The organism is Saccharicrinis aurantiacus (assembly GCF_947489045.1).
Classification (GTDB): domain Bacteria; phylum Bacteroidota; class Bacteroidia; order Bacteroidales; family Marinilabiliaceae; genus Saccharicrinis; species Saccharicrinis aurantiacus.
Map to the genome: position 1 here is coordinate 57,672 of NZ_CANLCN010000017.1, position 54,973 is coordinate 112,644.

At 34.8% G+C, this 54,973-nt stretch carries 37 protein-coding genes and 1 pseudogene (1 of these 38 running past the window's edge); 24 read left to right on the forward strand and 14 right to left on the reverse strand.

Features of this window, described 5'->3' with window-relative positions; genetic code table 11:
* On the reverse strand, positions 1-1,231 hold the 5' portion of the coding sequence (locus tag QMO11_RS17165; protein WP_282038684.1) for an aconitate hydratase. The gene continues 1,031 nt to the left of window position 1, outside the view; only the first 1,231 of its 2,262 coding nucleotides appear in the window; it begins with the start codon at positions 1,229-1,231; its stop codon lies beyond the left edge, outside the window.
* 244 nt (positions 1,232-1,475) lie between these two features.
* Entirely contained in the window at positions 1,476-1,856 is a 381-nt protein-coding gene (locus QMO11_RS17170) for a hypothetical protein (protein WP_075602957.1), read from the reverse strand.
* Positions 1,857-2,452: 596 nt separating this feature from the next.
* Between QMO11_RS17170 and QMO11_RS17175 the strand changes: the two genes are divergently transcribed.
* The 6 genes from QMO11_RS17175 (at position 2,453) to QMO11_RS17200 (ending at position 12,358) form a co-directional block, all read left to right on the forward strand.
* Complete coding sequence (locus QMO11_RS17175; protein WP_282038686.1) at positions 2,453-6,994, forward strand: T9SS type B sorting domain-containing protein; 4,542 nt, start codon at positions 2,453-2,455, stop codon at positions 6,992-6,994.
* 39 nt (positions 6,995-7,033) lie between these two features.
* Positions 7,034-8,044, forward strand: coding sequence for a PorP/SprF family type IX secretion system membrane protein (locus QMO11_RS17180; RefSeq protein ID WP_282038688.1), 1,011 nt, complete (start codon positions 7,034-7,036; stop codon positions 8,042-8,044).
* Between the two features lie 24 nt (positions 8,045-8,068).
* The gene (locus QMO11_RS17185) at positions 8,069-9,037 is read left to right on the forward strand and encodes an Ig-like domain-containing protein (RefSeq protein WP_282038691.1); all 969 of its coding nucleotides are present in this window, start codon (positions 8,069-8,071) and stop codon (positions 9,035-9,037) included.
* Positions 9,038-9,042: 5 nt separating this feature from the next.
* On the forward strand, positions 9,043-10,032 hold the full coding sequence (locus QMO11_RS17190; protein WP_282038694.1) for a PorP/SprF family type IX secretion system membrane protein: 990 nt from the start codon (positions 9,043-9,045) through the stop codon (positions 10,030-10,032).
* A gap of 152 nt (positions 10,033-10,184) precedes the next feature.
* Positions 10,185-11,039: a glucosaminidase domain-containing protein gene (locus QMO11_RS17195; protein ID WP_282038696.1), complete on the forward strand. Its 855-nt coding sequence runs from the start codon at positions 10,185-10,187 to the stop codon at positions 11,037-11,039.
* 80 nt (positions 11,040-11,119) lie between these two features.
* On the forward strand, positions 11,120-12,358 hold the full coding sequence (locus QMO11_RS17200; protein ID WP_282038697.1) for a hypothetical protein: 1,239 nt from the start codon (positions 11,120-11,122) through the stop codon (positions 12,356-12,358).
* Positions 12,359-12,595: 237 nt separating this feature from the next.
* Here QMO11_RS17200 and gap read toward each other — a convergent pair whose 3' ends face one another.
* Positions 12,596-13,603, reverse strand: coding sequence for a type I glyceraldehyde-3-phosphate dehydrogenase (gene gap, locus QMO11_RS17205; RefSeq protein ID WP_075602964.1), 1,008 nt, complete (start codon positions 13,601-13,603; stop codon positions 12,596-12,598).
* Positions 13,604-13,820: 217 nt separating this feature from the next.
* Positions 13,821-13,952 (reverse strand): hypothetical protein, encoded by a 132-nt coding sequence (locus tag QMO11_RS17210; RefSeq protein WP_282038698.1) that lies wholly within the window; start codon positions 13,950-13,952, stop codon positions 13,821-13,823.
* 298 nt (positions 13,953-14,250) lie between these two features.
* Here QMO11_RS17210 and QMO11_RS17215 point away from each other — a divergent pair, with 298 nt between their 5' ends.
* The 6 genes from QMO11_RS17215 (at position 14,251) to QMO11_RS17240 (ending at position 24,947) form a co-directional block, all read left to right on the forward strand.
* Positions 14,251-14,844 carry a DUF4294 domain-containing protein gene (locus tag QMO11_RS17215; protein ID WP_282038699.1) on the forward strand — a complete coding sequence of 198 codons (594 nt, stop codon included), beginning with the start codon at positions 14,251-14,253 and terminating at the stop codon, positions 14,842-14,844.
* A gap of 21 nt (positions 14,845-14,865) precedes the next feature.
* On the forward strand, positions 14,866-16,692 hold the full coding sequence (locus QMO11_RS17220) for a BamA/OMP85 family outer membrane protein (protein WP_282038701.1): 1,827 nt from the start codon (positions 14,866-14,868) through the stop codon (positions 16,690-16,692).
* Positions 16,693-16,706: 14 nt separating this feature from the next.
* The gene (locus QMO11_RS17225) at positions 16,707-20,615 is read left to right on the forward strand and encodes a translocation/assembly module TamB domain-containing protein (protein ID WP_282038703.1); all 3,909 of its coding nucleotides are present in this window, start codon (positions 16,707-16,709) and stop codon (positions 20,613-20,615) included.
* Between the two features lie 6 nt (positions 20,616-20,621).
* The gene (locus tag QMO11_RS17230; protein ID WP_282038705.1) at positions 20,622-22,817 is read left to right on the forward strand and encodes a tetratricopeptide repeat protein; all 2,196 of its coding nucleotides are present in this window, start codon (positions 20,622-20,624) and stop codon (positions 22,815-22,817) included.
* Positions 22,817-23,209, forward strand: a complete 393-nt coding sequence (locus tag QMO11_RS17235; protein ID WP_282038707.1) for a DUF3859 domain-containing protein — start codon at positions 22,817-22,819, stop codon at positions 23,207-23,209. The genes QMO11_RS17230 and QMO11_RS17235 overlap by 1 nt, the downstream gene beginning before the upstream one ends.
* Before the next feature lie 997 nt (positions 23,210-24,206).
* Positions 24,207-24,947 carry a LytR/AlgR family response regulator transcription factor gene (locus tag QMO11_RS17240; RefSeq protein ID WP_282038709.1) on the forward strand — a complete coding sequence of 247 codons (741 nt, stop codon included), beginning with the start codon at positions 24,207-24,209 and terminating at the stop codon, positions 24,945-24,947.
* Here the strand turns inward: QMO11_RS17240 and QMO11_RS17245 are convergent.
* The 3 genes from QMO11_RS17245 to QMO11_RS17255 all read right to left on the reverse strand — a co-directional run bounded on the left by QMO11_RS17245 (position 24,940) and on the right by QMO11_RS17255 (position 28,112).
* Entirely contained in the window at positions 24,940-25,194 is a 255-nt protein-coding gene (locus QMO11_RS17245) for a hypothetical protein (protein ID WP_282038711.1), read from the reverse strand. The genes QMO11_RS17240 and QMO11_RS17245 overlap by 8 nt on opposite strands.
* Position 25,195: 1 nt before the next feature.
* A complete protein-coding gene (locus QMO11_RS17250) occupies positions 25,196-25,678 on the reverse strand; it encodes a hypothetical protein (RefSeq protein WP_282038713.1) in 483 nt (160 codons plus the stop codon).
* A gap of 130 nt (positions 25,679-25,808) precedes the next feature.
* Positions 25,809-28,112, reverse strand: coding sequence for an NADP-dependent malic enzyme (locus QMO11_RS17255; protein ID WP_282038714.1), 2,304 nt, complete (start codon positions 28,110-28,112; stop codon positions 25,809-25,811).
* Between the two features lie 340 nt (positions 28,113-28,452).
* On the opposite strand from QMO11_RS17255, the gene QMO11_RS17260 reads away from it, so the two are divergent.
* The 10 genes from QMO11_RS17260 (at position 28,453) to QMO11_RS17305 (ending at position 42,104) form a co-directional block, all read left to right on the forward strand.
* The gene (locus tag QMO11_RS17260) at positions 28,453-30,837 is read left to right on the forward strand and encodes a glycoside hydrolase family 31 protein (RefSeq protein WP_282038715.1); all 2,385 of its coding nucleotides are present in this window, start codon (positions 28,453-28,455) and stop codon (positions 30,835-30,837) included.
* A 24-nt stretch (positions 30,838-30,861) separates the two neighbouring features.
* Positions 30,862-32,730 carry an alpha-amylase family glycosyl hydrolase gene (locus QMO11_RS17265; protein ID WP_282038716.1) on the forward strand — a complete coding sequence of 623 codons (1,869 nt, stop codon included), beginning with the start codon at positions 30,862-30,864 and terminating at the stop codon, positions 32,728-32,730.
* A gap of 556 nt (positions 32,731-33,286) precedes the next feature.
* Positions 33,287-34,945 (forward strand): sulfite reductase flavoprotein subunit alpha, encoded by a 1,659-nt coding sequence (locus QMO11_RS17270; RefSeq protein ID WP_282038718.1) that lies wholly within the window; start codon positions 33,287-33,289, stop codon positions 34,943-34,945.
* A 270-nt stretch (positions 34,946-35,215) separates the two neighbouring features.
* Positions 35,216-36,496 (forward strand): L-cysteine desulfidase family protein, encoded by a 1,281-nt coding sequence (locus QMO11_RS17275; RefSeq protein ID WP_075602977.1) that lies wholly within the window; start codon positions 35,216-35,218, stop codon positions 36,494-36,496.
* A 453-nt stretch (positions 36,497-36,949) separates the two neighbouring features.
* Positions 36,950-37,327: an HU family DNA-binding protein gene (locus QMO11_RS17280; RefSeq protein WP_282038721.1), complete on the forward strand. Its 378-nt coding sequence runs from the start codon at positions 36,950-36,952 to the stop codon at positions 37,325-37,327.
* 426 nt (positions 37,328-37,753) lie between these two features.
* The gene (locus tag QMO11_RS17285) at positions 37,754-40,075 is read left to right on the forward strand and encodes a DUF3289 family protein (RefSeq protein WP_282038723.1); all 2,322 of its coding nucleotides are present in this window, start codon (positions 37,754-37,756) and stop codon (positions 40,073-40,075) included.
* 8 nt (positions 40,076-40,083) lie between these two features.
* Complete coding sequence (locus QMO11_RS17290) at positions 40,084-40,587, forward strand: hypothetical protein (RefSeq protein ID WP_282038724.1); 504 nt, start codon at positions 40,084-40,086, stop codon at positions 40,585-40,587.
* A 69-nt stretch (positions 40,588-40,656) separates the two neighbouring features.
* On the forward strand, positions 40,657-41,142 hold the full coding sequence (locus QMO11_RS17295) for a hypothetical protein (protein WP_282038726.1): 486 nt from the start codon (positions 40,657-40,659) through the stop codon (positions 41,140-41,142).
* Positions 41,143-41,210: 68 nt separating this feature from the next.
* Complete coding sequence (locus tag QMO11_RS17300) at positions 41,211-41,693, forward strand: hypothetical protein (RefSeq protein ID WP_282038728.1); 483 nt, start codon at positions 41,211-41,213, stop codon at positions 41,691-41,693.
* A gap of 201 nt (positions 41,694-41,894) precedes the next feature.
* A complete protein-coding gene (locus QMO11_RS17305; protein ID WP_282038730.1) occupies positions 41,895-42,104 on the forward strand; it encodes a hypothetical protein in 210 nt (69 codons plus the stop codon).
* Between the two features lie 30 nt (positions 42,105-42,134).
* On the opposite strand, the gene QMO11_RS17310 is transcribed toward QMO11_RS17305, so the two are convergent.
* Entirely contained in the window at positions 42,135-43,253 is a 1,119-nt protein-coding gene (locus tag QMO11_RS17310) for an NADH:flavin oxidoreductase (protein ID WP_282038732.1), read from the reverse strand.
* 97 nt (positions 43,254-43,350) lie between these two features.
* On the opposite strand from QMO11_RS17310, the gene QMO11_RS17315 reads away from it, so the two are divergent.
* The gene (locus QMO11_RS17315) at positions 43,351-44,256 is read left to right on the forward strand and encodes a LysR family transcriptional regulator (protein ID WP_282038734.1); all 906 of its coding nucleotides are present in this window, start codon (positions 43,351-43,353) and stop codon (positions 44,254-44,256) included.
* A 114-nt stretch (positions 44,257-44,370) separates the two neighbouring features.
* On the opposite strand, the gene QMO11_RS17320 is transcribed toward QMO11_RS17315, so the two are convergent.
* The 5 genes and pseudogenes from QMO11_RS17320 to QMO11_RS21965 form a co-directional block, all read right to left on the reverse strand.
* On the reverse strand, positions 44,371-47,172 hold the full coding sequence (locus QMO11_RS17320) for a glycoside hydrolase family 2 protein (protein ID WP_282038735.1): 2,802 nt from the start codon (positions 47,170-47,172) through the stop codon (positions 44,371-44,373).
* 10 nt (positions 47,173-47,182) lie between these two features.
* Positions 47,183-49,402 carry an alpha-galactosidase gene (locus tag QMO11_RS17325; RefSeq protein ID WP_282038737.1) on the reverse strand — a complete coding sequence of 740 codons (2,220 nt, stop codon included), beginning with the start codon at positions 49,400-49,402 and terminating at the stop codon, positions 47,183-47,185.
* 219 nt (positions 49,403-49,621) lie between these two features.
* Entirely contained in the window at positions 49,622-50,722 is a 1,101-nt protein-coding gene (locus QMO11_RS17330; RefSeq protein WP_282038739.1) for a DNA alkylation repair protein, read from the reverse strand.
* Between the two features lie 127 nt (positions 50,723-50,849).
* A complete protein-coding gene (locus tag QMO11_RS17335; RefSeq protein WP_282038741.1) occupies positions 50,850-51,881 on the reverse strand; it encodes a hypothetical protein in 1,032 nt (343 codons plus the stop codon).
* A gap of 532 nt (positions 51,882-52,413) precedes the next feature.
* Positions 52,414-52,548, reverse strand: a pseudogene (locus QMO11_RS21965) (transposase); the annotation flags it as partial.
* Positions 52,549-53,490: 942 nt separating this feature from the next.
* On the opposite strand from QMO11_RS21965, the gene QMO11_RS17340 reads away from it, so the two are divergent.
* Positions 53,491-53,955 carry a WG repeat-containing protein gene (locus QMO11_RS17340; protein ID WP_282038743.1) on the forward strand — a complete coding sequence of 155 codons (465 nt, stop codon included), beginning with the start codon at positions 53,491-53,493 and terminating at the stop codon, positions 53,953-53,955.
* A gap of 15 nt (positions 53,956-53,970) precedes the next feature.
* Here QMO11_RS17340 and QMO11_RS17345 read toward each other — a convergent pair whose 3' ends face one another.
* Entirely contained in the window at positions 53,971-54,267 is a 297-nt protein-coding gene (locus tag QMO11_RS17345) for a hypothetical protein (protein WP_282038745.1), read from the reverse strand.
* Between the last annotated feature and the right edge of the window lie 706 nt (positions 54,268-54,973).

A 54,973-nucleotide genomic window follows, 5' to 3' on the forward strand; every position in this document is an offset into this window, starting at 1 on the left:
TCTTGAAAGTATCCACTAAACCATCACGATCGATAGTATAACGTACCAACTCAGAACCAGGAGTAATAGAGAATTCAGCAGCAGCTTTTAAGCCTTTGTCAACAGCATCAGAAGCAACAGATGCTGCTTTAGAAATATCTTCGTACGATGAGTTGGTACAAGAACCAATTAAACCTACCTCAACTTTTAAAGGCCATCCGTTTTTCTCAGCTTCAGCCTTCATTTGGCTAATAGGCGTAGCTTTATCCGGAGTAAATGGTCCGTTTAAGTGTGGTTCAAGCTCATCAAGGTTAATTTCAATTACCTGATCAAAATATTTTTCAGGAGAAGTATAAACTTCAGCATCAGCTTTAAGTACGTCGGCAGCATTGTTGGCAGCATCAGCTACATCATCACGATTAGTGGCACGTAAATAACGTTCCATTGAGCTATCGTAGGCAAACGTAGAGGTAGTTGCACCAATTTCAGCGCCCATATTACAAATAGTACCTTTACCAGTACATGAAAGAGACTCCGCACCGTCGCCAAAATACTCAACAATACATCCAGTACCACCTTTAACTGTTAGGATACCTGCTACCTTAAGAATAATATCTTTAGGGGCAGCCCATCCGCTTAATTTACCGGTAAGTTTAACACCAATTAGTTTTGGGAATTTAAGCTCCCAAGGCATACCAGCCATTACATCAACCGCATCGGCACCGCCAACACCAATGGCAACCATACCCAAACCACCTGCATTAACAGTGTGTGAATCGGTTCCAATCATCATTCCACCCGGGAATGCATAATTTTCTAATACCACTTGGTGAATAATACCAGCACCTGGTTTCCAAAAGCCAATACCATAACGGTCGGTTACCGAACTTAAAAAGTCGTAAACCTCTTTGTTGGTATCCTTGGCATTTTTTAAATCAACAGTAGCTTCTGTTTTGGCTTGAATAAGGTGATCGGCATGAACAGTTGAAGGAACCGCAACTTTGTCTTTACCAGCTTGCATAAACTGTAATAGAGCCATTTGTGCTGTTGCATCTTGCATAGCAACACGATCGGGATTAAAGTTTACATATGATTCGCCTCTTTTGTAGGCCTCTGTAGTATCTTCAGCAAGGTGAGCGTAAAGAATTTTTTCGGTAAGTGTTAGGGGTTTACCAAGAAGGGTGCGGGCTTTATTCACCTTTTCTCCCATTTCTTTATAAACCTTCTCAATCATTTCAATGTCAAATGCCATATCAATTTCTTATTAAGTATTATGTACTTTGTTTAAAGCTGTGCTTATTTATAGCGCACTATAATGTTACACTCGAGCAAAATTAAGAAAAAATAGAAAATAAGTGCGATATGTCATATTTATATATTACACTTAATAACTAATTATTTTTGCACACCGTTATAACCACTTTGTAAACAAAATGTTTAAAGCTTTAATGAGGTAATTGATTATTTGTAGCGAAGTTGTATTGAAGCGGGAATAATTAGCTTTTTGCTTTTTTCCAAACTATAATAAACGGCTCGTTTGATTGAACACTAAGCTTAATTAATTCTTTGTGATCTACAGAATTTTTTGATTGTTTTAAATGATTGCCCACATATTCTAAATCGGCATGGCCTGAGATGATCTTTGTAGTTAAATCAGGGATTAAGCCGTAACCGGTAATTATTTTACCTCCCTCAACATATAAAACACCCAATATATCACCATTATCTACGTATTCCATCCTATAGAAAAAAGCATCATCACCTTTTTCAAGTTTGATAGACTCAATAATGTTTTGATTACGTTCCTGCAGACGATCTAGTTCCTGAGCAGAGATGCTCTCTGCAGACGGGGTTTCTAATTTAATAACTGCATTCATATTGATAATGTTTTATGTTCTTAATTCAATCTTCTATTCTGCATATTGGCCAACTAATCTTGTAACAAATCCATATTCATTACTTAGTTGAGTGTCGTTTTAATGTAGTTAAGTTCACAAAGTGTTATAAACTATTACTCAAGTAACGTGCCAATATTTCAATTTTATCCGATTTCATTATAAGCGTGTTACGATAAACTGAAATTAATGTTACGATTTGAATTGTGTAGTTATGATGTTTTATCGCATGTTCGTGTAAATATCTGGGTAATTAGTGTAAGCTAGAGTAGTTTTTTTTTACCATTTAATTGAAAATAATATTAAATAATTAAATGCTTGCTAAGCTTCATTTGCACAGAGTTTTATGTGCTCGTTGTTGTGTTTTGTTGATAAAGTTTATTAAAAGGAGTGTAACCTAAAGTAAAGTTTTTATGTACAAAAGAGAAATGGCGTTCGTGTAATGAAAATAGCGATTTGTCAAAACTAAAACTTCTTTTATCAAACCTCACACAAAGGTGTAGGTGATGTAATGCAGGGTTTGCCTGTATTATGTAAGTTAAAATAAACGCTAATTTATAACCTAAATATACCGTACAATGAAGTGTTTACATTTTTTTGCGCTTTTAATATTATTAAGTTTAAATATTACTCTTTATTCTCAGAATGATAAAGAATTTTGGTTTGTAGCACCTGATATTACACATCTGCATGGTGATGATCCCTTAATTATTCGAGTAACAGCATTCGATAAGGATGCTGAGGTTAGTGTTTCTATGCCTGCCAATGCAAACTTTAAAAAGCAAACAGAAAAAGTTTCTAAGAACAGTCAGTTTAGTTTTGTTGTAAAAAAAACAGATGTTGAGAATCTTCCTGTTGATAAGGTAAATAATAAAGGCCTATTTATTGAATCTACTGAAAATGTATCGGTTTATTACGAAGTTGCCAATCAGGGTAACCCTGATAAGTTTACGCTTAAAGGGGAAAATGCCTTAGGAAAGGAATTCTTCGTGGTTTCCCAAGATGATTATCAAAACTGGCCTGGGTATAACGGAGAGGCTAACGAAAAAGCAGATATCGTAGCAACTGAAGATAATACCATTGTAACAATTATTCCCAAAGTAAATGTTACAGGGCATAAGGCAGGTGTACCCTATACTATCAATCTAAATAAGGGTCAGACTTACTGTATAGAATATAGAGATATTAGTCATAAAGCCTCTTTAGCAGGTACTTATATTAAAGCGGATAAAAATATAGCAGTAACTATTTCTGATGATTCTGTGAATGAATCAAGCCACCCGCATGATCTTATTGGAGACCAAATGATTCCTACATCAGTTATTGGCTATGAATATATTGCCGTTAAAACTAGTGATCAGACTAACGCAACTCAAAAGGTTTATGTACTTGCCACTGAAGATAACACTCATATTTTTATTGATGGGGACAATTCTAAAGTAGCTAGTTTAAATAAAGGTGAGTTGAAGAGTTTTCATATTACCAATCATGCAATTCATATTAGAGGAACAAAACCTATATATGCCTATCAGTTATGTGGTTTGGTTAACGTTCATGGTAACGGAACAGCCAATGAGCTTGGCTCGGCTTTGCTACCTACCATCGAATGTACAGGTTCTTCTTTTGTATCCTTCACAAGAATATTTGCACGATTATTTTGGGTTCAGATTTTGGCAAAGGAAAAAGATTTGAACCATTTTATAATGCGTGATGAGAATAATAATGTTGTAGATGATATTAGTAATTTAAGCTGGCACAAAGTTGCGGGTACTGATTCTGGCGATAGCGATGATACTTGGTATTCTGCCATTATCGATTTAAACATTACAACCGGAGTACCTTATACTATTCAAAATACCAATGGATTGTTTCATTTAAGTGTTCTCGATGAGAATGACCCTAGCAGTGGCCCTGGTAGTGTGAGTTATGGTTACTTCTCTTCATATGGTAGAATGAAACTTCAAGGACCAACGCAGGAGTGTGTTGGTAATGCTATTGAGTTAAGCGCTAGTGCGCCTATGGATACTTATCATTGGCATTCAGAGGCATCTAATGGAGCCGTTATCTCAACTGATCCTACAATTCAAGTTACTGAATCGGGTAGGTATTGGTTAACAGCAGAAACTCAATTGGGAGGTTGTGAAATTACAGATAGTATAGATGTGGATTTTATGCTACCAGAAGTTGATCTTGGTGATGATGTTGAAGTTTGTCCGGGAGAAACGGTAACACTTACAACGCAAGCAGGCTATCAAAATTATAATTGGAGCAATAATGCCACAGGTAATAGTACCACTGTAACCACCTCGGTTGGTTCATCGGAAACCATTAGTGTTGAGGTTACTGATGAGTTGGGATGTATGAATTCTGATGATGTTTTAGTTGAGGCTTTGCCTTTACCGCTTATAACACTTGATAAAACATCGGTATGTGCAGGACAAGTGGTTACAAATACAAGCTTAGCTGAAAAATACGAGTGGGAATTTGAAGGGCGAATCTTAAATTCTGATTTAACTCAAAATTTCATTATACCTGAAAGATCGGGCGATTATACCATAAGGGTTTGGAATGCTGAAGGCTGTATGGCTTCACAGGTATTTACAATAACTGTAAATGCGCTTCCTGTTATTGCATCGTTAGATCAAATCTTGTGTGATGGGGAGGCAGGAACTTTTACAGCTCCTACAGGTACAGGATATACTTATTTATGGCATGATGGATCTACGGCTAGTAGTTTTGTACTAAGCTCTCCAGGTAATGTTTCTTTAACAGTAATAGATAATTTAGGTTGTGAGGCTTCAGGTCAAGGTAGTTTATCTTGGTACGCCCCAAGTTCTATTGATTTAGGTGAAGATAGGGAAGAGTGTGCAGGGGTATCTTTAGAAATAGAAGAGCCTAACCTATACTCAAATTACCAATGGTCGTTTATTAAAGAGGGTACAACAAATGAGGTGATATTACCAACTCCAAGCCCTGAACATATTTACGAGATAGTAAATTCAGGTAGCGATAATAACGGAAACTATATTGTAAATGCTTTAGATAATAATGGATGTCCTGTTTCAGATGGCGTTAATGTTGCATTTACGAATACACCTGCTCCAACAATTACACCCGATAGAAATTTGTGTCAAGGTAATACGGTTGAATTGGTAGCTTCAGGTGGATATGATTCATATGTCTGGTATAAAGATGGTGTAGATATGAATGTATCGAGCAATCAAAATAGGGTTACCTCAACAGGGGCTGGAAGTTATATTGTTGAGGCAACTTTTGCGGGTTGTTCTAAGCGAACAGAAGTTGATGTGATTGAGTATGCTAACCCATCAGTTACTTTAGTTAATGATTTTAATATTTGTGATGGAAGCTCTGTAGATATTGAAGTGTCTAATTTTACGGATGGAGATGCAGTGTTCGATTATTTGGTTTGGAGTAATGGAGTAAGAGAAAATGATTATAATACAGCTTCAATGCGTGTTAATGTAGCTGGTGATTTTTCTGTAACAGCCTACGATAAAAATGGCTGTTCTGATACCGACCAAGTTACAACTTCTATGGTATCTCCTGTTAACGTTGATTTAGGAAATGATATACCAAGCTGTTTAGGAACATCGGTTACGCTAACTAACCCAGTTTCGCCAGTTAATAGTTATAAGTGGTTTAAGGTAGAAGCTACAGGAGATATTGAAGTTGCTGATAATTCAGATTATATCACCAATGTTGCGGGTACTTATTTGTTAAAGGTTGAGGATATAAATGGTTGTGAAGCTCAAGATGATATTGTGCTAAGTAGCTTGCCATTGCCAGTCCTTAGTTTAGGTGATGATGTTGATTTTTGCGGCGCGTCATATACAATTGAAGTGGATGATCTATATAATGCCTATGAGTGGAATAACGATCCACTTTTGAATACGCATCAGCTAGAAGTTGTAACCTCTGGCACCAATACTCTAAAGGTTACAGATTTAAATGGCTGTGAGGCGAGCGATGATATCGATGTTACTTTAAATCAATTACCAGTGGTTACTTTAGATTATACACAGGCGTGCGCTGGGGAAGATATGTATTTAAGTGTAAATGGAAGTGCTTCCAATACATATTCATGGTCTACAGGCGAGAGTACTACTTCAATAAAAGTAAACCCAGGAACATATTGGCTCGATGCAATTAATATTGAAGGATGTACAACACGTGTTCAAGAAAGGGTGAATTGGTTTCCTGTTCCAAAAGTATCCTTAGGTCCTGATGCCATTGTTTGCCCAATGCTTTCATTGGAGGAGTTAGATGCAGGTAGTGGTTATGCTTCATATTTATGGCATACAGGCGCTCGTACACAAGTGATTTATCCAACTATATTAGATACAGTTAATATGGTTACCGTGCGTGATGGGAACGGTTGTAGCGGCTTCGCAACCAAATCAGTAAAACATAAAGCTTACGAAGGTCCAAAGTTAATATCAGATACAACAGTTTGTGAGTTTGAGATTATAGAGCTTGATGCAGGGCCTGATTTTATCAGTTATAGATGGAACGATGGTGATGAATCGCAACTAAAAACGGTTGAAGAGGCAGGGCAATATATAGTTGAAGTATCAGATGAGTGTTATATACATACTGATACTGCTAATATTGTACATTATGAGTCGCCTGTAATTGCGAGGCTTGATACAAGTATCTATGCTCAAGTTGTAGTCTTTGCTGAGGGAGGTAGAATACCTTACACCTACAGTCTAAACGATGGTTTCCCTCAAAATGAGAATGTCTTTAAATCCTTAGAAAATGGAGATTATACCGTATATGTAATAGACAGAAATGGATGTACTGCTGAAAATGCTTTTAGTATGAACAATGCGTTTGATGTTGAGGTTCCTCCATTTTTCACACCAAATAATGATGGTATAAACGATCGTTGGGAGATTGATGGAATTGATCGATTCCCAGATAGTATCATTAAAATCTACGACCGCTACGGTAAACTCCTTATTAAATATAAAGCTTCTGCCCCAGGTTGGGATGGAAGGTATTTAGGGCAGCCAGTAAAAACTGATGATTACTGGTATGTAGTGGAATTAGTAGAGGTGAAAAAAGCTTTAAAAGGGCATTTTACTTTAAAAAGATAATTATTAACCAACCATAAACACAATACAATCACCAACCAAATGAAAAGGCACTATCAAGTCATATTATTTTTTTGTCTAATGTCGATGTCTGTGTCGGCACAGAAATATTATATCACAAATTTATATGTTTATGATATGTTTTTAATGAATCCAGCTAGTGCAGGGGTCGATAAATCGTGCTATAATATTGGAGCTTTTTATCAAAATCAATGGCTAGGTATGGATAATTCACCTACCACTCAAATTATAAACTTTCAGGGTCCAATAACGGGTAAGTTGGGTTTTGGTAGTTATGTATATAATGATAGAAATGGAAATATGGGGGAGCTAGGTTTGCACCAGGCTTTCTCCTACGAAGTGTTGCTTTCAAAAACACGTCATCATATTTCATCTCTTGCATTTGGTTTGGGTTTTACGGCAGAACAAACTAAAATTGATGAGTCCGGATTTGGATTACCAGGGGCAAACGACCCTGCTATTTCAGGAGGAATTAATAGCGGATGGGGGTTTAATTTTAATGCAGGTTTAATTTATAAGTACGACGATTATCAATTAGGGGTTTCTGTAACTAATATGTTGGATCAGAACAACCCCTTATTTATGAGTCCCGAGGAACCTGAGCAGCCAATTGATTTTCATATTTACGCAAGTTCGATGTATAAAATTGTGGATAGAGATATTTATCTAGAACCAATTGTAATGTATCGTCAAAATACACTTTTAGATAAGCGCCTTGATTTAACGCTTAAGGGTACCTTCCCAACGCCTGATCCCGATTATACTTTGTGGAGTTTAGTTTCGTACAGGCATAATGTCGATTATCAAATAGGGAAAAGTTTAGGTTTAGGGGTAACAGGCGGAATTAATTATAAAAAGATTGGTTTTGGTTTTGAGTATCAGTTAGGCTTAACGGGTGCTCAACTTGATTATGGTAGTGCTTACCAATTGTTACTTCGTTATAGTTTTTGCACATCACGAGAAAATGGAGCTATCCCTTGTTCAATTGCACGACAAAATAAGAAGTCGCGATATAAAGGTTTAAGTTGGTAGTATTGCTATATTGCTTTAGTAAATATGGATATCGATAGAGAATTATATTTTAGCTTTAATAGAAAAGGAAGAAATCATTTAGTATTGGTGATCTTCCTTTTGTTGCATCTATATGTCAATGGAGTTAAGGCTAGTGATTTGCGTGTGGTAAACAATACTGTTATTGCCAACAGCGATATTGCCATTATGAATCAGGGCGAAGAAATAAAAATTAATGTACTAAATAATGATTTTGGTTTAGAGGATGGTGTAGCTAGTTTGGTAATTAGTGTTGAGTCTCAATATGCAGAAACTACAGTCACCGAGAATAATGAAATTCTGTATAAACCCGATCCGTCATTTAATGGAAAAGATGAGTTTACATATAAGGTTTGTAATGTAAACGGAAGTTGCGATGAGGCCAAAGTAAGTGTTGAGGTATCTTATTTTAACTACATCCCCTTAGCCAATAACGATACTGTTGTAGCTTTTGCAGGAGAAGATATTAATATAGATGTTTTAAATAATGATGAGGGTATATTTGATGCACCACTTGATTTAATAATTATTACCGATTTAAATGAAGGGTATGCTTCAGTAAATAATGACTTAAGTGTTAATGCAATTTTCGATACTGGTTTTACGGGTGTTGATTCACTTCAGTATCAGGTATGTGATGCGGATAATGATTGCGATGATGCCTGGGTTTTTATTCATATTAAAACACCTGAAGGATATGAGGTATTTATCCCGCAAGGTATTTCGCCCAATGGAGATGGTCTTAATGATGTATTTTATGTGCCTGATTTTAAGGATAAGAATCTTGAGATTCAAATCATCACAAGTATTGGAGAGGTTGTTTTTAAGGATTTAAACTATCAAAATAACTGGGATGGTATTGCAAATACAGGCAAATACAAAGGGCAATTATTGAAGCAAGGAACCTATTATTACACTATAAAAGTGCTCGATTCTAAAGATGTTTATAGTGGTTACGTTTATTTAAACTGGTAGGGGAGATGCACATTAAAGTATCAAATATAACCCTGTATATTACCTTGTTTGCAATTTGCATTGCAGGTAAGTTAAATGCTCAATTTGAGGTGTCGTCTTCTCAATTCATGAATACTCAGTTTTTTCTCAATCCGGGGTACACAGGCGTGCAAAAAGCGCTTAATATTAATGGTACAGCTCGCCAACAATGGATTGGTATGGAAGGAGCACCTAAGAAATATCAAATTGGTTTCGATTCTCCTTTAAATAATTCTCTTGCTGGTATTGGAATGGGTGTCCAAATTGAGCAGTATGGGCCTTATAAAATGAATCTTATTCATGCTAATTATGCTAGGTTAATAAAACTATCCTCAAAAGGCTTTCTTTCATTAGGGTTTACTGGCTCAGTGACTAACTACTCATTAGGCTTGGGCGATTTAGATTTAAATGACCCAAATGATCCCATGTTTGGAACGGATATCAGTAATAGTTTTACCCCTAATATTGGAGTAGGAGCTTTCTACTTTACCCAAAATTTCTACTTTGGCATTTCAATGCCAAAAATTTTAAACGAGAAACCATTCGCTCAAGAAGATGGTGAAGACAATCCTTTGATGCGCTATTCATATATCAGCACCGGTTATTTGCATGCAATAAATAAGAATATTGCCATTAAGCCTGCATTTCTGTTGCAAATGAAAAACTCTCAGTTTAGCTATATCTCTGCGGGAGGACAAGTTATTTTTAATAATCTATTGTATTTAGGTGTGTTGTATCAAACTCAAAAATGGGTGTCTGCACTTGTTAATGTTCAAATATCAAATGCAATCAATATTGGTTATTCTTTCGATTATGGCTTAGAGCAAGAATATTACAATAACTATTCTCACGAAATAACTTTTCGCTATAGTATCACAAACCTTTATAAGAGAAATAGGAAAAGAGATTTTACTACAAAAAAGAAAAAGCGCGCCCTGCCTAGGGAAGAAAGTATGAAAAACCTGCGTAATTTTTAAGGTTTAAAAGTAGATTGAAAGAACTTTATCATTATTAACTACCGTTGATAATTGTAGTTTGATATGTTTAATTATGTTGAATAAGTGCATGATATTTATTGAATATATAAATCGGATGTTTATATTTGGTCGCTAAAATCTTTATTATAGATATGATCAAAGGATTGAATTTGCGTAACCTACTTATTTTAATAGCTATAACTTTATATGTTAGTTTAGTTCTTAATTTTTTAAGTAAGTCTAAAAATATATGCACTAACGAGCTTGCTGTAAAATATGTAGATATTACTGATACAGATTCAATAAAACACATTGTTGGTTCTGAAGTTTATCCAGTTATTTATAAAAATATACCAAACCTTTCGGAGTTGGATAAAGATGAAAAGAAAAGGATATTTCTTGATATCATGATTCCATCAATTTTAATGGCGGAAGAAAAAATCAAGCTTAAACAGGATAGTGTTATTAAAATCAAGCAAAAGGCTTTTGAGGGAGATTTAAATCATCAAGATTCAATCTTTTTAAAACGGATTACCAAAGAGTATCGTACAGATAGTTTGCAATACATTATTGAATCGCTTCATTCGCACCCTTTATCAATAACTCTTGCTCAGGCTGCTGTTGAGAGTGGTTGGGGAACTTCCCGTTTTTGTCAAGAGGCGAATAATGTTTTTGGTATTTGGTCGTATAATAGAAGTGAGAAAAGAGTGCGGGCAAATAATGCTAGAGATGGTAAGGCAGTTTACCTTAGAAAGTACGATTCTGTTTTTGAGTCGGTTTATAATTATCTAGAAACCATTTCACGAGTCCACTCCTATAATCAGTTTCGAAAAGCGCGATCGAAAAGTGATAACCCCTATCAATTAATATGGCACTTAAGTAATTATTCCGAAAGACGTTATGAATATGTAAAGTCTCTACGAGATATAATTGAACACAATCAGTTGAATAGGTATGATTCTGTGGAGTTAATGCCTTTTAAATCTGATGGCATATTTATTGATTAGTAAAGCAAAGTATTGAATGCATTTGTGGAGTTGTAAGTATTGGTTTATAATACGTACTTTAGTAAAGTAAATTATAAGTAATGAAGACGAAGTTAATTATAGGAAGTTTATTAATATTAATACTAGGTGCAGTAATTTTTGATTGGCAATATGGTGTAGAAATTGCTAATAGAATTGAGGCAAATCTTGAGAATAATCCCTTAATTAAGAAGAATTTTTCCGAAGTATCTTATTCACAGATTAAAGTTTCTCCAATTTTATCGAAAGTTACATTCATAGATTTTAAAGCCAAAACTGATTATTTAATAGAGTGTGATGAATTGGTGATTAAGATGGCCTATGATGAGGCGCAAGAACTTGCTCAAACTAATAAATTGGAAAAGTTGACTAAGTTGTCTTTATCTGCTTATAATCTAAATGTGCTTAAAAACAAAGAGTGGTATAAAGCAAGTAGTTTTTTATTAATATTTAAGGGTGATATAAATCCAAATGATTTATCAAATGCCTTAAGTTCTTCCCAGGATATTAACTTGAATGTTGAGAATATTAAAACGAGTGGAGAGATATTTGGAGATCTTAAGTGGAATGAGGAGATTGATGAAATAAATAAGTTTAGCGCATTATTATCAAATAACGCAGAAGCTAAAATGGCTACGTTAAAGAAAATGGATATTGCTTCTACGCTTATCAATGCAGACTTAAAAGCAAAGTATCATTACAATAATGACCTGAAGCCAGAAAAAGTCCAGTTTGTAAGCGATATTGCAAGTGTTGGTAATACCATCAGTTTTGGTGATATAAAGGATATGGGTTTGTATTCAATAGATGGTTTAGTTCAACGCGCTACAGGAGAAGTTGTTTTTGATGCTTTCGGAAAAGTAGATGATAACAGAACAAGTTGTAAAACGTATATGGCCTTAAATAATGCAATTCTAGATTTCAATAAAGAAACAAGACGAATGTATACCAATCAATTGTCCTTGATAGGCGTTAGTCTTGATGATTTGCGTATCAATAAACTTGATTTTAATGGAGAGTTAAGAGGTGGAGATTTATACTTATCAGATACTAGACTATACTCCCCTTTGTTAAAAGCTAAGATACAATCTCAAATTAAGTTTGATTTTATTAAGCCACACGAATCTTTAATAAAAAGCTCTGCGGTGAACGTTAATATTATAGATCCTAATTTAAAAGGAAGTTTTGAAGGGATTGAGCGATTGTTTGGTTTGCAGATTCCTCGTTCTGGAGAAGATTTAGTTCTTGAGCTTAAAGGTTCGCTTAAAAAACCACTAGTAAAAGGAGTGCATTATAGATAGTTACTTTGTTAAGTCACCCTAAAAGAAAACCAAATTAATATTCTTGATATACCTGAATTTGTTTATCCCAAGGTTTGAGAAGTTGAGTTACTCCAATTAATATTTTGTTAAGACTGCATAATCAGGAATAAGTTCCACACTCACATTGTAAAACTATATTTCTCTATTGTAGGGAATAAAAGAGCATAAAAAAAGGGAGTCAAATTGACTCCCCTCTTATATTATTGTGACTGTAAATTACTTTACAGAATCCATGTACTGAATTAATTCACATACTTTAGCTGAATAACCCATTTCGTTATCGTACCAAGATACAACTTTTACGAAGTTATCAGATAAAGAGATACCTGCTTTAGCATCAAAGATAGAAGTACGAGTATCACCGATAAAATCGTTAGATACAACCATATCCTCAGTATAACCAAGAACACCAGCTAATTCACCTTCTGAAGCTTCTTTCATAGCAGCACAGATAGCCTCGTAAGAAGCACCTTTCTCTAAACGTGCAGTTAAATCAACAACAGATACATCTGGAGTTGGAACACGGAAAGCCATACCAGTTAATTTACCGTTAAGCTCAGGAATTACTTTACCTACAGCTTTAGCAGCACCAGTAGAAGAAGGAATGATGTTTTGACCAGCGCCACGTCCACCTCTCCAATCCTTAGCAGAAGGACCGTCAACAGTTTTTTGTGTTGCAGTAGTAGCGTGAACAGTTGTCATTAAACCTTCAACGATACCAAACTTGTCATTTAATACTTTAGCTACAGGAGCTAAACAGTTAGTAGTACAAGAAGCGTTAGAAACAAAGTTCATATCGTTAGTGTACTTAGTGTTGTTTACACCCATAACGAACATTGGAGTATCGTCTTTAGAAGGAGCAGACATTACAACTTTTTTAGCACCAGCGTCAATATGACCTTGAGCAGACTCTTTAGTTAAGAATAAACCAGTAGACTCAACAACATACTCAGCTTCTACGCCACCCCAGTTGATGTCAGCAGGATTTCTTTCAGCAGTAACACGAATCTCAGATCCGTTAACAACTAACTTACCATCTTTTACTTCAACAGTACCATCAAAGATACCATGAGTAGAATCATACTTTAACATGTAAGCCATGTAGTCAACGTCGATAAGGTCGTTGATAGCTACAACTTCAATAGTTCCTTTGGCAACAGCCTGACGAAATACGAAACGACCGATACGGCCAAATCCGTTAATACCAATTTTGATTTTTGACATTTTAATATGTTTTTTTAGAATTATAATTACAATTCCTTTAAAAATGAGCCACAAAAATATAAAATCAATTATTAATCTTCAAAGAAAAGCATATTGTTTTTCAACAATGTTTATTAAAAAATGTAAAAAGTGCCCGTAATATGTTTTTTAGCATACTTTAGGTCCAAAAAAAAAGGGGTACGACATTATCGTACCCCTTTTTCTAAATTTTTCTAGGTTAAGCTTTCTCCATATTTGTCTCAACTTTAGCTTTGCTATAAGCAGGACAATCTTGTGTAGTTTTACAAGAAGTAAAACCTAATGCCAATATAAAAACAACTGCGACACCTACAATAAATGTTTTTTTCATAATAATATTATATCTAATTAATGACTCCTTATTTTCTTAACTATTCAATCTTAACGAAAGTAAGTCGTAATGGGTTACAAATTTATTTTTTTTTATTATTAACGGCATGTTTTATTTGATGAAAATGATAAGTCGTATAAATATTTACTTTAAACTAATTATTCATATTTACCAAAAGCTCTTTTTTGGTAGATTTTCTAGCCAAATGAGACGTGTAAATTGTTATTGAAAGTTACCTTTGAATAAATTAGCGATTTGTATTTCTCGCAAAAGTGTTCAGTCAAGATTTAATGTAATAATGCATATTTATAGATTAGTATTGTTATTGTCATTCCTAGTTGGGAGCACCTTACTATTTTCCCAAGAGGTAAAAGAAGAACCGCACTTTGTTAATTCAACAGTTGTGAATGGAGATACTGTACCACATATTAATATTATTGAAGTTAAGGTATCGCCACCTAAAAAGTTTAAAAGTAAACGAAAGTATAAAAGGTATACAAAGTTAGTGCGTGATATAAAAAAAACTTTACCCTATGCACGTAAAGCAAATGAGCAAATTATATTAATAGCTCAAACTGTTGATACTATTGTTGGAGAGAAGGAGCAAAAAGCATACTTAAAAAAAGCAGAGAAAGAACTTTTTGAGGAGTTTGAAGCTCCTTTGCGTAAATTAACTTTTTCGCAGGGGCGTATGTTAATAAAGTTAATAGATCGGGAAACCGGATCGAATAGTTATAGTTTAATTAAGGAATTAAAGGGCGGATTTTCGGCTATGATGTGGCAATCAGTGGCACGAATCTTTGGTTCTAACTTGAAATCAGAATTTGATGAGGAGGGAGAAGATGCTATGATAGAGTATATCATATATCAAATTGATTTAGGCTTACTATAGAAAAAAGATTTAAAAGACTGAATGATATTACCTAATATTAAAATAATAGTATTCATAATACTCGCATATTTTTTCTGCCTGTCATTATTACAAGCGCAAAGCGATGCTGAGCTTAAGAAAATACGTTTTAAGGGTAATATTAGTGTCTCTAATTCTCAATTACAGGATGCGATATCACTTAAAAAGAGCAAACGATCTGATAAATCTTTTTTTTCTAACTCAGTCTATAAACAAGATGTTACTAAAGTCATTGAGCTTTATCAACGCTTTGGTTTTTTAAATGCTGAAGTGGCTGATGCAGAATTAAAGTATTCGCGTAAAGGTAAGGTGAGTGTTACATTTAATGTTAAAGAGAATGACCAAATTAGGGTTGGAGATGTACAATTCAGAATTAATGGTTCTCAGTCTTTAGATGAATTCTTTGCTACTTATAAATCTAGGAAACTGATTAAAACACTAAGTGCTCGTAAAGGAAAGGTATTTAGGGATGCTGCGGTTTATGAAGATGATGTTCTCATATCTCAAAGTTTTGAGAATATCGGTTATGCTTATGTAAAAGTAGAGCCAATAATAGATGTAGATGTTGAAAATAAATTAGCTTCCATTATTTGGGAGATCGATACTAGAGATTTATGTTTTTTTGGGGACATTACTTTTATTGGACAAACAAAGGTAAGGCAAAAGATATTGGATAAGCAGGTAGTATTTGATAAAGGTGATATTTATAACCCAAGAAAGATAGAACTCACACAACATAATCTATACAACATTGGAGTTTATAGAATTGCTAGTACAAAAACAGTTCGCTCTGAGGAGCAACGAGATTCTATTGCTACTTTAGTTAATTTGAGAGAGGCTCCTCGTTTAACTAGTAAATGGGGGGCCGGGTATGGAAAAGAAACCAATGTAAGAGTATTTGGGCAATTTACTTATTTGCATTTTTTAGGAGGTGCGCGCCGTGCCGAACTAAATATGAATCATTCTGCCATTGAACCCTATGATTTTAAGTTGAACTTAATTCAACCCTCTTTTTATAGTCCAAAATCTCAACTTATTTTATCGCCCTATATCTCAAAAGAAAATGAGCAGGGATATTCTCTTGAAAAGAAGGGAGCTAGTATTACTATTTTGCAAAAAATAAGCAAGCGTTCCAATATGTCATTAGGTTATTTAAATGAAAAAGTGGATTTAGATACTACCAGTGTTGGTGATATTCCAGATGCGAGTGAATTACAATCGGCATATAATAAGGCCGGGTTTACTTTTGGATTTACCTATACAAATACACAACCTATTTTTGATCCAATTGGCGGGATTTACTTAGCGGCAAATGTTAAAACAAATGATTTTTTTAAGAAAGGACCCTATAGTTTTAACAAATTTCTAGGTGAGTTTCATAAATATCATTTATTAAAATACGGTTGGGTATTGGCGTTAAAATTGAAAGCTGGTACAATATTAACCAACTCAAGTACAGAGTTTATCCCCATTGAAGAACGTTATTTTGGAGGAGGATCACAATCCATAAGAGGATATAATAGGCAAGATATTGGTCCTCAAGATGCGAATGGTCAACCCATCGGAGGTAACACCATTTTTGAGATGTCAATCGAAAACAGAATATTGCTTCTGCCGAGGTATGGGGTGGGAATGGTTTTATTTATGGATTTAGGAAATGTTTGGGAGCAAAGTAGTTACTTTGATGCTAAGGATTTGTTGTACTCCGCAGGAGTTGGGCTTAGATACAGCACACCCATAGGCCCCATTGGCATTGATTTAGCAAAACCAATTATAAAGGATACAGGTAAGCCCTGGCAATTCTATTTTAGTATAGGTCATAGTTTTTAAGTACAATAAACGAGGTGAAGAAAGTTGTAAAATATATAATATGGTTTCTAGTTGCATTATTGATGCTTCTACTGCTATTGTTGTTGCTTCTTCAAAGTACTCCTATCCGAAAAAAAGCCGCTAATGTGGCCATAGAGGAGCTAAATAAAAGCCTTCAAGGTACTTTCTCGATTGCAGGAGTTAGGGGTAACTTGTTTAATACAATCATCATTGATTCTATAATAATATCAGATTCTACCACCACAGTTTTAACGGTGGATAAAATAGAGGTGAATTACGATTTGTTAGCTTTATTAGATAAGCAAATAGTAGTTGAGAATCTAATATTAGAAAACCCGACTGCTAATATTCATCAGGCTAGCAAAAAATGGAATATTGTATCGGTTTTTAAACCGAATACTGTAAAAGAGAAAAAAGAGAGCCAACCTTTTCCTTTTTCTATACACGGGCAAAGTATACTTATAAATGGTTTGAGTAGTGATTTTATTACAAAATCGAAAGTAATCCCAGAGCACCTGGATCAATTAAATCTTGATGCTGCTTTTTCGATGATTAACGGTGCAATGTTTTTATCACTAAAACATCTCGATTTACAAACCCAGAAGCCCATTTATAAAATCGATGATTTAAGGTTTAATGCAGTGTATGATTCTTTGGGTTTTAGTGTTGATTCCTTATTGCTCAATACTCCAAAAAACCATATTGCCATCGGAGGTAATTATCTTAATTTGTATAAGCATACAGTTTCACTTCAGTCCGATAGTATCAATGTTTCTGAATTCGAAATGTTTATTCCTCAATTGTATTTTAAAACCTTACCTAAGGTTGATATTAATATTCGCACTGAAGAATCTAAACTTTATTTGGAGTCAACCTTACGGCAGTTGTCTGAAGAAATAAATATTGAGGCTGTCTTTAATTTGGATGAATCAACACATAGTTTTATTCATAATTCGCCTTATGATTTAAAGTTAAAATGTAAAAATATTCATCCTTCAAATTGGGGAATAAAGCAAAATTTGCCTATTGAGTTCAATGGAGATATTCAGTTAAAAGGATCCGGATTCAAGTTTAAAGAGACTCCTATTAAATATCAATTTAACTTAAATGCAATAAATGCATATGGTTACGATGTTCAGCAGTTAAATGCTAAAGGTGTTTTGGAATACCCTAATGTAAATTCAGAAATTACAATTGTTGACCCTAAAATTAAAGCAGCTGCGAATATAGTTTTAACTGATTTTATAAAAAAGCAAGAGTATTCCTTAATGGTGGATGCTGATTATTTCAATGGAAATGCATTTAATAAGAAACAACTTGATGAGTTAGGCGGAGCAATTTCAATAGATGCAAATGGTTCTGGCTTTAATACAAACAGAGTGAATGCATCTGTAAATTTAAAGTCCGACTCCTTGTATATAAAAGGAGTGACATTTAATAGCTTAATAAGTGATTTAAAAATAAATGATGGAGTTATACAGGTGGATACTTTTTCTATGGGTAGAGAAGATGTTCTAATTAATTCCTCAGGATATTATTCTTTCAAGAATAAAAATATTGAAGGAACCTATGCTCTTGAACTTGATAGTTTAAACATGTTGTATGCTTTAATTAATGATAGTAGTATTAACTCGAGTTTAATGGCTGAGGGTACGGTTACTGGGGCTACAGATTCATTGTTATTGAATTGTAAATATCTTTTTAAGGATGTAGTTAGGAGTACCTTTAAACTCGATACTTTGGAGGGAGAAGCATCATTAATCATTGCAGATTCTTTAGTGGCAAATTCCAAATTCAAAGCTTCCGGATTATTATTAGGGTCTACTCACGTAGATAGTTTAAAGGCAAGCATTGCGTATGCAAAAAATGAAATAGAGGCTCATTTAAAAGCTATTAAAACAGATACACTTACAATCGAAGTAGATTCAAAGGTTTTGCTAGGTGACAGTATAACAATTCAAGTTCCCTATGCTTTTATTGAAACTCCTTTTTTCGATATTCAGAGTAGGTATCAATCCATGGCGTTTGTTATCGATTCAAGTAATATAAAATGTGTAGATGTAGCCTTTGTTGGAACAGAAAATGAAAAAGATTATGAATTAAATATATTAGGAAACTTCAATCCCAAGGGATATTCTGACTTAAATTTAAGTGTTGATAATTTTAGACTAAACATACTAAACCAAATAATTAAGGAACGAGATTTTCAGGGACTCGTTTCTTATAATGCAAACCTAATAGGTGAGGGAAGTAATCCTAGTTTTACTTCGTCGTTAAAAATTGATGAGGCGCAATACGATTGGATCAATCCCAATGTTGTTAATTTAGATTTCAATATTCTAAATCAACAAGCAAAAGCCGATTTATTATTGCTTGATAAAGCAAACGATACCCTTGCTGTAGATTTTAGTTTTCCAGTTTCTTTAAATTTTAAAGATTCTGAAATAGGCGTAAAAGATACTTTCGATATTAGTGGAAATGTACATTCATCAAGGGTTAATTTGAGCGAATATACCAATCATAATAATAAAGGTATTGTTTTAGATGGTGATGCTGTACTTAATTTTACAGTTGGAGGAACCAATGTGAAACCACTATATTCTGGATATTTATCCTTAATTGATGGTTTGTTTAATATGGAAAAATATGGGATTAGTTATCACGATATTAATGCATCAATAAATGCTAATAACAGCCAGTTCGGAGTAGATTCATTAATAATGAAATCGGGTAATGGTTATTTAAGAGTTAATGGAACTACAGAAATAAATGATTCAATATTATCCGGAAAATATGGTAATCTCGATTTTAATTTGGAAGCTAAAAATTTTCATGTTTCAAATATAAAGGCTCACGATATTGTTATAGATGCGAATTCGCAATTAAAGTCAATAAACGATAGTGTTACGTATACGGGTAAAATTGATGTGTTACGATCCAGTTTTTTCTTGCCCGATTTAGCTAGTTCTCAAAACTCAAAAGAGCAGGAAAAGCCTTTGTTAGTTCAAGCAATTAGAGCTCAAAGTGGCGATAGTTTATTTGTTGATGAACGAGGCCTTCGTTCTGATACTGCCAGTTTCTCTAATAGCGATTTTGTTGTACAAGAGCTGTTTGGTAGTTTAAAGATTATCATCCCAAAAAACACGTGGGTTAAGAGTGATGTACTTAAACTAGAAATTAATGGGGATATTGATGTGGTTAAAACGGGTCGTTTTTTCGAACTGTTTGGCTATATACAAGTATCGAGAGGCTCATATTATCTATACGGAAGACGATTCAATTTAGAGGGTGGAGAAATTAACTTTACCGGTGGAGAAACCTTTGAGCCAAGCTTGAATTTGAAAGCTGAATATGTTTTTAGAGGTGCTGATAAGGATGTGCAAACATTAACCTTAAATATATTAGGCACAGTAGTAGAACCCGAATTAAGTTTTTTAATTGACGGAAGAAGTATTACAGAGAGTGATGCAATTTCTTATATAATATACAATCGCTCTTCTGATGAAATAGGATATGATAATCAAAAAGGATTGGCCTCGGCAGTTTCCTCCGGAATTATGACAAAAATGGTATCTTCGCAATTGAGTAAAACTTTGGGTAATCAGCTAAATTTAGATATGATTGAGCTCAATACCGAAGATAATTTTCAGAGTATGGATTTTGTGGTAGGTAAATACATTACTAAAGATCTATTTATGAAGTATCAACGAGGTTTTGGCGAAAATAATAATAATGAAATTACACCGGAATCTGTTACTTTAGAGTATGAGGTAATTGATAATTTGTACTTTCAGGTGCAAAGCGGGAGCTCAAAAACTTCGGGAATTGATGTAACCCTTAAGTTTGAAAAAGAAAACAATTGGGATAATACATCTAAATCTCGTAAAGAGAAACGTAAAGAAAAGCGAAATCTAAAAAAGTAAAATCGCATGGAAATTCAGGAAATAAAAAAGTTAAATCAAGAAATCAATAATGCCTTGTGCAAAAAGCAAATAAAGGATGCTTTGGCAATGATTGGTAATTTAGCCAAGCAATTTCAAAGTGGTAGTATTATTGATGATCATTATAATATACAGTTTACCTATAAAAGTTTACTCTCTTATGCTGTTGAGGGAGTAAATGATCCTGAGCAACAAAAAATGTATGATAAAATTATTGGTGATACATTTAATTTATCCGACCGTTTGTTTTCGTTTATCTACAAGCAAAAATCGAGTGATTATTTATATCAGTTAAGACGACAATCTGACAATGCTAATTCAATTGAGAATGTAATAAGTAATTTTTATGAAGCTTTAGAAAGTGATGCATTAGCTGGTCAGATTGGTCAGCAGTCGAATACTGCCGATGAAAGCATTAAACACATTTTCAACAAATTGTTTTCTGTTCATGATATTAGTTTATCCGAACATAAGGCTATTGTAGGTATATTATTAGATGAAGATGTAAACTATACATACCGAGCGCTTTTTGTTTCAGCCATCACTGTGGGACTTTTGCAAGAGTTCTCGTTAGAAAAGTTGTTGGTTTTATTTGAAGTTTGTTCCAGTAAAACTCAAGAAGTGCGACAGCGTTCTTTGGTTGGTTTAATTTTGAGTTTATATAAATATGATAATCGCCTAAAGTATTATCCAACCATAACAAAACGTATCGACTTATTAGTTGATGATGAAAAAAATATCAAGGCTATTTCGTCTCTACTTATTAATTTAATTAGAACTAGAGAAACGGAAAAGATCATAACCAAGTTGAACGAAGAAATTTTGCCAGAAGTGGTGAAAATGCATCCTAACCTTCGCAATAAACTGGATATTGATGATATGATTGGTGAAAAATTTATTGAAGGAGAAAATCCTGATTGGGAAGATTTCTTTAAAGATTCACCAGAATTAAAAAGCAAGCTAGAGGAAATTACCGAATGGCAAATGGAAGGTGCCGATGTGTTTTTAAGTACGTTTAAAACACTTAAACATTTTCCGTTTTTTAATGATGTACATAATTGGTTAATCCCTTTTGATGTTAAAAATCCTGCTTTAGCTCCAAATTATGGAGACGATCAGTATATTTTTGGTAGTAAATCGGTGCAAGAGAGTTTAACAAAATCAGGATTCTTATGTAACTCTGATAAATATTCATTATTCCTAAGCGTTCCTTTTATGCCATCGTTTCAAAAAGATATGATGGCTAAAATGTTTGAGCAACAGCTCGAGCAAATAGAAGATATTGAAAAAGATGATTCCTTAGTTAAACCAGATAAAAAGGAAGCCAATATAAATAACCGTTATATACAAGACCTTTATCGTTTGTATAAATTATATCCGCATCGCAATCAATTTGAAGATGTTTTTGCATGGAAGATGGCTTTTCATAAAAAGCAGTTCTTTTCCACTCTTTTTAAAGATCAATCCTATCTCCGACAAATTGGAGAGTTCTATTTCAAAAAGCAGTATTATCTCGAGGCTTCTGAGGTTTTTGCAATTCTATTAGCTGATAATAGTAGTCATGTTGAGTTAATTCAAAAATCGGCATATAGTTTACAGCAAGTTGGTAAATACACTGAAGCTTTGGATTTATACCTAAGGGCAGATATTTTAAAGACCGATCAGTTGTGGACCATTAAGAAAATTGCCTTGATGTATAAATCCATAGGGAAACCTCAGGAATCCTTAAATTATTATCTGCAAGCAGAAAAATTAAAACCTGAGGATTTACACACTCAGGCTCTTATAGGTCATTGTCATCTTGATCTTAAAAACTATAAAGATGCACTGAAGTATTATTTCAAGGTGGAATATTTAGATTCAACTAACACTAAGGTATGGAGTCCAATTGCTTGGTGTTCGTTTGTGTCCGGAAATTTTGAACAAGCAGAAAAGTATTATCAGAAATTATTGATTAGCTCCTCAAACAATCAAGATTTAATTAATATTGGGCACGTTTATCTTTGTTTAAAAGATAGAAAGCAAGCGTTAGTGTATTACAAGAAGGCCATTAATTTAATGAATAATAGTGAAGAATTCTTCAATACATTTTACGAAGATCAAGAACAACTTATTCTGAATGGTGTAGATGAATTAGACTTGCCAATAATAATAGATCAATTAAAGTATAGCATAGAAGAGTAATGGCAAAAAAGAAAGTTAGCACGGAATTATATAGTTATGGAGTATATTCACGATGGGATAGGGGTACTAAGGAATTGCCTAAACTATTGGATATAACAGATCAAATACCATTGGAACTAGATGTTGAATTTGGTTACGTGATAATTATTAAAGGAGCTAAAGGGAAAAGAGTAAAGTATAGAATTGATCATCCCCCATTTAAGGATGATCAAGGAAAGGTAGAACCTTCTTTTACTGGAGAATATTTTATTAATTCAAACGACTATGAGTTCTTTTTGGGAGATACTATATGGGCTCCCATCGAAGACAAACAAGGTGAATGGTGCTTAACTACATGGTTGGATGGTAAAATTATAGCTAAAAAATCTTTATTTATAAAGAAGTCTTTATAAATAAAGGTTAAGCTAAAACTACAGAAATTAAAAAGAAGGTAAATCCTAAAAGTGCTATAACTAATAATACTTCAATAACAAGAAACCAAAATATCTTTCTTTTTAATTTAATAGTTGTATCCTCCGTCTTCCTAAACATATCTCCCAAATTTTTTAAACTATAACTCATCATCTTTTATATAATATTATCTCAACTACTGATGTAATAATCATACATGTTTTGCTGAAACACTTGTAAACTCAAAATATTTAACTGTTAATTTATGTTATTTGGCCAAAAGAAAATTGCTTTTTGCCCTCACAACATTTTTAAAACTATTAAAAAAGCTACTGTTACACAAGTTAAAAAACACTAATTGTACATATTCCCCCTATATTTTGTACAGATACACCACCTAGCAGGACTTACGGAAAATAATGTGTACTTAAAAAGAACAATAGTGAACTATCAAACACATTTTACCACCCATAAATGATTTTTTTGCCCCTAAAATAATTGCATTCATAAGCGGGTGTAATTAACACTTCATAACGAAATAACATCATTCGTCATTAATAAGTATAAGGTTATTTTTTGATGGTTTTATCATTAGTCTTTTTCTAGGATGACCAATTCATTATATGAGATTTTGATCAATAAATAGGACTAATCAGTCATTAGAAACCAAGTCTAAGATAAAATTGCGATAAGCGATACAATTACTAATATGTATTGAATGAAAAGAATTGTAGTTGGAAATTCGAGTTTAATCTTGAGTTTATTCATGATGGATGTTTGTTAAGGGTTTATGCAAAGATGCTACTGAGGCATTTAATCTCATTAACTAAACTAACTCGTTTAGTGGGATACCCTTTTTTATACACGAAGTAGTCTGTTTTGTAAATAAAGCAGATTAAACTTTTATATATAGAATGAAGATTATGTTTGTAAGTTACTACCATAATCATTACTTTCACGGTTCATAAATAGTATACCAAGGCTCCATATCTGAATAAAATGTTAAGAACAATCATTGTTGATGACGAGAATAGTGCACGTCAGAGTATTAAAAAAATACTTGAAATGTATCTGCACGATGTAGTAGAGGTAGTGGGTATGACTGATAATCTTGACTCTGCAGTTTCGTTAATAAAAAAAGAATCACCAGGACTTGTATTTATGGATATATCGATGCCTCAACAATCGGGTTTAGATGTATTTAATTATTTTGATGTCATAAATTTTGATGTGGTATTTATTACAGCACATAATCAATATGCTGTAGATGCCGTTGGTTTAGGAGCTTCTGGTTATATACTAAAACCAATCAAGCCTAAAGAATTAGTAGATACAGTTCTTAAAATAAACATGAAGCGTAAAACCAAACCAAATGAGCCAAAAAATGGCGATTTGGATTATGGTTATAGTAAGTTGATGGTGAATCATCAGAAGGGTGTTCATATTGTTGCTTATAATGAAATACGAGCTATTGAAGCAGACGGCAATTATTGCAAAATATTTAAGGCTGATGGTGAGCCATTGTACGTATCAAAAACAATAGGTAGTGTTGAGGAAAAATTACCAGAGTCACATTTTTTTAGGGTGCATAGGTCGTGCTTGATAAATATTAATTACGTATCTGAAATTGATAAAGAAAAAAATATTATTCGTTTGGGAGAATTAGAAATGCCCTTAGCAGCTATTAATTTTAAACCACTAATTGAGCATATTTCTAAAATAGCTAACAGTTTTATTTAATTTTTGATAAATCTCTTATTTCAAACTCAACAAGTTTACTGAAGTCTATTTTATTTGATTCAAATTCTTCATCATAAATGAATAAGTAACCGTTAACCAGCTCGCTAGGTTTTTCCTTTTTGCCTTTATGCTTCTTGAAATATGTCTTTATCTTTTTAACCTCACTTTCGTGGATGGCAACAACGCACTCTAAGGCAGTGTTCTCAAACAATATATGTTCGTTTTTTATGCTTCTTAATATCCCCATATTATAGTCTTATTTTCTCTAAATCGTCTTCGTAATCTAATTTAATATCTTCGTGAAGAGCACCCATTGCTTTGTAAATATTACTTAACTGGCGCTCATATAAATTCTTGAGGACTTTGCTATTCTTAAAAGGAACATTACAGTTCTTCATTACATAACAAAAGTGAATCAGCAATTCAATTTGAGTTGTTTTTTTACCTGAATATTTAATATGCTGAGTGACAATTCTAAGCACCTTGCGAATGGTTTTTTTAGCAAAGTATAAGGTGTTCTTATTTATACCCTTAAAACCATCTTCAATTTCTAGTTTAATCTCATTAATGTAATTTTCTTCGTCGGAAGCTTCGTAAAGCAGGTAGTGTAATAACTCTTTATTTTCTTTTTTATACTTAGCTAAGCGTATACAATGCTCAACTAAAACTTCTTTCGGAAGATCTTTGAGTTCTTTTTTTATTGTACTTATGCTATTTGTTTTAATAGGCATTTAACTTACCAATTAAGTTATCTAAATTAAATATCGTTCAAATATACATTAAGAAAGTGGTACAAATTAATTATTATCGATTATTCAATGTGAAATTCTATAATGCCCAAATGTACTTGGGCATTACATTTCAAGAAGATTGCATTTCGGATGATTTTGTATTTTCTTTTATTTGAGCATCAATGTTAGCAATGGTAATCATGTTAACAATTTCTCTGACCGAACTGCCTAACTGAAGAATCTGAACTGGTTTGTTTAAACCTAATACAATAGGGCCAATAGCCTCAGCAGTTTTCATTACTTGTAATAATTTATACGCAATGTTTGCAGCCGCAAGGTTAGGGAATACTAACACGTTGGGTTCGTTATTTACCAAGTCAGAAAACGGATAATTCTTTTCAAGTTCTGTTTGGTTAAAGGCAAAGTTGGCCTGTATTTCACCGTCAGAAATTATTTCAGGATAACGTTGTTTCATAATTGTAGCTGCTTCTCGAACCATTTTAGGTTCTTCACCATCAGTTGAACCAAAATTTGAATAAGATAGAAAAGCAACTTTGGGTTCAATATCCATCATATTGCGCACTGTTGTTGCCGCCTGGTATGCTATAGTTACCAATTCTTCGGCGGATGGTTTGGCAAGCATTGTGGTATCAGTAAAAAACAGAGGCCCATTTTTAGTGAGCATTAGATACATACTAGATGCTTTTACATTCTTTTTAGTGCCAATAATTTGTAATGCAGGCTTAATGGTATTACTATATTTTCGGCTGATACCAGATATTAGCGCATCAGCATCGCCTTGGTCAACCATCATGGCACCAAAGTAATTTCTTTTAATCATTAAATTATGAGCTTCGTATTTATTGTAGCCCTTTCGCTTTCTTTTGTCAAAGAATAGATCGCCATATGCCGCAACAGTTTTGCTATTAGCGCTCGAGGTTGGATCAATAATCGGGATATCCTGTAACTCGAGGTTGTGCTTTTTAATGAGCGCCTTTATTTGTTTAATATTTCCTAGTAGAATAGGCTTGGCAATACCTTCATCTAATGCAATTTGAGCTGCTTTAAGTACTCTGTAGTCATCAGCTTCAGCCAAGACCACCCTTTTAGGATTTTGTTTTGCCTTATTGGTTAATCGTCTAATTATTTGCTTATCATTTCCTAGGCGTTGCGTTAACTCAGTTTTGTATTGCTCCCAATCTGTAATTTTAAGTTGCGCAACACCACTTTCAATGGCCGCTTTAGCCACAGCAGGAGCCACTTCGGTAAGTAGTCTTGGATCAAGAGGTTTTGGAATAATATAATTGGTACCAAAGCTCATTGTCTCTTGATTGTATGCTTTTATCACCATGTCAGGAACTGGCTGTTGTGCAAGGTCAGCAATGGCTTTTACAGCAGCCAACTTCATGGCTTCATTTATTTCTGTTGCTCTAACATCAAGTGCACCTCTAAATATAAATGGAAACCCAAGTACATTATTTACTTGGTTGGGATGATCAGACCTGCCTGTAGCCATTAAAACATCGTTACGAGTTTTCATCGCAGTTTCGTATTCAATCTCAGGATCAGGATTTGCCAGAGCAAAAACAATTGGCTTGGGAGCCATAGATTTTAGCATATCTGCGCTTAGTACATTGCCTTGCGACAGCCCCAAAAATACATCGGCATCAACAATGGCATCTTCTAGTGTGTTGAAGTCTAGATTAGTTGCAAATTCGCTTTTTAGTTTGCTTAGGTTTTTTCGATCTGACCTTATAACTCCTTTAGAGTCGCATACAATAATATTGTCTTTGTTTAGGCCCAGTTCTATAAATATTTTAATGCACGACAGCGCTGAAGCACCAGCCCCAGAAACTACCAGTTTAACTTTGTTTCTATCTTTTTTCACTACTTTGAGGGCGTTAATCAACCCTGCCCCAGATATAATTGCCGTCCCATGCTGGTCGTCATGCATAATTGGGATGTTTAGTTCTTTCTTTAACCTGCTTTCAATTTCAAAACAATCAGGCGCTTTAATGTCTTCTAGATTAATTCCTCCAAAGGTGGGTTCAAGAGCCTTTACAACGGTTATAAATTCCTCGATATTTGATGTGTTTAATTCTAAATCAAAAACATCGATACCGGCAAATATCTTGAATAATAAGCCTTTGCCTTCCATAACAGGTTTAGATGCTTCGGGGCCAATATTACCAAGCCCAAGCACTGCAGTACCATCTGAAATAACCGCAACTAAATTTCCTTTTGCAGTGTACTTATATACCTCTTCTGTATTATCAGCAATTACTCTGCATGGTTCAGCCACTCCAGGGGAATAGGCCAATGCTAAATCTCGTTGCGTTTTGGTGGCTTTGGTAGGAATAACTTCAATTTTCCCAGGCGTTCCTTTGGTATGATAATCTAAAGCATCTTGCTTTCTGATTTTAGAATTTGACATAAATGTAGATTTTAGTTCGTTGAGAAAACAATCAGAAGTACTTATTAGTTCGATGGTAAATTTACTAGATGTAATTTTATACAAATTGATAGGAAGATGACTTTGTAAACCTATTTTTCTACAATTAGTGTGTGTAATTGGTCTATATTTTACGTAATGTCTTTTGGTGTAAGTTTCTGTTTATTAATATATATGTACTAATATTATTTATATATTTTGCTATATTAAGGCTATAGTGGCAATTTTGACAAACTGTATAGTCAATTGGGTTTGGATAATTCCTTACAAGGTATTATTTGATTTACAACAGTGAATAAAACGATTAAATAATTAGTTAAATATGATGCATAGAATAAGATTTTGTTGGATGTGTTTAATGCTTTTTGCGAGCATTTTAATAGGGGGATGTCAGTCGCCAGCGGATAAATTGATTACTCAAAATAGCGATAATGTTATTATTGATAGTCCCAAAGGGCAGATCGTTTTAACTCCCTTATCCGATTATTCTATTGAGGCGAAATATGAGGTTGAAGGATATTCTAATGCGCCTTCTTATGCTTTAACAAATGATATAACTCCGGTTGAAGCTTCTTTCTCGAGTAAAGAAAATTACTGGGAATACGCCACAAATTACATGTCGGTAAGGATTGATAAGGAAACCTTTGCCTTATCTTATTTTGCTGATGATAAGCTTATTTTATCAGAGGAAGAGGGACTCCTCTATTCCGACTCTATTAAAGGTTTCAGAATGAATCTATCGCCAGATGAGAAGTTAATGGGCGGTGGTGAGCGTGTTCTTGGAATGGATAGGAGAGGGAAGCGATTGCATTTATACAATAGAGCTAGCTATGGTTATGAAACGCACGCTGATTTAATGTACTATTCAATGCCGATAGTTATCTCATCTAATAAGTATATGTTATTGTTTGATAATGCAGCAGATGGATTTTTAGATTTAGGAGCAACGGAAGAGAATATCCTCCAGTTTGAAGCTGTTGGTGGTCGTTTGGCTTATGTTGTGGTTGCATCCGATTCATGGAAAGATTTAACGAATAAATATACCGAAGTTACAGGTCATCAGCCTATGCCGCCGCGTTGGGCATTGGGTAATATTACTTCGCGCATGGGGTATCGCTCTCAAAAACAAGTTGAGAAAGTAGTGGATACTTATCGAAAAGAAGACTTTCCTTTAGATGCATTGGTTTTAGATTTGTATTGGTTTGGACCGGATTTACAAGGGCATATGGGAAATCTCGAATGGGATAAAAAGGCTTTCCCTGAACCCGAGCAAATGATGCAAAATATCAAGGAAAAAGGCGTTAAAACGGTTTTAATTACAGAGCCTTTTATTTTAAAAGAAAGTGGTAAATATAAAGAAACCGCAGAGCAGAACTTACTAGGTACAGATATTAATGGGGAACCTTATATTTTCGATTTCTTTTTCGGAACAACTGCCTTAATTGACATATTTAAGCCAGAAGCACAAAAATGGTTTTGGGGTATTTATAAAAAGCATACAGCAAGTGGTGTAGAAGGATGGTGGGGCGACCTTGGAGAGCCTGAGGTTCACCCAGATGATTTGCAACATGTTAATGGTGCTGCCAATACTGTTCATAATGCTTATGGCCACGAGTGGGCTAAAACCGTTTATGATGGATATGCGCAAGATTTCCCGAATAAGCGCCCCGTAATATTGATGCGTGCTGGTTTTGCAGGTTCACAACGTTACGGTATGATACCGTGGACCGGTGATGTGAACCGTACTTGGGGAGGTTTAAAACCGCAGGTAGAAATTTCGTTACAGATGGGAATGCAAGGAATGGCTTATATGCACTCCGATTTAGGAGGTTTTGCAGGTAATTATAAAGATTCTGAATTGTATACGCGTTGGTTACAGTATGGAGTATTTCAACCAGTTTACAGAACGCATGCCCAAGAAGATGTGCCACCAGAGCCCATATATTGGGATAAAAAAACGAAGGATATCACGCGCAGGTACATTAAGCTACGTTATGCCTTAACACCTTATTTATATACAATGGCCTATAAAAATAGTACTGAAGGAACTCCTTTAATGCAGCCTTTATTTTATGTAGATGACAATCCTGAGTTATTAAACGAAAAGGATACTTATTTATGGGGAGATAACTTTGTGGTTTCTCCGGTTACTGATAAGGGAGCAAGCGAATGGACATTACCACTACCATCAAATGCCAATTGGTATAATTTCTTCACAGGCGAAAAGTTTGTTGGTGGGCAAGTAGTAACTATTCCTGTAGATATACATAATATTCCTGTTTTTGTTAAAGGGGGATCTTTTATTCCAATGGCTCCTGTTGTAAATAGTATGGATGATTATAGTACTCAGAAATTAAATCTACACTACTATTTCGATGAGGATATCGCCTCGTCAGAAGATTTTATGTACGAGGATGATGGAGAATCCAACTATAGTTGGGAAAACAATCAATTTGAGAAGTTATTCTTCAGCTCTAAGTTTAATCATCAAAACGGATTGATAATAAAAATCCATCCAAAAGGATTTGATTATAAAAACAAACCCGAGAGCAGAGATATTCAATTAATAATACACCACCATCGTACCCAGCCGAATTATGTGAAGGTTGATGGTGAGGAGGTTGGTTTTGATTGGAATAAGATATCAAAAGAAATTAAAGTGGCCTTAACAGTGTCAAAAAGTAAACTTAGTGTTGAAGTAAAATAGTTCTATCCATTATATAATAGTATTATGAAAAAGTTAATATATAGTTTAGTTACAGTGCTTGTATTTGCAGCTGTAGCCTGTACTACAGGAAGTAAATCGGAGCCTGTTAAAGAAGAAGGCCCTAAAAAGGCAGTAGTTTACCAAGTGTTTACACGCTTGTTTGGTAACCAAAATACCACCAACAAACCTTGGGGTACCATTGAAGAAAATGGGATAGGTAAATTCAATGACTTTACGGATAAAGCACTTCAGGAAATTAAAGACCTAGGGGTTACACACCTTTGGTATACTGGCGTGCCGCATCATGCCACCATTACGGATTATACCAAGTACGGAATTTCAAACGACGATCCGGATGTGGTTAAGGGTAGAGCGGGTTCGCCATACGCGGTTAAAGATTACTATCAAGTAGATCCGGATATGGCTGTGGATCCAGCTAAGCGCATGGAAGAGTTTAAAGCCTTAATTGACCGTACGCATAAACACGGAATGAAGGTGATTATCGATATTGTTCCCAATCATGTGGCCCGTAAATACGAGGGAAAGAATAACCCAGAAGGGGTTAGAGATTTTGGTGCTGATGATGATTCTTCGGTAGAATATGCAAAGAATAATAATTTCTACTACGTACCGGGTGCATCTTTTAAAGTGCCTGAAGCATTGGATGGATACAAACCTTTAGGAGGAGAAAAACATCCTTTATCGGATGCTAAGTTTGATGAGAATCCTGCAAAGTGGACTGGTAATGGTTCGCGCTTAGCACAGCCACATCATTACGATTGGTACGAAACCGTAAAAATTAATTACGGCGTTCAACCTGATGGGACTTATGATTTTGCAGAATTACCAGAGGGATACGATAAAAAGAACCATGCAGAACATATGGCATTTTGGCAAGATAAAGATGTGCCTGACTCATGGAAGAAATTTACAGATATTGCTTTATTTTGGATAGAAATGGGTGTTGATGGTTTCCGTTACGATATGGCTGAAATGGTTCCTGTTGAATTTTGGAGTTACATTAACTCATCTATTAAGGTTAAAAAACCGGATGCCTTTTTAATGGCAGAGGTATACCAACCGCATCTTTACAGAGATTATATCCTAAAGGGTAAAATGGATTACCTATATGATAAAGTAGATTTATATGATACCCTAAAGCACATTATGCAAGGGCATGGTTCAACAGATAACATTGCACCAATACAAAAATCATATACTGATATTGAGCATAACTTATTGCACTTTTTAGAGAACCATGATGAGCAGCGTATTGCAGCCCCTGAATTTGCAGGAGATGCTAAAAAAGGAATGCCTGCCATGGTAGTTTCGGCAACTTTGAGTACGTCGCCTACTATGATTTATTTCGGACAGGAAGTTGGGGAGCCAGCAGCTGAAGATGCTGGTTTTGGAACCCATTCTAGAACCACCATATTTGATTATTTTGGCGTGCCAAATCACCAAAAGTGGATGAATAATGGCCAATTTGATGGCGGACAACTTAATGCTGAAGAGAAGGAATTGCGTGACTTTTACAAGCGCTTACTAAACTTCACTATTAATAGCGATGCCCTAATGGGTGAATACGCCGATATACACGCCTACAATCGCGAGAATACAAAAAACTATACCAATAAAGTACATTCCTTTGTTCGTTGGAAGGGAGCAGAGAAACTAATTGTTGTTTCTAATTTTAGCGATGCGGATGTATTTACTTTCGATTTGCAGTTGCCTAAATCTATACAAGCAAAAATGGGTTTAAAAGAGGGGAATCATAAAATTGTAGATCAGTTATACGGCACCGAAGCTATGACGTTAGAAATTAATGATGGCATTGCTAAAGTACCCGTTCAAATAGAACCGCTACAATCCTATATATTTAAGATTGAGTAAGGTAAAATATCCCATACAATACATATTGAATCCGATGTTTTCATAACATCGGATTTTTTATTGCCATAAGCAATATTTTAATATTGGAGAAGGCTGTAGTTTAAAATAGGCTGATAATATAGAGACCGTATAGTTTAGTTCTGCCTCAGCTGTTAAGTAAGCACTTGCGCAGCTATCCTTTAGCGAGATTGGGAAGCTAAGAGCTTTGCTCGAAGATCGCCCAACCGAGGTTAAGGAATAGCAAGGAAGAGTTTTCTTAACAGATGCAGCAGCGGCTTTCTTTGTTTACTTTCTTCTGCTGATGGAAGAAAGTAAAAGCCCGTCCGGCTTTAGGACAAATCGTCAATTATTAACCTTAATTATATACGAGAGCTTTGGAGAACAATGTTATCTTAAATAATATTACGCATTGGCCTGTTTACCCAAACCTGCCTTTGACGGCAAGGGCAGGTTACTTTATTTCAAAAACTAATCCATATATGTGCTATGTTTGTACGAACAATACCCAATATTGGGCGTTTATTCAACTTAAACGAACAAACACACATATTTGAACATGGCAGGAATTGGTCCTTTATTTTATATTATAGTTGCACTCATATTAATTGGCTTACTAGTAGTTTTACAACCCATTATATCCAACCGAAAGAATAACAAATCAAATAACAAGCCCAAAGGCATTCCCATAAAAGATACCTTAATATTGTATGGTACCCAATCGGGTAACTCGCAATTGGTTGCCACCGAACTTCAGGCAGCTATGGAAAAAAGCGGATATGCGCTTGAGTGTCACAGCATGCTCAATGCAAGTACAGAAAGCATCGAAGGCATCAAGTATTTGTATATTATAATTAGCACCTATGGTGAGGGCGAAATGCCGCCTCAGGCCGAAGACTTCTACAATAGTTTAAAGCAAAAACAAACCGGTAGTTTATCCGCATTAAAATATAGCATTTGTGCTTTGGGCGACAGTAGTTACGATTATTATTGCGAATCGGGCTTGCAGTTCGATAAAGTTCTATCGCACTTGGGGGCAAAAGCCATCAGCACCATTCAAAAGTGCGACGAGGATTTCTCTGAAAGCGCACAGCAGTGGATCAACACCAGTAAAAAGCAGCTGTTAAAACAAGTGGGCAGGAGCTATCTCTCTAACAATTCCGAAGTATCTGTATTGAGTAATAATAAGGCCGAATATACCGCTACCCTAATTGAGCGATCGGTTTTAGCCAACGATTCTGATGAAAATACCATCATACACCTCAGTTTAAAAGCAAACGGCAATTCGTTTCAATATAAAGCAGGCGATACCATTGAGGTGCAGCCCAAAAATCCAGCAAGCATAGTTTCAGCCATCGCCACACAATTAAAGCTTAAGGATGCTAAGGAGCTTCAGGATAAAGAACTCACCAATGTGAGTAAAAACACCTTAGTTGCCTATAGTGTTTTGGGCAAAAATCAACAGCTAAAAGCTTTGTTATCAAAGCCCGAAAAGCTGAAGGCATATCTGCATAAGGCCAATGTGCTCGATTTAATTAACGATTATAAAATCAACGCACCTCTTACAAAAATATTGGGTGTGCTACCATCCCTGCGCAAACGGGTTTATTCCATTGCCAGTAGTCCTTTGGTATCGCCACAGCAAATTGATTTGTGTATAAAAACCATTCGCTATCCCTTTAATAATGCCGCTCACGAAGGGGCTGGTTCAATCTATTTAAACGAAACCACAGCCTTGCAATCAACGCTCAGTTTTACCTTAAAATCGAACCCTAACTTTACACTTACCAAGAGCGATGCTCCTATTATAATGATTGCCACCGGAACTGGTATTGCTCCGTTCCGCTCCTTTATACAAGAATTATCTCAGCGCAATGCCACACGCAGCACTTGGCTCATATGGGGACAAAAGTTTAAGGCCAATTACGCCATGTATCACCACGAGTTTGAACAAATAAAAACCGAGGGTTATAATTTGCAATTCACGCCCTGTTTTTCAAAAGACGAGAGCGAATACAGTTATGTGCAAGAAGCCTTAAAACACCAAAAACAGCACTTGTTGCAATTATTACAACAAGGTGCTATGGTTTATTTGTGTGGATCTCAGGCTATGGCCGCAGGCGTTAGGGATACCTTTAATCAGCTATTAAAAGGTAGTGCAACCCCATCAATTTCTGTTTTAATGAAGTCAGAAAGATGGTTCGAAGATATCTATTAAACCCATATTTGGTATCCATTCAGTTATCAGGTACAAGTGCCAAGTATCTCTTGTATCTATCTGAACTTTTGTTTTAACCCGCAATACGCATTAGAACTTCGTTATCAATATTGAAATAGATTTTATAATGCATATTCCGAGTTAAAAGACTAAAAGGTGTTTTATTTTTACTACACTGATTTTTGTTGGCTTTTTGCTGCTTGTAAATAATTAGTTTTGCCCACACATCATATAGGTTATTGATGTTTAACTAACGTATACTAGCACATTATGGAAAATACCAACACACAATACACCACTTATTTAAATATATTAAAAGAAGAGTTGGTTCCCGCCATGGGATGTACCGAACCCATTGCCATTGCCTATGCAGCAGCCATGGCGCGTAAAGTTTTAGGTGCTTTGCCTGAGCGCATTGAGGTTGAGGTAAGTAGTAATATTATTAAAAACGTAAAAAGTGTTGTTGTACCCAATACGGGCAATTTAAAAGGTATCGAGGCAGCTGCCGTAGCTGGTGTAATTGCCGGAGATTCAGATAAAGTGCTTGAGGTAATTTCAAAAGTTTGCGAAAAGGGAAAAAAGGACATTGCCGCCTATTTACAAAACAAAGAAGTAAAAGTAATTAACTCGCAAAGCGGATTAATATTCGATATCATTGTAACCGTTTTCTCTAATACCGATGAGGCAAGCGTACAAATATCGCACTTCCATACCAACATAGTTAAGGTAACAAAAAACGGAAAAACCCTGGTTGAAAACTTAGGTTGTAATGATACCCCACAGCCCGATAAAACCGACCGTTCGCAAATGACCGTGAAGGGCATTTTCGATTTTGCCCAGGAGCTCAATGTATCCGATGTAAAAGAAATGCTCACCACACAAATCACCTACAATACCGCCATTGCCAACGAAGGCATTAAAGGAAAATGGGGCGCCAACGTAGGCTCGGTATTGTTAAACACCTGGGGTAACGATGTTAAAGTACGCGCCAAAGCCATGGCAGCAGCAGGTTCCGATGCACGTATGAGCGGTTGCGAACTTCCTGTGGTAATTGTTTCAGGCAGCGGAAATCAGGGACTAGCCACCTCTTTACCCGTTATTGAGTATGCCCGCGATTTAAAAGTAGACAACGACAAACTCATGCGCGCCTTAGTATTGGCCAATTTGGTTACCATCCACCAAAAAACAGGCATCGGCCGTTTATCCGCCTATTGCGGAGCCATCTCGGCCGGTATCGGTGCAGGAGCCGGCATTGCCTACCTATTAAGCGGCGAGTACAAAGTAATTAGCCACACCATAGTAAACGCCTTGGCCATAGTTTCAGGTATAGTGTGCGACGGCGCCAAACCATCATGCGCAGGCAAAATAGCCTCGGGCGTTGAAGCCGGAATACTCGGATACCACATGTATAAAGACGGACAACAATTCCTTGCCGGCGATGGTATTGTAGAAAAAGGCGTTGAAAACACCATTAAAAACGTAAGTCGCCTGGGTAGCATCGGCATGCGCGAAACCGATAAAGAAATCATTAAAATGATGCTCGGCGAGTAGTTTAAAAATGTAAAGTTATAAATGGTTTCACAACTTGCTTGTATTACAGCGTTTATAACTTATCATTTACCACCTATAACTTTCTATGGCGCTCATTCCCGCTATCCGATATAGCCTTTATAGCTTGCTTTAAGTGTAGCTAAGCAATACGTGTGCTCCTCTGGTCGCATCCGTTTGCTAAGCTACACTAAAAACAATCCACAAAGGGCTGCCACTCCTATCGGGGCGCAGGTTAGCATAAACCATAAGGCCTATTCCTTTTTGAAACAGCAATCCCAAAGCATACTACTGAACAAAATATTTCACACAAACATGATATTAGTCACAATAATATCAAATGCGCTCCGTTTAAATACGCATAACTCTGTTTGTATAATAGCAAAGTGTAGCAATTAGGCTTTTTTGATACACTTTGTTCATTACAAACTAAAGCCCAGATAAAAAACATACAAAATGAGTATCAAATTTAAAACAACAGAGCGTGCTAACCCAGCAGACAGAACGCAAAAAAAACACTACGCAGCACCTGTAAAAACAGGTAATAAAGATATTGAGGATATTATTCCGGCTATCGAAAAAATGAGTACGGTAAGTGGAGCCGATATATCAGCCGTACTATATAGTTTATTAGATGTTACACCCGATATGTTAGCCGATGGTTATAGTGTTAAATTGGGCGACTTAGGAACATTACGAGTATCCTTTAGTAGCGAAGGTCAAGCTACTCCTGAGGAAGTTACAGTGCATACCATAAAAGGGCAAAAAGTACTATTTACACCCGGCAAAAAGTTGAAAAAAATGCTTGAAAATCTCACTTTTAATAAAGGCTGATAATTAGGCACTTATAAGGGGCTAAAATTCCTTACCTATGGAGTTTTTTTTCCTTACCTATGGAATATTTTTTCCATACCTATGGAAATTTTACGGCATACCTATGGAATTTTAATTCCCTAATTAATAATCATTTTTTTTATACAAGCAGAGTTATAAATTGATACAAGGAGCAAGCCTATTTTTAATAGGTTTGGTTCCTTTTTTTTGTGTAAAGCCATAAATTTATTCTCAATCCAAATGTATTTTATGCCAATTAACATAAAATATTTTTTTACATTCACATCAAATTATGTATTCTCATTGATGCGTATATCACAAAATAAAGTGCGTATGCAGCATATGGGTTAGCTATATGTAGGGAGTGAGGATATCAGAGAGTTCCTAAACATTACAAACAAAATTTAAATACACTTAAACCCAATTATGTACCAAATCAAATTAGTAGTTGATAGCTACGAACGCTGGCTTACAGGTCTGCATTATGAGTATTTCTGCCCCATTGAAGTAGATAAAGCATATTACAGAAAGTTCTTACAAAAGAATTTCCCATATGAAATGGGAGATGCCTACAACTTACATCCTTACACAAATAAACTGCCATTGGTAAAAAGGAGTCAATTGGACGAAAGATTACAACAAGATTGTATGCGCCAAGCGCAATCTGATTTCTACCAAACTACTCCAAAATTTAACGACCTATGCTTAGGTGAATTTGGCGAGAGTGATACTAAAAAAGTAGGCTATTACAATACCCTTGCTATGGCAAGGCATAAGGCAGGTCTCGATTATGGAATTGTTCCCAATTACACTCACAACTACGATAAATACCTTAGCCCTGTTCAGAACATTACTGCCCGCACTACTTACAACAAAATTGGCGGACTGTTTAGTTTAGAGCTTAATAGTTCCGAAAATGATGATTATTTATACGAGTGGCTATTAACAAGCCAAATGCGCCAAGGCAAATTGGTGTTTTACGATGGCGATGGCGACCAAGCCTTTAAAATTGAGTTTTGGGATTGCTTTTGTATAGGTGTGCAAGAAAACATGAGTGCCGAGGGTAACACTGCCATGAAAATGAATGTTCGACTATCGCCTGCCATCACTCGTAACCGCAGTGCAGAACACCAAAAGGTGTGGAAAGTTACCGATATAACACCAACCAATAGAGCCTTCGGACTTAGTTCTGTAAGCGAAGAACCTGCCGAGGCAAAGCAGAAAGATAAATTATTAGTTAAAAAAGTTGAGGGTCCGTTTTTTGAGAATGGGCAAGTTGCCGAAGAAATGATTGAGGGTAATACCTATATCTATAAAGCAACAGAATATACACAAGCAGAAGGAGACAAGCTAGCACTTACCCAATGGGCCGAACAGCTTAGCGATGATGGGCAAATAACAAATATTAGAGGTGCTAAATCATATTTAGATAATGACGGTGTGATTTGTTTTAAATACAAAGCCAAGAAAGCGGAGAAAATAAGGATTTATGCTTACGTAGAAAGTGCTGCTGAGAAAGTAAGCGTTAAAGTTCCAGTAGTTTTGTTCCCTTTTTGCGTGGATAGGTTTAAAGTTCCAGGCCTAAATAATGAGGGCACAAATATTGCCGAAGATTTGACCTATGGTAGAGGGGTTGCAACTAAAACTCCAAATACTGTATATGATTCAGAATCTATAGAGCGATTTAAAAAAGAATATGTTGAAACTGGTTTTGAAATTGATAAACATGCAACATTTGCAAACATCGATCAATTAAAGGAAAATCCATTTGACAAACCATTAGACCATTCAAGCCCCATAGAAGGTTCAGACCATTTTGCAAGTGTTCAACGAGACATTGATGCTCAAAACAATACAAAAATGATGAAAATGGCTGATGATTTTGATAAAGCTAATTATCCTAAAGCTATTTATTCTAAAGAGCGAATTTATAATGCTAAGGCATGGCTCATTAAAGATTGGGTTTTTGAAGCATCAGGTAAAGATGTTAAAGACTACCATGAAGGTAACTTGATGTTTTGGGATACGAGCGATGAAAATATTTTTAAAGCTTTTGAAGATTGGGCAACTGCATGTTATGCTTACGGCGAAATGCAAGGTAACATAAAACGAATGATTGCAAAATTCAAACGTAATGAAGGAGGGATTTACGAAGATCCTGTATTAACAAAAGATATTGCAAACCATAAATCTACCTTGGAATATTGCTCAAATTTAGAAGACTTTATTGCTGAGAAAATAAAAACAAGCAAAGGGAAATTATCAGAAATTATTGAAACTGATGTAGATTATGATTATAACGCAAGAGGAAATCGTGGTAAAACAACAGCAAAAGGGGCAAAGTTTGCAAAACCAACATTTGGTTCTTTTAAAGATACTTTAAAGGGAGAAACTATTGCCTTAAATGATATTTGGGCAACAGAGGTGCACGTGTCAGAAGTTGAATTTGACAATGATAATTACAAAATGAAATATGAAGTAACCCTATGGGATCATTTTGGATTGGACATTACAGATATTGAAGATATACCCAACACAGTGCCATTAGCCAAAGAAGCTTTTGCCGCATGGTTTGCATTGCAACACTTAAGGGGATACAAACCATTTATTACCAAAATAACTTTCAATAAAGAATTTAATGGTAATATAAATGAGGGAAAAATTGAGCGAAATGATAAAAGAGAGGCTCTAAATGCAAAGGAAGTAAAAGAGAGAATTGATAATTTACCAAAATTTAAGTCCTTATAATTAGTAATATGAAGAATTTAACATTTATAGCTTTCATGCTCTTAATGGCATGTACACCTGAAAATACAAAGAATGGTGATATATATCGTTTAGAACACCTTACTCGTTTTGTAAGTATTACTAGTATTTATAGTGTAGATACATATCGTCTTAATGAAATAGTTTTAATAGAACAACAGAAAAATAAACTGAATACTGATGACAGTTTAATAAATAATTATTTATACAATCATAGTTATTTAGCAACCGATTCATTTATTTGCGACTCAAATATGAGGATTGAAAGGTTTTTTATATCATTTTTTAAAAAAACATCTTGTACAGAATATTATATTAACCATAGAGAAGATAAAAAGCACGAAATATATGGTGATGGTACAGGTAGAAACAGAGATTGTAGTGAGGATTGCATAGCATTTTATAGTTATTATCGTTCCGAAGATAATCCAAACATGTGGTATTGTAATTATCCAAAAGATAGGAAAGATACTATATGGACTTGCAGAGAATAGCGTTTAGTTAATACGTGCTCATACACCATAGCTCTGCCATACACAACTTAAAGTTCATAATGTTTTATAATGAAGTACATTTTATTAATGTTCGTTTTAGGTATGTTTACATCCTGTATACCTAATGAAAATAAGGTGGAAAATGATATAATGAGGTTGGAGCATCTCACAAGTATTGATGGCAATAAGACGCTTCGTGAGAAAGTCTTACTCAAGAAGCAAAAAGATTCGCCCCAAACTTATGATAGTCTTATTATAGATTATTTATACAATCATAGTTATTTAGCAACTGATTCATTTGTATGTAATTCTTCCACACGAGTAAAAAAATTCTATATTTTATTTTTTGAAGCCACTTCTTGTACCAAGTATTATATAGATAATAGAGAGGATAAAAAGCACGAAATATATGGTGATGGTACAGGTAGAAATAGAGATTGTAGTGAGGATTGTTTAGCATTTTTTGTTTATTATCGTTCTGTAGACGATCCGAATATGTGGTGTTGTGATTATCCAAAAGATAGGAAAGATACTATATGGACTTGCAGAGAATAGCGTTTAGTAATACGTGCTCATATATAATAGCTCTACCATACGCAACTTAAAGTTCATAATGTTTTATAATGAAGTATATTTTATTAATGTTCGTTTTAGGTATGTTTACATCCTGTATACCTAATGAAAATAAGGTGGAAAATGATATAATGAGGTTGGAGCATCTCACAAGTATTGATGGCAATAAGACGCTATTTGAAAATGTTTTACTTAAGAAGCGTAAAGAACCTCTTTCTACATACGATAGTCTTATATCCGACTATTTGTATAAAAAGAGTTATTTGGCAACCAATTTATTTATCTGCGACACTTCCACTATGGTAAAAAAGTTTTATATATTGTTTTTCGAAGCAACTTCTTGCACCAAGTATTATATAGATAATGGAGAAGATAAAAAGCACGAAATATACGGTGATGGATCAGGCAGAAATGCCGACTGTAGTGAGGATTGCATAGCATTTTATAGTTATTATCGTTCCGAAGATAATCCAAACATGTGGTATTGTAATTATCCAAAAGATAGGAAAGATACTATATGGACTTGCAGATAGTAAGGTTTAGCAATACGTGCTCATACATCATACCTTTCGACTCCATTCAGCGAAGCGAGACGCTTCGCTGTTATCATCAGGCCCCAAATTCACATCTAGGATTGAGGAATTATTAAAGAAGTAGACCTATATAACATTAGGAAAGAATTTAATGGTAATTATAAATGAGGGAAAAATAGAGCGTAATGATAAAAGAGAAAATTGATAATTTACCTGAATTTAAAAGCCTATGAGAATGCTTTGCATAAGGCAGTTGTTGAAGTATCTATTTTACCTTGGGGACAAATAAGAATATCTAATAAAAATGAAAAAGAATCCTTTTTGTGGCAGTACGAGGTTGATATTACTGTACACGATGAGGTAAGAAGAGCGGAATTATATAAAAAATTTACTGAATGGCTTATAAGCTAAGAACATAGTATGCGTAATTGAAGCATTCAATTACTTCTGCATAGCTTTATTCCTCAACTTTTCTTTAACAACGCAGCCAACTTCGCCCTCTCGGTAACAACCGTTACATGAAACGCATCGGGGCTTATATTCCTTATCTTTTTTCCATTTATTTACTAGGTCGGGTTCAAAAAGCAAAGGCCTAGCAATTGAAAAATATTTAATATTGCTTTCATCCAAAATGTTTTGTAAACGATTAAAGTTTCTGTTTCCGCCCATTAATATAATAGGAATAGAAACGGCATTTGCTATTTGTTTGGTGGGCTCTAAAAAATAAGATTGCAACTCGGGTTTGTGAATTTTTGTACGCGCCGGCCCAATACCTTTCCCCGAAGTTTCATTCACACCACTGATCTCTAACATATCGGCACCAGCCTGTTCAAACATTTTAGCTACTTCAATGGCTTCAGTAACAACCAGGCCTTCGCTTTCATCCATATAATCATCATGATTCATTTTTACCATAATGGTAAAGTCGTTGCCAACAGCTTTACGGATACTGGAAATAATTTCAACAGTAATACGTGCTCTGTTTTCAATACATCCCCCATACTCATCCTCTCGTCTGTTACAAAATGGAGTTAGAAACTGGCTTAACAAATACCCATGTGCACTGTGCAATTCAACGGCATCGTAGCCCGCTTTTTTAGCGCGTACCGATGCGTTGGTAAAGCTATCTATTACATGCTGAATATCCTGCTTGCTCATTTCTTTGGGCGTAATTCCGGTAACCCGATTTTTAACAGCAGAGGGGCCAAATAACTCGGCATTCTGAAAATCAGGATGATTGGTTTGTGAACCACCATAGGCCAGTTGAATTGCAATAGGCGTTCCATTAGAGTGCACCTTTTCTACCAATTTGTGGTGTTCATCAATAAAGGTATCATCATAAATTCCCATCATGCCAGGGTTTGGTCTGTCATTTGGGTCAACCATTGAGTAACCTGTAATGATTAATCCAACGCCTCCTTTAGATAACTCTTCATACACCTGATAAAGCTTAGGAGTAATGTGCCCATCTTTATCTGCCATATTCATCCATAATGCTGAACGAATTAAACGATTATTTAAACCTACATTTCTAACCTTCGATGCTTCTAAAATCTTCATAACAACAATCCCTTAAGTTTCTGACGCAAAATTATTGCAACATTTAGTTCTATACAAATAATACAAATCATACATTTGTATTATAATTATAATAGATATGGTGAATTTAGAATGGTACCGTACTTTTAAAGCGGTGTACAACACACAAACAATGACAGCAGCGGCCGAGGCCTTATTCATTTCTCAACCAGGGGTAAGTCTGCATTTAAGTTCCTTAGAAAGTTATGTGGGGTCAAGGCTTTTTGATAGGGTGGCAAAAAAAATGATTCCTACAGAGCAAGGAAAGGTTTTATATAACGCCATTAGCGAGCCATTATCTAAATTAGAAGAGGTAGAAAAGCGCTTTCAGAAAAGTACAGAATTGGAGGTTCCTACAATTAACATTGGGATGTGTTTTGAAACATTTCAGCACATACTCGAAAGGCATCTTCATACCTTAGATTTTAATATAATTAGTAGTTTTTCAGGATATCAGAACTTATTAAGAGACTTAGAGAAGGGCCTTATAGATATTGTTATTACGCCAACAAAAATTGATATTAAAGGTGTAAAGTATGTACCCATTGGCGTTGAAACCATTGTGTTAATAGGAGGTAGGGACATTGATAAAACAGCTTTTACATCTGAAATTAAAAAAAGCAATAATGCTGAGATACTTGCACTTCTGAAGCAAAACAAGTGGTATGGCACATCGAGCGATAATGAGCATTTTAAACGTTTTTGGTTGACCAACTTTAAGGCATTGCCTGATTTTAGAGCAAATTATATAGTTCCTAATTTTAAGTCGATCATTAATAGTTTAAGTTATGGCAGAGGATTAGCTATTGTGCCAGACTTCCTCTGCAGAAACGAAATTGAAAAAGGCAAGCTGCAATTGTTGTGGAAGGGAGCTACTCCCATCACAAATACATTGTATTTTGCCTACCGTAACAAGTCTATATTTGAAGCGCAAGTAAAAGAGGTTCTGAACATATTTCAGTCAGATATGAATAAGAACATTTAAGCCAATGGCCATTAGAAATTACACTAATATTATAATATACTGGGCGTGCCAGTGGGAATGAAAAACCCCAATATCCTAAATAGATAATGGGGCCTTCTGTTTTCTTATTGGTAATTATTTTGTTTTAAGTACTAGGTTTTGCTGATTTACTTTAACATTCCAACCGTCGGTTTGAAAAGTTAGCTTTGTAATATCACTTAACTCAGAACGTGATGTATTCTGTAAGCTCCCGCTTAAGGTTCGCGATTCGCCAGGCAAAAGGTTGATGTAGTTATCATCTAAATAAAAACGAAGTCCCTTAGGTAAATCAATAATTAGTGATTCTAAGCCCATAATAACGTTATCACTGTTGTTGGTGTAGTTTATGGTAAAAGCTTTTTCTTCGCCTTGCATTAAACTTTCGGGCACATTATTGAGCTGAGCCGTAATGTTGTTTTTAGTCCATTTGCGATATTCGCCAAAAAAGCCTCCTGTAACACTTACGCGTTCGTTATTTTCTAGAGCACCAATCATACATGTATATTCGTTGTGCGAAACGAGTTTGTTGTTTTTGTTATACATGTTTAATACCACCAAAAAGTTATGCTCTTTGTTTGCAGTTGGAATAGTCCAATCGAGCTTTCCGATAGTTGCAACCGAATGTGCATCAATAGCTCCATTAAAACTCTTTTCATATACTTTTTCGGCTTTCTGACCTAAGTAAATGGCAACATCTACCTTAAGGTTTTTGTGTTCTTCTAAGGCATCGTTAATAACACTGATGTCTATATCATAGGCTTCTCCCGGAAGTACAATCTGATTTTGTTGCGATGCAGTAACCAATAAGGGTGAAGCTGCTCTTTTAAAGGCGTAATAATGGTTTTTGCAGGTTCCGTATGAGTTAATCATCGACCACGATGTGGCTGGCCAAACATCGTTAAGTGCCCAAAATAAACAACCTGAAACTTTATATCGTGCCAAGCGTGTATTTTCCATTTGGGCCTGCCATCCAATAATATTGTGCATCATTTCAGTATGAATCACCTCTTCCACGGTCTGCGGAATGCCATATACATCGTTTTGCCATTCAGGATAACTTGCCACAGATGAGTTGTGAACAGAAAGCCAGTACTGGTTTTCCTTAAGCGGGAATAGCTGATCCTTATCTAAAAACTTAAGCATATCAGATAGGGGAGGCCACGATTGCTGATACCCTGCCTCGCTACAAAAACGCGCATAATTTTGCGAACGTTCCTGATTATTCACAATACCCATTCCGCCATGCACATTTCCGCCATGCGGCGATGCTTTATGGAATTCTCGGGTGCCATCGTGTTCTTTAATTAATCGGTCTAACTCATTAATTTGTTCCACTCTATCTTTTCTATTGGCATCAAATTCGTTACCTCCGCAATACAATACTAAACTAGGATGGTTGCGCGTTCTGATAATGTTGGTGCGCACAGCCTCCCATGAGGCCGTTTGATCTTGCGAGGGTGCATAACTACCTACCCAGAAATCTTGCCATACCAACAGACCCAGGCTATCGCAAATCTCATAAAAGGTATCTGTTTCGTATAAACCTTCGCCCCAAACACGTAGCATATTAACGTTGGCTTCAGCAGCTGCACGTAGGGTATATTCGTAAATTTCGGGCGATAAATCAAACATGGCATCCATTGGTATTGTGTTCATACCTTGTACAAATATTTTTTGTCCGTTCACTACAAAAGTCCAATCGTACTCGCCATCTTCCAAGTCAGGATCTATTGCATGGTCAAATTGAAGCACTTTTTCTTTAGTCCATTCAGGATCTTCATTTCTAATTTTCTCAATAGTTCTGATCCCAAATTGGTTTATGCTATTGTCAATTACTAAACCTGCTTCGTCACTAATTTGAGTTTTAATTTGATATAAGTTCTGATCGCCATAATGAATAGGCCACCATAATTTTGCTTCATTTATATTGATTTCTTGGCTTTCAGAGAAGTCACTATTGGCCAGGACTGAAGCATTAAAACGACCGGTTTTGACAATGGCTTCAGTAGCTTTTTCAATAATCTGATATTGTACAAACAAGTTTGTTTTGCGCGTTCCTTTATTTGAGAAGTTAAAATCCACTTCGAGCTTTGCTGTATTACTCGAAATGCTTTTTGTTTTAACAAATACATTTTCAATTTTGGCATCTTCCTTTGCAACTAACTTAATGGGCTGCAAAATTCCAATAGGCACAATGTGAGGACCCCAATCCCAACCAAATACACATTTCGATATTAGGTATTCGCCTGCTTGTGGGTTAGATGGTGTAACCCAAGGGCGCTCATGTAAGTCGCCATCTACTCCAGTTGTCCAGTCAAAGAACTTATTGTTTTTAATTTCTTTATTTGAATTTTCAGGAGCGCGTAATCTTAAAATGATATCGTTCAAAGTACCTGCTTCAATGCATTTACTCACATCAATTTTCATTTCTTGATAGTTGCCAACCGTAACGCCACACCAAGTGCCATTAACCCAAACATCGGCTTTGTAGTTGATCATATTACAATCGAGTGTAATGTTTTTACCTTGCCAATCATTAGGTACTTCAATTTGCTTTACAAAGTACCACTCTTTGTCCTCAACCCAGCGAAGGTCTTTTACATTATCTCCAACGTAAGGATCTTTAGCCAAGCCAAGTTCAACCAAATTGTGTTGTACACTTCCGGGTACTTTTACCGTTATGGCTTCCTGTGTTAATGAATCTACTTCGGGAGGTGGAAAGGCCATAAAAATACCCCAAGCAGGACTCCAAGTACCCATTCCAAACTCAAAACTTTTCATGGTCCAATCACCATCAAGCGATATCTCATTATTGAGTTGTTTAAATTCAACGGGTTCTTTATCAATATTGCAACTTACCACCAATATAATGGCAATTAATAAGCTTATCTGTTTCATTTTGTTTATGCTATTTTACTTCTGTTAATTCTAAAACTACACTCGGATTATCTTCGTCAACAGGTATGTTTAGGCCTACTTTCATTAAAAAGTCGCCACTATAGGTCTGTTCATTTTTAATTTGTGATAATGTGTTTGGGAATAGGTTTATCTCATTAACTCGGTATTGCTTGTTGGCATCTAAACCGTTTAGTTTTATAGGCTCTGTTTTGGTATGATAGAGAACGCGTGTATTTACCAAGTAAGAGAACATGATAACGCGGTCTTTTTCCTTAGAAGTGTATAACAATGAGGCCACATCATAATCGTAAGGGTTTTGTAAACGGTATTGATGACCATGCCAAATGATTTCCTTAAAACTACCGTAATTTTTAACGGCTTCTGTGCAAAAGGTAAGTTCATCTTTACTGAGTTCGCTTGCCACTATGTCGAAACCTAGTTTTCCCATACTTGCCACATCAACCTTGTATTTTAAGCTTTGGTTACCCCAATTGGTTACGTGGTTATCTGTTACAATGGAAGGGTAGAAGTATGAGTAATTCCATTGTTGAAATACCCTTTCTAGTGGATCGGTATTATCGCTCACCCAAAACTCAGTGAAATATTGCAAAAAGTTATAGTCCGCTCTTCCGCCACCACCAGCGCAAAGCATCATTGGCACCTTTGGGTATTTGGCTCGTAGGCGCTCTAGTACTTTGTATAGGCCCTTTGTATAATCAATATACAAGTGCGACTGTGGCGTATTTTCTTTGGCTAAATAAGCCGAATGTGCATTGTGGATGATAGAGTTACAATCCCATTTAATGAAAGCCAATTCTGGATTGTCGGTAAATAAACGATCTACCACACCATAAACAAAATCTTGAACTTCAGGATTGGTTAAATCCAAAACCAGCTGATCGCGTTGGTATATCTCCGGACGTTGGCTTTGTTTAATAACCCAGTCTGGGTGATTTTCATACAATTCACTTTCTGGGTTTACCATTTCAGGTTCAATCCAAATACCGAACTTAATGTCTTTTTTGTGGGCTTCTTTAATTAAATAACCAATGCCGTGTGGCAATTTCTTTTTGTTCTCAGTCCAGTCGCCAAGCCCGGCATCATCATTGTTTCGTGGGTATTTATTACCAAACCAGCCATCATCTAATAAAAATAAATCTACACCAATTTCTTGTGCATCTTTAAAAAGCTTGGTGATTTTCTTTTCGTTAAAATCAAAGTAGGTGGCTTCCCAATTATTAAGTAAGGTGAGGCGCTCTCCTTGTCCATCCAGAACTCTGTGTTCGCGAGCCCAATTGTGCATGTTTCTGCTTGCTTCACCAGTTCCGTTGTTGGATAGGGCATAAATTAATGCAGGGGTTTCAAATACCTCCTTAGGTTTTAAATAATACTCAGAGGCATGTGGGTTAATGCCTGCAATTAAGCGCAAGTTATCGTATGAATCTACCTCAAAGTCAATTTTAAAATTGCCGCTCCATGCCAATTGGGCAAGCATTACTTTACCTGTATTTTCTTTCGCTTCATGCCCGAATGATACAATGAAACTTTGGCTTTGTAGCATCACATTTCTTGAGCCCATTTTAGAGTCAAGTGTTTTTATTCCCCGCGTTAATCGCTGGCTATTGGCCTGCATTTCCATTGCCCATTGGTTGTGAAAACTTTTTAGGTAAGGATCTTTATCGGTAAAATATAAATTAGCTGATGCATATTTTTGCATTCTTAAAATACCATCTTCGTTATGAGATATTTCTGTCCACTGTTCAATTAAGTTTTCAGCTTCAAAAACCTTGTAGAATAATTTTACTTCAACAGGATAAACCGGGTCTTTTAAAACAATGGTGTATTGTTTGGCGCCGTTTGTTAGAGGATTGATGGTGTGACTGTCGTATTTTAACTCTAAGGAATTATTACCGTCGCTATGAATCACCTTCAAGGCAGGTTCAGATAAGTTCCATGTTCCAGATGGGGTATATGCTGAGTTGCAGATGCCAATATTTTCATCTGTAAAATCAAACATATTTGAAACATATTTCAATTCATCATTATTGGCTAATCTGTCGCCAAAGTAAGATAAGATTAACCTATTTTCATTATCAGTTTGTAGTAAAAGACTAAAATCTTTTGTGTGGATTGGGATGATAGTTGCATTTATTGTAATGTTACTGAAAACAAGAACTATAATTAGGAGTAATTGCTTTAGTTTACAAACAGAATTCTTATTTGTATTCATAATAGTATTATACTTTTGATTTAATTGTACAATGTGTGTTACATCAGAATCAAAAATAATACCTATTGTAATGCTAACTCGGCTATAAGCTAGCGAATGATTGTAATCTAAAGTGCAAAGCTTATGCTTTCATGAATTTTTATAAACAACATATGAAATAATGAATTTTGTTAAATCAAATTCTGTGATGAAGCGTTAAAAGGAATGTTGCTTGCCTTCTTACTTTGAGAGATTAAAATCGATCTTTTCAAATTCAGTTCCATTTACAATAACCGCCACTTGATGCAAGCCTAAATGGAATTTACGTGTGGTAATTAATTTAAAAGGTTGTTTTCTGTTTATCATGGTTTCTGAATTCGGGGCATAAACCTTTTCGCTAATCTTATATACTTTTTTTGAGAGTGTGCCATTCGCCTTTTGATAATACACCGCATACTCCAAGCGTATTTTTGATTTCGCATTGCTCTTGTTCACCAATTGAAATTGAAACTCTAAATACCCACCAATCTTCACTTCTGGAGTAACAACTTTGAAGTTATTAAATGCTATATGCTCAATACTACCAAATCCAAATAGTGTCATCACTTCAGGGAGGCCTTGCTTTAAAAGCGTGCGACAAGCGTGTTTAATTAAAGCGTCGGTTTCTTTTGTTTTTCCCAGCCAGGCTTTCGCTATTTTAATTATTAATTCAGGATTGTCCTTTGAAATATCGTTTAGGTTGTTAGCCACGCTTAAACGAACAAAGTCAGTATCATCGGTTCTTAAATTCTCTAGAATAGGAAGAATGGGCGAGGGGTCTTTTTTTAAAGTAGGGAGTGCCATGGCCCATGGTAAACGTGGTCGGCACCCTTCAGTAGCCAAACGTCTAACAAAGGGGTTTTCGTTCTTCGACCATTGTAACATCTGCTTAAGCATTCTATCCTGATCATTAATAATGAAAGGCCTAACTGCAAATTCGCAACTAATAAAAGTTGTTATCTTTTCAAAAGCTTTCATCGATAAGTCAAAATCATTGATGCCATATATCTCGATAAAATCAGGAAGAAAAATATAAGCCAAACGATGTGCTTCATTCTGATCAAGTAGGGGAATGATATCGGTAAGCAAATTGGCGTTTGCTTTAAAGTTATTAGGCAAATGCTTTCCAAGTGTTAATGTAGTATGACGCATGCGCTGTTTTAATTCCATATTTTCCCACTCTTTTGTGAAAATATCCTTTTTGAAAGCATTGCTATTGAAGGTTGGAGATAGTTTTTTTACTGCATTGGTAAAGTCGTTAAATAAATCTTTTGTGTAGATGTTTTTAAAAAGCTCAGCCATAATTTGAGATTAAATTGTAAGATATATCACATAGGATACTTGTGGAATTTAGTTTAAAGTTACAGCAAAAAAGAGGGAATATCCTAATGAATATTCCCTTTGTATTATTATAATGAGCTTTTAATTTTTATTCAATAAACTCTAAATAGTTTTTGCATTGGTATTTATAAGTCCATTTCGTATCCTTATATAAGTTATCGGGTTTACACACAACTAACTTATTAATTTGGCTGACTAAATCACCTTCGCAATTATAGAAGAGACCATTATCTCTAAAGTCGTTAAATTGCTTAAAAAAAGAATCCATTATTAAGGGCTTATTAAAGCCAAAAGCCAAGTTAAATGAACCTGATATTTTATCTTGATACGTTTTAGAAGTTGAATGGTCGGTATGAATGAGTGGTAAAACAAAATCACTCATTTTCATGTATGTATCAAAAGTATTTGGGTTGATGTATTTGTCCCAGAAAATACAATTGTTATTTGCATCGTATTTCTCAAATTCTTTTCTAATATCCTGACCATGGTCATTCTTAAAAATGCTTTGCCCAAGAAAGATGAGTTTGATGTTTTTATTTAACGTGCCATTTTTAAACGAATGAAGTAGTGTATTATAATCTCTTCGGTTTTGTTGCATTTTACCAGGTATCGCAATCCAAATTTCCTCACTTGCTTTTTTAATATTTAAAAGTATAGAGTCTTGAAAAAATATGGGGTAGTATGAGTTTGTTTTTACATTTGGTTTAACAAAGCTATCGATGCCATTTAATAAATAGTCATTTAAAAATAGGTAACCATTCACCTTTCTATTGTTCTTTCTTAGCAACTCATTTCTATCATGCACAATGCCAAAATACTTCCGTTTGCGCGAAGCTATATTTAATAACCGTTTGGCACTTGGGTGGTGTATTGAATTAAAAACACATCGGCTGATGTTATGCTTTCGTAAAAATTGAACGATTTTGATATAGCCAATTCCCCACTGATTACTTCCTAAAAAAAGTACATCATCTATTTTATTCCAATAGGTGATTCTATCTTTAAGTCTGTAATTACAAATTAAAAAAACCTTGTTTTTTTTCGATGTTTTTAAAAAATCAACTTGTGAGTGCAAGCATTCATCATGAAAGCCATTAAACTCTATTAATGCGGTGTTCATTTTCTTGAGGGAATATTATTTTATTTTGATACCATTAGTACGCACGGTTATTAAAAAGGTTTGTATTGTTAGGGCTTACAATTATAATAAGTAAAAATATAATAAGGGTTTGTATGATAGGAAAACCCAGATAGGAAAGCGAATATTATAATCCACTAATTGCTTAAACCCTTAATTTTACTTGTTCTAGAGTAGCTTGGTCCCCAGTAATCATACTTCTTTTGTCTGCACGAGTAAAACAGCTATTAAAAACTAGTTTAATGTGTTTTTCGAGTCTCATTTATCAATATTATAGTTTGTATGCTTTTTTTAAACATAAAATTTGATATTTACGATCTGAAATATTATTGCTTTCAAACTAGTATCATAACGATTAATGGTATACAGAATATCCCATAGTTTGGTATAGAGAGGAGGGGAGGGTATGACTTAGATGTGCTTAATTATGATGAAGCCTATGAAAAATACCATAATCGATAATATGCAAAGAACTTGTTTCTTTTGTTCCCAAATTATTGAGGGCGAAAAAAAATTAGAGGTTCATGCACTTTAAGTTTATTATTTCAATTTGTTGCTTGTCAATATTTATTATTCGGTGATTACTGATGGCTATTCTGTGGGTGTACTGGCATAGGTATTCAATAATCTGCGAAGTATTGTAAAATGTTTGCTTACAATAGGTAGTCTATTTCTGAGTCGTCCTAAATAAGATGCATCATATCAACCACAATATCAGCGCTAAAGCAACTGGAATAAAGGCAATTAGCTTTATCCAAGTTCCAGTGGCCTTTTTTAATTTTACTCGATTTATTATAGTTATTATACCAGCTGCTATACACACAATCAGTTTTTGTATAAATAGAAAACCATATTTCATTGCGTTCCCAGCAGCATCTCCATGATAACCTGCTGTGTCGAAATAGATCACTAAAGCGAAGAAGTATATTATGATATAAACAATAGTATTTCTTTGTATTGACTTATTTGAAGACATTGTATTAAAATTGATAAATAATAACCACCAAAGATAGGAATAGTTATAGAATCTTTTCATAATATAAAATATATACGCACTACTTTTTTTTGATGTCGTCGGGGTTAATTCGGATTGGTTTGCGTGATTGTAACTCCACATAATACCTTTTGAAATACCATCTCGTAAAGTTTTTTAAGTAATGTTTAATATTACCACTCATACGGAATTAAGTAGCACAGAATTATTGAAAGAAAGTTGGTGTTCAAGAATTTCAAATAAGAATTTATAAATTGCGCGATGTCGATTTCTAATATATTATCCGAAACTTTTGTTTCAGCTCGTGAAAAGAATAAATTTATAGCCTAAACAAAACTTCTGCTCTGTTAAGTTTTGGTTGTTTTAGCTTTTCAAACCGTTTAGAGTTTTATTTAGTCAATATTGTGGTACATTACCACACAATACAAAAGTGCTAGCATGTAATAAGTTTAATTATAAAAAATGACAATAAAACTTTCAATAATTATAGGGATCACACTTTTCATATTTACCTCATGTCGACAAAATATAGAGCGTGAAATAACTAATTATAAATATCTTAACGTTAAGAAATCAGATACTTTAGCAAAACCTATTTTGTTTGCTATTACCGACGAGGAGTTTTTGCAATACGGTTCGAGAGTAGCTTATGTGAATGAAAATAGAGATACTATTATACCCTTTGGGAAATACGCATATTTCGGATCAGACTCTTTAGAATACATTGCTAATGTACTTGAACATCCAAACGATACAACTTGGGGTAGACAAATAGCTATAGATAGAAATCAAAATGTTTTATTTGACATAGTTATTTTTGATAATGGACCTGAGTCATTTAATGAAGGACTATTAAGAGTGATTCGGAATGGTAAAATGGGATATGCGAATAGATATGGTCAGATTATAATTCCATGCATCTATGACTATGCTAAATGGTTTGAGAATGGATTGGCAGAAGTTACTTTTAAAGCAACGGAATATTTTGATATGGATGAACATAGAAGAGTAGAGAGCAATGAATGGTTCATAATTAATAAAAAAGGGAACAGAATTAAATAAAAAACGATACCACAATTAATATCTGATTTCTATCTGACATCGAAGTATTTCCCCAATAGTTCCAAATAGATTTGCGCCAATTTGTATGTAGGCTCCTGCATTAGATCGGCCAATATAACTAGCAATATTAATATCATAGTATGTAATGCCCTTATTCATATTTGAATTCTCGATAAAGGTCCCAGCTGCTACGTTTACACCTTTGCCCAATAAATTTCCTCCTGGTATTGCTGATGTAAAATTAAAATTCATGGCAGCGGCATGCCAATCTCCATTATGTTTAATCAATTGTGATGCATATTCCCCTGCCATGCACAGTAATGTTTATGGTCTTATTAAAAATTTTGTAAGTAGTTTTGAGTTGTATATTCTTTTTAATAGGTAAAAAGCGACTAATTCAAGAATAAGTGTAATAAATAACATTATAATCCACTCAATAGAACAACTATTTACGAATACAATCTTTATATTTCTTACTAAATCGAGCCCTATTAGGGATGGTAAAAATTTTAAAAAATAATCTTTCATCTTTTTGGAACGTAACCCCAATCCGATGCACAAAACAGAATAGTATATATTCATTACTATATTGAGTAAAAAAAATAAACAAATAATAAAGCCAGGGATATAACCTATAGGATAGAATATTTCATGCAAATTATTTAAATTTCTTATGAAGTAAGCAATATTATTCAATACCTCATTGGTTAAGTAAATAGTTAAACTAAATGTAAATATGGTATTAAATATTTTTGTCTTTAAATATTTGCCTTTATCAAGCTTAGCTGATTGATATACAAAAGGGAATATAAATACTAAGTATATAAGAATCAATATCTTCATTTTCTAACTTTTTCTTTATGTCTAATTTGTTCGCTATGATATATTTCTATTAATTCATTATTCATAGCATCTAACGTTGACTTTAATATTTGTATAGACCCAGATTCAAGAACCTAGCGCAACAAATTAATATTTTAAATTTGTTGTTATGAATGGAAAAAACTACACACGTCTC

Coding starts and splice junctions, on each gene's coding strand:
- QMO11_RS17310 (WP_282038732.1), bottom strand. CDS start 43,253: ATGAAGATTTTAGAAGCATCGAAGGTTAGAAATGTAGGTTTAAATAAT.
- QMO11_RS17255 (WP_282038714.1), bottom strand. CDS start 28,112: ATGTCAAATTCTAAAATCAGAAAGCAAGATGCTTTAGATTATCATACC.
- QMO11_RS17320 (WP_282038735.1), bottom strand. CDS start 47,172: ATGAAACAGATAAGCTTATTAATTGCCATTATATTGGTGGTAAGTTGC.
- QMO11_RS17250 (WP_282038713.1), bottom strand. CDS start 25,678: ATGCCTATTAAAACAAATAGCATAAGTACAATAAAAAAAGAACTCAAA.
- QMO11_RS17245 (WP_282038711.1), bottom strand. CDS start 25,194: ATGGGGATATTAAGAAGCATAAAAAACGAACATATATTGTTTGAGAAC.
- QMO11_RS17185 (WP_282038691.1), top strand. CDS start 8,069: ATGGATATCGATAGAGAATTATATTTTAGCTTTAATAGAAAAGGAAGA.
- QMO11_RS17175 (WP_282038686.1), top strand. CDS start 2,453: ATGAAGTGTTTACATTTTTTTGCGCTTTTAATATTATTAAGTTTAAAT.
- QMO11_RS17215 (WP_282038699.1), top strand. CDS start 14,251: ATGCATATTTATAGATTAGTATTGTTATTGTCATTCCTAGTTGGGAGC.
- QMO11_RS17180 (WP_282038688.1), top strand. CDS start 7,034: ATGAAAAGGCACTATCAAGTCATATTATTTTTTTGTCTAATGTCGATG.
- QMO11_RS17275 (WP_075602977.1), top strand. CDS start 35,216: ATGGAAAATACCAACACACAATACACCACTTATTTAAATATATTAAAA.
- QMO11_RS17325 (WP_282038737.1), bottom strand. CDS start 49,402: ATGAATACAAATAAGAATTCTGTTTGTAAACTAAAGCAATTACTCCTA.
- QMO11_RS17235 (WP_282038707.1), top strand. CDS start 22,817: ATGGCAAAAAAGAAAGTTAGCACGGAATTATATAGTTATGGAGTATAT.
- QMO11_RS17240 (WP_282038709.1), top strand. CDS start 24,207: ATGTTAAGAACAATCATTGTTGATGACGAGAATAGTGCACGTCAGAGT.
- QMO11_RS17170 (WP_075602957.1), bottom strand. CDS start 1,856: ATGAATGCAGTTATTAAATTAGAAACCCCGTCTGCAGAGAGCATCTCT.
- QMO11_RS17345 (WP_282038745.1), bottom strand. CDS start 54,267: ATGGCAGGGGAATATGCATCACAATTGATTAAACATAATGGAGATTGG.
- QMO11_RS17260 (WP_282038715.1), top strand. CDS start 28,453: ATGATGCATAGAATAAGATTTTGTTGGATGTGTTTAATGCTTTTTGCG.
- QMO11_RS17220 (WP_282038701.1), top strand. CDS start 14,866: ATGATATTACCTAATATTAAAATAATAGTATTCATAATACTCGCATAT.
- QMO11_RS17230 (WP_282038705.1), top strand. CDS start 20,622: ATGGAAATTCAGGAAATAAAAAAGTTAAATCAAGAAATCAATAATGCC.
- QMO11_RS17295 (WP_282038726.1), top strand. CDS start 40,657: ATGAAGTACATTTTATTAATGTTCGTTTTAGGTATGTTTACATCCTGT.
- QMO11_RS17210 (WP_282038698.1), bottom strand. CDS start 13,952: ATGAAAAAAACATTTATTGTAGGTGTCGCAGTTGTTTTTATATTGGCA.
- QMO11_RS17265 (WP_282038716.1), top strand. CDS start 30,862: ATGAAAAAGTTAATATATAGTTTAGTTACAGTGCTTGTATTTGCAGCT.
- QMO11_RS17190 (WP_282038694.1), top strand. CDS start 9,043: ATGCACATTAAAGTATCAAATATAACCCTGTATATTACCTTGTTTGCA.
- QMO11_RS17195 (WP_282038696.1), top strand. CDS start 10,185: ATGATCAAAGGATTGAATTTGCGTAACCTACTTATTTTAATAGCTATA.
- gap (WP_075602964.1), bottom strand. CDS start 13,603: ATGTCAAAAATCAAAATTGGTATTAACGGATTTGGCCGTATCGGTCGT.
- QMO11_RS17270 (WP_282038718.1), top strand. CDS start 33,287: ATGGCAGGAATTGGTCCTTTATTTTATATTATAGTTGCACTCATATTA.
- QMO11_RS17285 (WP_282038723.1), top strand. CDS start 37,754: ATGTACCAAATCAAATTAGTAGTTGATAGCTACGAACGCTGGCTTACA.
- QMO11_RS17335 (WP_282038741.1), bottom strand. CDS start 51,881: ATGAACACCGCATTAATAGAGTTTAATGGCTTTCATGATGAATGCTTG.
- QMO11_RS17315 (WP_282038734.1), top strand. CDS start 43,351: ATGGTGAATTTAGAATGGTACCGTACTTTTAAAGCGGTGTACAACACA.
- QMO11_RS17330 (WP_282038739.1), bottom strand. CDS start 50,722: ATGGCTGAGCTTTTTAAAAACATCTACACAAAAGATTTATTTAACGAC.
- QMO11_RS17290 (WP_282038724.1), top strand. CDS start 40,084: ATGAAGAATTTAACATTTATAGCTTTCATGCTCTTAATGGCATGTACA.
- QMO11_RS17300 (WP_282038728.1), top strand. CDS start 41,211: ATGAAGTATATTTTATTAATGTTCGTTTTAGGTATGTTTACATCCTGT.
- QMO11_RS17280 (WP_282038721.1), top strand. CDS start 36,950: ATGAGTATCAAATTTAAAACAACAGAGCGTGCTAACCCAGCAGACAGA.
- QMO11_RS17200 (WP_282038697.1), top strand. CDS start 11,120: ATGAAGACGAAGTTAATTATAGGAAGTTTATTAATATTAATACTAGGT.